The 57,671-nt window shown below is 55.9% G+C and carries 47 protein-coding genes and 1 pseudogene (1 of these 48 running past the window's edge); 27 read left to right on the plus strand and 21 right to left on the minus strand.

Annotated features, from left to right (window positions below):
- From B2A78_RS26335 to B2A78_RS11265, 12 genes and pseudogenes are all read left to right on the plus strand, one after another.
- A pseudogene (locus B2A78_RS26335) lies at nt 1–220 on the plus strand (TIGR03016 family PEP-CTERM system-associated outer membrane protein); the annotation flags it as partial.
- 6 nt (nt 221–226) lie between these two features.
- A complete protein-coding gene (locus B2A78_RS11215) occupies nt 227–1,276 on the plus strand; it encodes an XrtA/PEP-CTERM system-associated ATPase (RefSeq protein ID WP_077730083.1) in 1,050 nt (349 codons plus the stop codon).
- A gap of 89 nt (nt 1,277–1,365) precedes the next feature.
- Nucleotides 1,366–2,235: an XrtA system polysaccharide deacetylase gene (locus B2A78_RS11220; RefSeq protein WP_240502490.1), complete on the plus strand. Its 870-nt coding sequence runs from the start codon at nt 1,366–1,368 to the stop codon at nt 2,233–2,235.
- Between the two features lie 18 nt (nt 2,236–2,253).
- Nucleotides 2,254–3,276: a FemAB family XrtA/PEP-CTERM system-associated protein gene (locus B2A78_RS11225; RefSeq protein ID WP_077730085.1), complete on the plus strand. Its 1,023-nt coding sequence runs from the start codon at nt 2,254–2,256 to the stop codon at nt 3,274–3,276.
- Between the two features lie 17 nt (nt 3,277–3,293).
- Nucleotides 3,294–4,490, plus strand: a complete 1,197-nt coding sequence (locus B2A78_RS11230) for a TIGR03087 family PEP-CTERM/XrtA system glycosyltransferase (protein WP_077730086.1) — start codon at nt 3,294–3,296, stop codon at nt 4,488–4,490.
- A complete protein-coding gene (gene xrtA, locus B2A78_RS11235) occupies nt 4,487–6,064 on the plus strand; it encodes an exosortase A (RefSeq protein ID WP_205780755.1) in 1,578 nt (525 codons plus the stop codon). The genes B2A78_RS11230 and xrtA overlap by 4 nt, the downstream gene beginning before the upstream one ends.
- 4 nt (nt 6,065–6,068) lie before the next feature.
- Complete coding sequence (locus B2A78_RS11240; protein ID WP_240502491.1) at nt 6,069–7,211, plus strand: TIGR03088 family PEP-CTERM/XrtA system glycosyltransferase; 1,143 nt, start codon at nt 6,069–6,071, stop codon at nt 7,209–7,211.
- A 12-nt stretch (nt 7,212–7,223) separates the two neighbouring features.
- On the plus strand, nt 7,224–9,116 hold the full coding sequence (locus B2A78_RS11245; protein ID WP_077730088.1) for an XrtA/PEP-CTERM system amidotransferase: 1,893 nt from the start codon (nt 7,224–7,226) through the stop codon (nt 9,114–9,116).
- A gap of 21 nt (nt 9,117–9,137) precedes the next feature.
- The gene (locus tag B2A78_RS11250) at nt 9,138–10,349 is read left to right on the plus strand and encodes a TIGR04063 family PEP-CTERM/XrtA system glycosyltransferase (protein WP_077730089.1); all 1,212 of its coding nucleotides are present in this window, start codon (nt 9,138–9,140) and stop codon (nt 10,347–10,349) included.
- Between the two features lie 2 nt (nt 10,350–10,351).
- Complete coding sequence (locus B2A78_RS11255; RefSeq protein ID WP_077730090.1) at nt 10,352–12,187, plus strand: asparagine synthase C-terminal domain-containing protein; 1,836 nt, start codon at nt 10,352–10,354, stop codon at nt 12,185–12,187.
- A gap of 16 nt (nt 12,188–12,203) precedes the next feature.
- Complete coding sequence (locus B2A78_RS11260) at nt 12,204–13,160, plus strand: polysaccharide deacetylase family protein (protein WP_086135605.1); 957 nt, start codon at nt 12,204–12,206, stop codon at nt 13,158–13,160.
- A complete protein-coding gene (locus tag B2A78_RS11265; RefSeq protein WP_077730091.1) occupies nt 13,161–14,321 on the plus strand; it encodes a glycosyltransferase family 4 protein in 1,161 nt (386 codons plus the stop codon).
- Between the two features lie 620 nt (nt 14,322–14,941).
- On the opposite strand, the gene B2A78_RS11270 is transcribed toward B2A78_RS11265, so the two are convergent.
- Nucleotides 14,942–15,655 (minus strand): tetratricopeptide repeat protein, encoded by a 714-nt coding sequence (locus B2A78_RS11270; RefSeq protein ID WP_168175397.1) that lies wholly within the window; start codon nt 15,653–15,655, stop codon nt 14,942–14,944.
- 745 nt (nt 15,656–16,400) lie between these two features.
- Between B2A78_RS11270 and B2A78_RS11275 the strand changes: the two genes are divergently transcribed.
- The 3 genes from B2A78_RS11275 to B2A78_RS11285 all read left to right on the plus strand — a co-directional run bounded on the left by B2A78_RS11275 (nt 16,401) and on the right by B2A78_RS11285 (nt 19,269).
- Nucleotides 16,401–17,348: a glycosyltransferase family 2 protein gene (locus B2A78_RS11275; RefSeq protein WP_077730093.1), complete on the plus strand. Its 948-nt coding sequence runs from the start codon at nt 16,401–16,403 to the stop codon at nt 17,346–17,348.
- Nucleotides 17,348–18,001: a class I SAM-dependent methyltransferase gene (locus tag B2A78_RS11280; RefSeq protein WP_077730094.1), complete on the plus strand. Its 654-nt coding sequence runs from the start codon at nt 17,348–17,350 to the stop codon at nt 17,999–18,001. Before B2A78_RS11275 ends, B2A78_RS11280 begins: the two co-directional genes overlap by 1 nt.
- 290 nt (nt 18,002–18,291) lie before the next feature.
- Nucleotides 18,292–19,269, plus strand: a complete 978-nt coding sequence (locus tag B2A78_RS11285; RefSeq protein WP_077730095.1) for a glycosyltransferase family A protein — start codon at nt 18,292–18,294, stop codon at nt 19,267–19,269.
- A 160-nt stretch (nt 19,270–19,429) separates the two neighbouring features.
- On the opposite strand, the gene B2A78_RS11290 is transcribed toward B2A78_RS11285, so the two are convergent.
- The 13 genes from B2A78_RS11290 to B2A78_RS11360 all read right to left on the minus strand — a co-directional run bounded on the left by B2A78_RS11290 (nt 19,430) and on the right by B2A78_RS11360 (nt 37,969).
- Nucleotides 19,430–21,163, minus strand: coding sequence for an ATP-grasp domain-containing protein (locus tag B2A78_RS11290; RefSeq protein WP_077730096.1), 1,734 nt, complete (start codon nt 21,161–21,163; stop codon nt 19,430–19,432).
- Between the two features lie 7 nt (nt 21,164–21,170).
- Nucleotides 21,171–22,025 (minus strand): sulfotransferase domain-containing protein, encoded by an 855-nt coding sequence (locus B2A78_RS11295; protein WP_077730097.1) that lies wholly within the window; start codon nt 22,023–22,025, stop codon nt 21,171–21,173.
- Between the two features lie 5 nt (nt 22,026–22,030).
- On the minus strand, nt 22,031–22,966 hold the full coding sequence (locus B2A78_RS11300) for a glycosyltransferase family A protein (protein WP_077730098.1): 936 nt from the start codon (nt 22,964–22,966) through the stop codon (nt 22,031–22,033).
- Nucleotides 22,967–23,406: 440 nt separating this feature from the next.
- Nucleotides 23,407–24,852 (minus strand): lipopolysaccharide biosynthesis protein, encoded by a 1,446-nt coding sequence (locus B2A78_RS11310; protein WP_086135599.1) that lies wholly within the window; start codon nt 24,850–24,852, stop codon nt 23,407–23,409.
- A 690-nt stretch (nt 24,853–25,542) separates the two neighbouring features.
- Nucleotides 25,543–26,436 (minus strand): FkbM family methyltransferase, encoded by an 894-nt coding sequence (locus B2A78_RS11315; protein WP_077730101.1) that lies wholly within the window; start codon nt 26,434–26,436, stop codon nt 25,543–25,545.
- Nucleotides 26,437–26,601: 165 nt separating this feature from the next.
- Nucleotides 26,602–27,480, minus strand: a complete 879-nt coding sequence (locus tag B2A78_RS11320) for a hydrolase 1, exosortase A system-associated (RefSeq protein ID WP_077730102.1) — start codon at nt 27,478–27,480, stop codon at nt 26,602–26,604.
- A gap of 14 nt (nt 27,481–27,494) precedes the next feature.
- The gene (locus tag B2A78_RS11325; protein ID WP_077730103.1) at nt 27,495–28,334 is read right to left on the minus strand and encodes a hydrolase 2, exosortase A system-associated; all 840 of its coding nucleotides are present in this window, start codon (nt 28,332–28,334) and stop codon (nt 27,495–27,497) included.
- The gene (locus B2A78_RS11330) at nt 28,331–28,576 is read right to left on the minus strand and encodes an acyl carrier protein (protein WP_077730104.1); all 246 of its coding nucleotides are present in this window, start codon (nt 28,574–28,576) and stop codon (nt 28,331–28,333) included. The genes B2A78_RS11325 and B2A78_RS11330 overlap by 4 nt, the downstream gene beginning before the upstream one ends.
- A gap of 430 nt (nt 28,577–29,006) precedes the next feature.
- A complete protein-coding gene (locus B2A78_RS11340; RefSeq protein WP_077730106.1) occupies nt 29,007–30,344 on the minus strand; it encodes a putative O-glycosylation ligase, exosortase A system-associated in 1,338 nt (445 codons plus the stop codon).
- Nucleotides 30,345–30,437: 93 nt separating this feature from the next.
- The gene (locus B2A78_RS11345) at nt 30,438–31,673 is read right to left on the minus strand and encodes a pyridoxal-dependent decarboxylase, exosortase A system-associated (protein ID WP_077730107.1); all 1,236 of its coding nucleotides are present in this window, start codon (nt 31,671–31,673) and stop codon (nt 30,438–30,440) included.
- Nucleotides 31,666–33,264: an acyl-CoA ligase (AMP-forming), exosortase A system-associated gene (locus B2A78_RS11350; RefSeq protein ID WP_077730108.1), complete on the minus strand. Its 1,599-nt coding sequence runs from the start codon at nt 33,262–33,264 to the stop codon at nt 31,666–31,668. Before B2A78_RS11350 ends, B2A78_RS11345 begins: the two co-directional genes overlap by 8 nt.
- A gap of 552 nt (nt 33,265–33,816) precedes the next feature.
- On the minus strand, nt 33,817–34,404 hold the full coding sequence (locus B2A78_RS11355; protein WP_205780756.1) for a hypothetical protein: 588 nt from the start codon (nt 34,402–34,404) through the stop codon (nt 33,817–33,819).
- 274 nt (nt 34,405–34,678) lie between these two features.
- Nucleotides 34,679–37,969 carry a VanZ family protein gene (locus B2A78_RS11360; RefSeq protein ID WP_077730109.1) on the minus strand — a complete coding sequence of 1,097 codons (3,291 nt, stop codon included), beginning with the start codon at nt 37,967–37,969 and terminating at the stop codon, nt 34,679–34,681.
- A 388-nt stretch (nt 37,970–38,357) separates the two neighbouring features.
- On the opposite strand from B2A78_RS11360, the gene B2A78_RS11365 reads away from it, so the two are divergent.
- On the plus strand, nt 38,358–38,681 hold the full coding sequence (locus tag B2A78_RS11365) for a hypothetical protein (RefSeq protein ID WP_077730110.1): 324 nt from the start codon (nt 38,358–38,360) through the stop codon (nt 38,679–38,681).
- Between the two features lie 394 nt (nt 38,682–39,075).
- On the opposite strand, the gene B2A78_RS11370 is transcribed toward B2A78_RS11365, so the two are convergent.
- From B2A78_RS11370 to B2A78_RS11380, 4 genes are all read right to left on the minus strand, one after another.
- A complete protein-coding gene (locus tag B2A78_RS11370; protein WP_077730111.1) occupies nt 39,076–40,158 on the minus strand; it encodes a dipeptide epimerase in 1,083 nt (360 codons plus the stop codon).
- A gap of 223 nt (nt 40,159–40,381) precedes the next feature.
- On the minus strand, nt 40,382–42,487 hold the full coding sequence (locus B2A78_RS11375; protein WP_077730112.1) for a TonB-dependent receptor: 2,106 nt from the start codon (nt 42,485–42,487) through the stop codon (nt 40,382–40,384).
- A gap of 398 nt (nt 42,488–42,885) precedes the next feature.
- The gene (locus B2A78_RS26045; protein ID WP_166642553.1) at nt 42,886–43,029 is read right to left on the minus strand and encodes a hypothetical protein; all 144 of its coding nucleotides are present in this window, start codon (nt 43,027–43,029) and stop codon (nt 42,886–42,888) included.
- Nucleotides 43,030–43,078: 49 nt separating this feature from the next.
- Complete coding sequence (locus tag B2A78_RS11380) at nt 43,079–43,462, minus strand: hypothetical protein (protein ID WP_077730113.1); 384 nt, start codon at nt 43,460–43,462, stop codon at nt 43,079–43,081.
- Between the two features lie 766 nt (nt 43,463–44,228).
- Here B2A78_RS11380 and B2A78_RS11385 point away from each other — a divergent pair.
- Genes B2A78_RS11385 through B2A78_RS11415 form a run of 7 tightly spaced genes read left to right on the plus strand, consistent with a single transcriptional unit; the run spans nt 44,229 to nt 51,045 of the window.
- Nucleotides 44,229–45,455 (plus strand): sialidase family protein, encoded by a 1,227-nt coding sequence (locus B2A78_RS11385; protein ID WP_168175398.1) that lies wholly within the window; start codon nt 44,229–44,231, stop codon nt 45,453–45,455.
- A gap of 2 nt (nt 45,456–45,457) precedes the next feature.
- Nucleotides 45,458–45,829 (plus strand): copper resistance CopC family protein, encoded by a 372-nt coding sequence (locus tag B2A78_RS11390; protein ID WP_077730115.1) that lies wholly within the window; start codon nt 45,458–45,460, stop codon nt 45,827–45,829.
- A 13-nt stretch (nt 45,830–45,842) separates the two neighbouring features.
- Nucleotides 45,843–46,553: a hypothetical protein gene (locus B2A78_RS11395; protein WP_077730116.1), complete on the plus strand. Its 711-nt coding sequence runs from the start codon at nt 45,843–45,845 to the stop codon at nt 46,551–46,553.
- Nucleotides 46,550–48,298, plus strand: a complete 1,749-nt coding sequence (locus tag B2A78_RS11400; RefSeq protein ID WP_143735150.1) for a hypothetical protein — start codon at nt 46,550–46,552, stop codon at nt 48,296–48,298. Before B2A78_RS11395 ends, B2A78_RS11400 begins: the two co-directional genes overlap by 4 nt.
- A complete protein-coding gene (locus B2A78_RS11405; RefSeq protein ID WP_077730117.1) occupies nt 48,298–48,954 on the plus strand; it encodes an ATP-binding cassette domain-containing protein in 657 nt (218 codons plus the stop codon). Before B2A78_RS11400 ends, B2A78_RS11405 begins: the two co-directional genes overlap by 1 nt.
- A gap of 4 nt (nt 48,955–48,958) precedes the next feature.
- Complete coding sequence (locus tag B2A78_RS11410; RefSeq protein WP_077730118.1) at nt 48,959–50,119, plus strand: ABC transporter permease; 1,161 nt, start codon at nt 48,959–48,961, stop codon at nt 50,117–50,119.
- Between the two features lie 11 nt (nt 50,120–50,130).
- Nucleotides 50,131–51,045 carry a metal ABC transporter substrate-binding protein gene (locus B2A78_RS11415; RefSeq protein WP_240502492.1) on the plus strand — a complete coding sequence of 305 codons (915 nt, stop codon included), beginning with the start codon at nt 50,131–50,133 and terminating at the stop codon, nt 51,043–51,045.
- A gap of 176 nt (nt 51,046–51,221) precedes the next feature.
- Here B2A78_RS11415 and B2A78_RS11420 read toward each other — a convergent pair whose 3' ends face one another.
- From B2A78_RS11420 to soxC, 3 genes are all read right to left on the minus strand, one after another.
- Nucleotides 51,222–51,407: a hypothetical protein gene (locus tag B2A78_RS11420; RefSeq protein ID WP_077730119.1), complete on the minus strand. Its 186-nt coding sequence runs from the start codon at nt 51,405–51,407 to the stop codon at nt 51,222–51,224.
- Nucleotides 51,408–51,742: 335 nt separating this feature from the next.
- Nucleotides 51,743–52,297, minus strand: a complete 555-nt coding sequence (locus tag B2A78_RS11425; protein ID WP_240502493.1) for a cytochrome c — start codon at nt 52,295–52,297, stop codon at nt 51,743–51,745.
- Nucleotides 52,290–53,567 (minus strand): sulfite dehydrogenase, encoded by a 1,278-nt coding sequence (gene soxC / locus B2A78_RS11430; RefSeq protein WP_077730121.1) that lies wholly within the window; start codon nt 53,565–53,567, stop codon nt 52,290–52,292. Before soxC ends, B2A78_RS11425 begins: the two co-directional genes overlap by 8 nt.
- Before the next feature lie 327 nt (nt 53,568–53,894).
- On the opposite strand from soxC, the gene B2A78_RS11435 reads away from it, so the two are divergent.
- The 4 genes in view from B2A78_RS11435 to glcE are tightly spaced (at most 45 nt apart) and all read left to right on the plus strand, a layout consistent with a single transcriptional unit that may run on beyond the window.
- Nucleotides 53,895–54,773 (plus strand): hypothetical protein, encoded by an 879-nt coding sequence (locus tag B2A78_RS11435; protein ID WP_077730122.1) that lies wholly within the window; start codon nt 53,895–53,897, stop codon nt 54,771–54,773.
- 45 nt (nt 54,774–54,818) lie between these two features.
- A complete protein-coding gene (locus tag B2A78_RS11440; protein WP_077730123.1) occupies nt 54,819–55,526 on the plus strand; it encodes a rhomboid family intramembrane serine protease in 708 nt (235 codons plus the stop codon).
- A gap of 3 nt (nt 55,527–55,529) precedes the next feature.
- Entirely contained in the window at nt 55,530–57,026 is a 1,497-nt protein-coding gene (locus B2A78_RS11445; RefSeq protein WP_077730124.1) for an FAD-linked oxidase C-terminal domain-containing protein, read from the plus strand.
- Nucleotides 57,026–57,671: the 5' portion of a glycolate oxidase subunit GlcE gene (gene glcE, locus B2A78_RS11450; protein WP_077730125.1), read on the plus strand. Its footprint extends 416 nt past the window's final position; 646 of the gene's 1,062 nt are visible here — the first part of the coding sequence; the start codon lies at nt 57,026–57,028; its stop codon lies beyond the right edge, outside the window. Before B2A78_RS11445 ends, glcE begins: the two co-directional genes overlap by 1 nt.

Genomic DNA, 57,671 nt, shown 5'->3' on the forward strand with positions numbered 1-57,671 from the left:
ATCCCTTTTGTACTTTGTCTGGCAGGCGATCGATAATCAGAGCGAGACTTTAGGGCGTTCCGACAACAAGTTTATGACCGTGTCACTAGTATTGAACCGAAGGATCTGGGCCGATTTGATAGGCTCTTTGGAGTTGCGGCACATGCAGCAGGATTCGAATCGATCAGAAAATGAATTTGACGAGAATCGGGTAACGGCCAGTTTGCTTATGAGGTTCTGATTCTTCATGTACGATGCCTTTTACAATCTGAAAAAAAAACCTTTCCAGCTCAATCCGGACCCCGAGTTTTTCTACAACAGCGCGGTTCATAAACGGGCGTTGGCATATTTACGATATGGTTTAGCCCAGGGCGAAGGGTTTGTTGTCGTGACCGGAGAGCCCGGCACCGGGAAAACGATGCTGGTAAAGGAGTTGTTCGGCGCGCTCCGGAACGAAAATATTGTTGCAGGCCTGATGGTGACGTCCCAGGTCGGTGCCGAGGATACTCTACGGATCATTGCTGCCACGTTCGGCCTTTCTTACGATGGCGATGCGAAGGCGGTTCTCCTCAAGAATCTGGAAGAATTTTTCAAACTCAAGTCTCGCGAGGGAAAGCGAGTCCTACTGGTCGTCGATGAAGCACAGAATCTTCCGGCCCAGTCTTTGGAAGAACTGCGCATGCTGCTCAATTTCGAATCGGAAGGACGATCGATCTTTCAGGTTTTCCTGTTGGGACAGGATGAGCTGCGAGCCACATTGCAGGGAGGCAAAATGGAACAGGTACGGCAGCGAATAACGGCCATGTACCACTTGCGACCGTTAGAGCTCGAAGAAACCAAAGAATATATCCTTCATCGATTGACTACGGCGGATTGGGCACACGATCCGGAATTTACGAAAGAGGCATTTGAGGAAATCTATCGCCATACCCAGGGGGTTCCACGAATAATCAATACTTTGTGCGACCGGCTTTTATTGTATGGATACTTGGAGGAACTCCATATGCTGGATTTGGATGCGGTTCGCTTGGTGATAAACGAGATGGAGCAGGATGCCGTGCGAGTCCAGCGTCCATCCTGTCAAGGAGCGACCAATATCGAGGCGCCGTTGTACCCGATCGACTCGGGATACGTCCCGGCGGCTACCGGAAGCCTAGAGGAGAGGGTCGTTCAACTCGAACACCTGGTGTTCAGTTTGCGGAAAACCGTGCAAAAAGAACGGGCTTTGTTGCGAAAAGCCATTCTCTTGCAGCTCGATCTTGATGAAGTTTATCAGGAGCCGCTTGACGAAGTTTGAAGTGCGAAAAACTAGCTTGAAGCTTCTCGCTGCGAATTAACAAAAACAATTATAAATTGCGCGCCGTTACTGCGCGTTAGGGGGTATTTTTGGCTAATCCGTCGGCCGCTGGCAATCCCATCGTCAATGCGATGACAGTGGATGTCGAAGATTATTTCCATGTATCGGCATTCGAACCCTATATTGGAAGGGATAAGTGGGACGATTTACCCTGCCGGGTGGAAAGAAATACCGACCGGATACTTCAGATCTTTGCCGAAGCGGGAGTGCAAGCCACTTTTTTCACGTTGGGGTGGGTGGCCGAGCGCTACCCGGCACTCATAAAACGAATAGTAAAAGCCGGCCATGAGCTGGCTTGTCACGGCTATAGCCATGTACGAGTGACTCAACAAACTCCTGATGAGTTTCGTGACGATGTTTTGCGGACCAAGCGTTTGCTCGAAGATCTCGGCGGAGTCCCGGTTCTGGGATATCGTGCGGCCAGCTATTCGATCGGTTCCAAAAACCTCTGGGCGCTAGAGGTTCTGGAAGAATCCGGATTCAGTTACAGCTCCAGCATCTATCCTGTAAAGCATGATTTGTACGGCATGCCGGAAGCGCCGCGCTTCTCGTTCAGGCCGTGCAGACCGGACGGGTTGCTGGAAATACCCGTAACTACGGTCGAATTAAGCAATAAGAAATTACCGTGCGGCGGTGGCGGCTATTTCCGTTTGCTGCCCTATCGGGTTTCTCGCTGGGCCATCGAGCGAGTGAATCGGAAAGACCGGCAATCATGCGTGTTTTATTTTCACCCTTGGGAAATCGATCCGGATCAGCCGAGGCAGCGAGGCATCAATCTGAAAACACGGTTTCGCCACTACCTGAATCTTTCTCGGACCGAATCGCGCTTGCGCCGTCTTTTACACGACTTTCGCTGGAACACGATGGCTCATGTGTTTTTATCTCCATACCACAATTAACCCGGACCGAAATCTTGCATGGAAATTAAGCGATTAGACGGCAGCCGCAAGTCTGACTGGGATGCATTCGTAAATAATTGTACCGGGGCGAGTTTTTTTCATCTCGCCGGTTGGCAAGACGTCATCGAGCGCGCCTTTGGCCATGAAACCCACTATCTCTTTGCGGAAGAAGAGGGTCGCATCGTCGGGGTATTGCCGCTCGGCCATGTGAAAAGCTTTCTATTCGGTAACGCGCTGATATCGAACCCCTTTTGCGTGTATGGCGGCGCCGCGACCGAATCCGATGCAGCGCGTAAAGCGCTGGAGCAGGCAGCCTGCGATCTTGCACGGGAACTCGAGGTGGATTATCTGGAGCTTCGCAATCAAAAACCGCACGGTTCCGGGCGGCCGACCAAATCGCTCTATGTCACGTTCCGGAAAGCTCTGGATCCCGATCCCGAGAAGAATCTCGCGGCCGTTCCGCGTAAACAGCGCGCGATGATCCGAAAGGGCATTGCCGCCGGCTTAAGCAGCATCATCGATCCCGGTGTGGACCGGTTTTTCGGAGCCTACGCCGAGAGCGTCCGGAATCTCGGAACACCGGTATTTTCAAAACGCTATTTCGCAATCTTGAAGGACGTATTCGGCGATTCTTGCGAAATCCTCAGCATCGAGCATCAAGGGCGCGTTATCGCCAGCGTGATGAGTTTCTATTTTCGCGACGAGGTGCTCCCGTATTATGGCGGCGGAACCGAAGAAGCCAGGGATCTCAAGGGTAACGATTTCATGTACTGGGAGGTCATGCGGCGGGCGACGGAAAAAGACGTGCGGGTATTCGACTACGGTAGAAGCAAAGAAGGTACCGGCTCGTACCGATTCAAGACGCACTGGGGCTTCGAGCCCGAACCATTGGCTTACGAGTACGAGTTGGTGAAAGCGAAGGCGGTACCCGAGATAAATCCGCTCAATCCGAAATATCGATATTTCATCGCTGCATGGCAGCGTCTGCCTTTGCCGGTCAGCAATCTGGTGGGCCCCTGGATCTCCCGCAACCTCGGCTGAACGTTACGGCACCGCCTATGAAGGAGATTTTGCTCCTCGCCCACAGGATTCCCTACCCGCCGAATAAAGGGGACAAGATACGATCCTTTCACTTGCTCAAATATTTATCGGAGTCGTACCGCGTTCATCTCGGCGCGTTCGTGGACGATCCGAACGACTGGCGTTATGCATCCGATGTAAGAAATTTTTGCGGGGAAGCGTGTCTGCTTCCGCTGCACCCAGGACGCGCCAAACTCAAGAGCCTCAAGGGATTAGCGGTCGGACTCCCTTTAACCGTGCCTTATTATTCCGACGCTCGCATGAGCGCTTGGGTAGCCGGTATTTTGAAGCAGCGCTCCATTCATGCCGTCTTGGTGTTTTCGTCGGCGATGGCCCAATATGTGGTAGAGCATGCGTCGGTGCCGCGGATCATCGATTTCGTCGATGTCGATTCCGACAAATGGCGGCAATATGCAACCCAAAAAACCTGGCCGATGAATTGGGTTTACCGGCGGGAGGCGGCGTATTTGGCGCGCTATGACCGCAAGATCGCGAATTCGTTTAGCTGTTCTCTCTTCGTGTCGGAAAACGAGGCGAGCTTGTTCAAAGGCCTTGCTCCAGAAGTGAAAGAGCGGATTATGAGTATCGAGAACGGTGTCGACACGGCTTATTTTTCGGATAAAGCAGATTACGCCAATCCTTACGCGCCCGGCGAGCATGTCATGGTATTCACCGGAGCTATGGATTATTGGGCCAACATCGACGCGGTCACTTGGTTTGCGCGCGATATATTTCCGGAAATTCGCCGCCAGATGGATACGGCGCGCTTTTACATCGTTGGTGCGCGCCCGACCGAGGCGGTCCGGAACCTCGCTCGCATCGAGGGTGTTGCAGTAACCGGTGCGGTTGAGGATGTGCGGCCTTTCCTGAAGCATGCCCGTTGTGCGGTTACGCCCTTGAGAATCGCACGAGGAATTCAGAACAAAGTGCTGGAGGCCATGGCGATGGGGAAATCCATCGTCTCCACTGGGGCGGCGATCGAAGGCATCGAAATCCAAAAACCTCTGGATCTTCTCGTTGCGGAGACTCCCTGGGAGTGGGCGGACACCGTCTCGAAGGCGCTTTGCGCCGACTCGCTGCCGTTTAAGTCCGAGAGAAACCGGGAGTTCGTTGTGCAGCGATACGGCTGGGCGAACAGTCTTCGCCGTCTGGGGGCGGTGCTGGAAGCAATATGAAAATGAGTGTTGAAGCTTTGGCCGGCCCGCAACAAATCAATACGCCGGATTCGGCCGCCGAATGGCCCGCGGCATTATGGTTGACGAGCGTCGCCGTTCTGGCCTTGCTGGGAATTTATCATTCCACGTTCGCATCGATGGTCGCCATCTGGTGGCGTTCGGAGACTTTCGCGCATGGTTTCATCATCTTTCCGGTAAGCATCTGGCTTATCTGGCGGGAGCGGTGCGAACTAGCCCGGATAATCCCGTACCCGGACTATCGGGCCTTGCCGCTTTTGATTTCTCTTGGATTCGCATGGCTTGCGGCGCGGCTCGTCGACGTCCTCGTGATTGAGCAATTGATGTTGATCGGCATGATTCCAGTGTTGATCTGGCTGCTTCTGGGCTGGACCGTGCTGACCAAATTGGCGTTTCCCCTTGGGTTCCTGCTATTCGCCGTACCGACCGGCGAGGCGCTTGTTCCGATTTTGATGGAGTTTACCGCCGACTTCACGGTTAAGATGCTCCAGATCACCCGTATTCCGGTTTACCGGGAAGGGACTTTTTTCAGCATACCCAGCGGCGATTGGTCGGTCGTCGAAGCCTGCAGCGGCATACGCTACCTGATCGCCTCGATTACGCTCGGTTTCCTTTATGCCTATTTGAGCTACCGCTCAATGGTTCGCAGAATGGCATTCATCGTGCTGGCCCTATGTTTTCCGATAATTGCCAATGGATTGCGAGCTTACATGATCGTGATGATAGGCCATCTGAGCGGAATGAAGCTCGCGGTAGGCGTAGACCATGTGATCTATGGGTGGATATTTTTCGGTATCGTCATGCTATTGATGTTTTGGATCGGCTCGTTTTGGACCGAACCTCCGCAGAGGAGCGCCGAGTTGCCGTCTTTTACGACAAAAATTCCGGAGCGTCGTGCTAATGCCGTTCGCCTTGCAGCAACTGCCGGCATAGCTTTGGTCATTTCGGTATTCTGGCCGGCTCGAGCAGCCTACATCGATTCGCTGGCTGATCACATAGCTGCATCCGTGAAGGTCGAGCTGCCACAGGCAGCCGGTTTTTGGCAAACTGCCGAGGCCTTCACGGAATGGGAGCCTTCCTACGTAGGGCCGAATGCCAAAGCCAAGGCGTTTTATCGCAGTGGCGCCGACACAGTCGGCCTATACGTGATGTATTACCGCCATCAAAAACAAGGCGGCGAACTTATCAATTCGCAAAACGTTCTCGTTTCCCCCGAAGACCGGCAGGTCTGGAAGATGCCCGAAGAAAAGCCGATGAAAGCCCGGCTGAACGGTGCTCCCGGCACAGTCCTGCAAGGACGGCTTCATTCACCCACGCAGCGATTGCTGACCTGGCGCTGGAACCGGATATCGGGACGGTATACGACAAACGACTATATCGGGAAATTGCTCGAAGCCAAGGACAAGCTTTTGGGCGCTGTGAAGGACGGTGCGGCTGTGATCCTCGTTACACCGTATGAAGATGATGTCCGGACGGCTTCCGAGGTGTTGCAGCGTTTCGTCGATGAGATGTTGCCGTCGGTCGATCGTAATCTGAACGATGCGGCCCAATCGTAACCCGATGAAGTCGCCGCTGGTCGCGCATATCATCTACCGCTTGGGTGTCGGCGGCTTGGAAAACGGCCTGGTGAATCTGATAAACCGGACACCGCCGGACCGTTACCGACACGCTGTTATCTGTCTTAAGGATGCGACCGACTTCAGGCAGCGTGTTGCCGGAGACGTTCCAGTTTATGAGCTAAACCGGAGCGAGGGCCAGGATTTTAAGGTTTACGCGCGGGTTTACCGGTTGCTGTGCCAGCTCAGACCGGCCATCGTGCATACCCGCAACCTCGCGGCATTGGAGTGTCAAATGCCCGCCTGGTTCGCGGGCACTCCGGTGCGGGTACACGGCGAACACGGGTGGGATGTGTTCGATCCGGACGGAACGAACCGCAAGTATCAGTGGCTGCGACGATTCTTGAAGCCGCTTGTGCATCGTTACGTCCCATTATCGTGCCATCTGGAATCTTATCTCCGGGAAAAGATCAGGGTTCCCGAAAAGAAGATGGCCCGTATCTGCAACGGTGTCGACACATCGGTATTTCATCCGGCGCCGGACGGCAAGCCTTCGATAGCGGATTGCCCATTTCAAAGCCGAGAGGGGCAAATACTGATCGGCACGGTGGGTCGCATGCACGGTGTCAAGGATCAGCTCACTCTGGTAAAAGCCTTCATAGGTTTGCTCGAATGGCGGCCCGAACTTCGTGCGAAACTGCGCTTGCTCCTCGTGGGGGATGGACCTTTGCGCGAACAAGCACGGCAAATGCTGGAATCGGCAGCCTTGGAGCGTTTGGCCTGGCTGCCCGGTGAGCGTTCCGACATCGCCGACATCCTGCGCGGCTTGGATATCTTCGTACTCCCCTCCCGGGCAGAGGGCATATCGAACACGATCCTAGAGGCGATGGCTTCCGGCTTGCCGGTCATCGCTACCGAGGTCGGCGGTAACCCGGAACTGGTCGTGAACGGCGTTACCGGAATGTTGGTGCCCAAGGAAGATCCCGGCGCGATGACAACCGCGTTAGAAACCTATCTGAACGATCCGGGGATGATCACAGCTCACGGAACTGCGGGGCAAAAGCGCGTGGTCGAATCGTTCAGTTTGGACGGAATGGTCAGCCGTTATCTCGCCCTTTATGACGAATTATTGAATACAAGGCATTGAGGAACTAACAGTATGTGTGGAATCGTTGGCATCTTCGACAGGTTCGGGCGGGAAGAGATCGACCGCGAACTGCTCGGACGCATGAACGAAAGCCAATACCATAGAGGTCCCGACGAAGGTGGCCTGCATACTGAGCCGGGACTCGGATTCGGTCACAGGCGACTTTCCATCATCGATCTTTCGAACGGGCAACAGCCGCTTTTCAATAAAGACAAAAGCGTTGTCGCCACTTATAACGGCGAAATCTATAACTTTCAGGATATACGCGCCGAGTTGGAGACCCTCGGTTACCAATTCGAGACTCACTGCGATACGGAAGTCATCGTCTACGCCTGGGAGGCTTGGGGCGAGTCCTGCGTGGACCGGTTTCGCGGCATGTTCGCGTTCGCCATTTGGGACCGTCCGCGCGAGACGCTGTTCCTGGCTCGGGACCGGTTAGGCGTAAAACCGCTTTATTATGCCGATCTCCCCAACGGCAAATTTGTCTTCGGCTCGGAATTGAAAGCTTTGCTGTTCCATCCGGACGTGCCGCGGAAAATCGACCCCACCGCGGTAGAAGATTATTTCGCCTATGGCTATGTGCCCGACCCGAAAAGCATCTTTAGCGGCGTCCAGAAACTGGCTCCGGGCTTTCGTCTGACCCTCAAGCGCGGCGAGCCGAAGTGCCGGCCGGAATGCTACTGGGATGTACCGTTCGTGCCGGACGGCAGCATGACCGAAGGACATGCGCGGGAAGAGCTTATCAACCGTTTGCAAGAAGCTGTCCGTATACGGCTGGTGGCCGACGTTCCTCTGGGAGCTTTTTTGTCCGGAGGGGTCGATTCGAGTGCCGTCGTGGCCATGATGGCGGGCTTATCCGCCGATCCGGTCAATACCTGCTCGATCTCTTTCGGCGATCCCGCGTTCAACGAGGCGCGGTATGCGGAGATGGTGGCGGAACGTTATCGCACACGTCATCGTGTGAAACAGGTCGATCCGGACGATTTCTCGTTGATCGACCGGCTTGCAGGGTTGTACGACGAGCCCTATGCCGACAGCTCGGCGCTGCCGACCTATCGCGTGTGCGAATTGGCGCGCCAGGAGGTTACGGTGGCGCTGTCGGGAGATGGGGGCGACGAAAATTTGGCCGGTTATCGCCGCTATCGCTGGCACACGTATGAGGAGAGAATTCGTTCGTTTTTGCCGCTAGGCGTTCGCCGTCCGCTGTTCGGGCTGCTCGGCCGGGTTTATCCCAAAGCCGATTGGGCGCCGAAAGTTTTTCGGGCCAAAACCACCTTCGAGTCCTTAGCCCGCGACTCGGTCGAAGGCTACTTCCATACGGTTTCGGTTCTGCCGGACAGCTTGCGTCAGGGGAAGATCTTCAGCGCCGGGTTCAAGCGCAGTCTTCAAGGCTATCAGGCTGTCGAAGTGCTCCGCCATCACGCCGAGTCGGCTCCGACTCGGCACCCGTTGTCGCTGGTGCAGTACTTGGACATGAAAACCTACCTGCCCGGGGACATCCTCACGAAAGTCGACCGAGCGAGCATGGCGCACGCCTTGGAAGTTCGCGTGCCGCTGCTGGACCACAAGCTCGTCGAATGGATTTCGGGACTCCCACCCGATCTCAAGCTTAGAGGCAGGGAGGGAAAATATGTATTCAAGAAGTCGATGGAACCGCACTTGCCGGACGACATTCTTTACCGCCCAAAAATGGGATTCGCCGTGCCATTGGCTGCTTGGTTCAGAGGGCCGCTCAGACAAAGGATCCGCGATGCCGTACTGGGATCGGCCATGGCGGAATCGGGCGTGTTCGAGATGGATTTTCTCAAGACTATGCTCGACCAGCACCAGTCGGGTTTGCGCGATTACAGCGCAGGCTTATGGTCGCTGTTGATGTACGAATCCTTCCTACGCCGATACGCCTGACCAAGTTAATAAAAGGCAGCCATGCGTATTCTTCATATACTTGATCATTCGATCCCATTACATAGCGGCTACACGTTCAGAACGCGCGCTATCTTGGAGCACCAGCGCGCTCTGGGCTTCGAAACCTTTCACATCACCTCGGCGAAGCAAAAGGGACCCGACGTGCTGGTTGAGGAAGTGGACGGTTTTCGTTTTTACCGAACGGCCCAACCAAAAAGTTTTTTTTCCACCCTGCCTGTGCTGAACCAATTTTCAATCATCAACAGTCTGGCGGAACGAGTCGGCGAAGCCGTGGAAGAAGTCAAACCCGATATCATCCACGCCCATTCGCCCGTATTGAACGGATTGGCAGCTTTGCGCGTGGCGCAATGGTTTTCCCTTCCCGTCGTGTACGAATGTCGAGCCTTCTGGGAAGATGCCGCAGTCGACCACAGGACATGCCGAGAGGGAGGTTTGCGCTACCGCATAACCCGGTCGCTCGAGACTTACGTCTTCAGAAGGGCCAATGCAGTAACGACGATCTGCGAAGGACTCAAGAGAGACATCGTCGAGCGAGGCATTCCCGAGCAAAACGTTACGGTCATACCCAATGCCGTCGATATTAACCGCTTTTCCCTGAGCGGTCCGGCAGACGCAGAGTTGAAGAAGCAGCTAGGGTTAGAGGAAAACCTCGTTCTCGGGTTTATCGGGTCGTTCTACGCGTACGAGGGCCTGATGTTGCTGCTGGAGGCTCTGCTTAGAATTCTCGAAGTCAATCCCGAGGTTCGGCTTCTCTTGGTGGGCGGCGGTCCTCAGGAGAATCTGCTCAAGCAGCGCGCGCAAGAGCTCGGGTTATCCCAGAAAGTGATCTTTTCCGGTCGCGTTCCCCATGATCAGGTTCAGAAGTATTACGACCAGGTGGATCTGTTCGTATATCCCCGCATGTCCATGCGCTTGACCGAGTTGGTTACGCCATTGAAGCCGCTGGAAGCCCTGGCTCACGGAAAATTGGTCATCGCGTCCGATGTCGGCGGTCATCGGGAATTGATTCGACACGGAGAGACCGGATGGTTATTCAAGGCGGGCGATCCGGGCGCCTTGGCCGACATGGTGGTAAGCGCGCTGAATCGCCGGGACGAGTGGTCACGGTTTAGAGTCGCCGGACGGGAATACGTGGAGCGAGAACGCACTTGGGCGCACAGCGTTTCGCGCTATAAGCCGATTTATGAAAGCCTGCTGAACCGGAGTAACTGATCATGCAGGACATGCTGGGTTGGTATCAGGTACCCGCAGATCAGGAAACTACTGCGGATTTTCTCAAGAGCTTCCGGGACCGTAGCGGTCGACCCGATTCGGTCCGTGCCGTGATCGGCGAAAGGGCGGGCTGCGTGGGACCTAAAGCGTCGCTCTATCAATCGAGTGACGGCTCGATCACGACGGTCGTCAGCGGTCGGCCTTACTGGACCAATCGGCGCTATGCGCAAATGGCGACGGATAACGGCATGGCCCAGTCGGTTGCGGAAGCGTATCGTGCCGACCCTGAAGGGTTTCTCGGAGACCTGCGAGGGAGTTTCGTGCTCGCCGTCATCGACGTTAACGCGCAGAGCGTAATGCTGGCGCTTGACCGCATCGGACAGCGCCACCTTTTTTATGCCGTTACGCCGGCAGGGCTGGTGTTCGGGACTCGCGCGGATGATCTGGTCCGTCATCCCGGCGTGAATACTGAGCTCTCTCTGCAAGCGCTGTTCGATTACGTCTATTTCCATCACTGTCCGAGTCCCGGCTCCATTTATGCGAAAGTCTACAAACTCGAGGGAGGCGAGTGCCTCGTTTGGCGCGACGGTTCGGTGAGCCGCCGCTATTATTGGCTGCCCGAATTCAGGGAGGACAGCGATGCCGCTGTCGAGCGCGAAGGAACAAAACTTTTGGAACTTCTTACCGAGGCGGTGCGGCGGGAAACGCACGGCGCGTCCAAGATCGGCGCTTTCCTGAGCGGCGGACTCGACAGTTCTACGGTCTCCGGGCTATTGGCTCGAGAGAGCGAAGGTGAGGCCGATACGTTTTCCATCGGTTTTCCCGTCGAAGGCTATGACGAAATCGCCTATGCGCGCACCGCCGCCAAACATTTCAATACCCGTCAGCACGAATACTATTTGACGCCGGCTGATGCGGTGACCGCCATCCCCTTGGTGGCTGCGGCATGCGACGAGCCTTTCGGCAACTCATCGGCCTTGCCGGCCTACTTTTGCGCAAAGCTGGCGCGCGAGCATGGCGTGGATCGCTTATTGGGTGGCGATGGCGGTGATGAGCTTTTCGCCGGTAACGAGCGTTATGCCAAGCAACTGCTGTTCGAATATTTCTGGAAAGTGCCTTCTCCGTTGAGGAAGACGTTCGAGTTCGCTTTGAATCGAATCCCGCCGGCTTTGCAGAAAGGTATCGTCCGAAAAGCCGGGCGTTACGTCGAGCAAGCCGGGACACCGCTGCCGGATCGGCTACAGGATTACAATTTCCTGCACCGCCACGATGTGAATGAGATATTCCATCCGGATCTCCTGGCATCGATCGATGTCGGCGCGCCTCTGTCGATCCAGCAAGCATGTTACCGCAGGCCAAAAGAAGCCTCTCCGCTTAACCGGATGCTTTATCTGGATTGGAAAATCACGCTGCATGACAATGACTTGGTCAAGGTCAACCGGATGTGCGAGCTGGCAGGGGTCGAGGTGGCCTATCCCATGCTGGACGATGCCGTGATCGAGCTGTCTTGCAGGATTCCGTCTAAAACCAAGCTGAAGGCCAATAACCTGAGATGGTTCTACAAACGGGCAATGCACGGATTTCTGCCGGCCGAGATCATCAACAAATCGAAACACGGTTTCGGTCTGCCTTTCGGCATCTGGCTGCAGAATCATGAGGAGCTCAAAGCGCTTGCCTACGGCAGCATTCAGCAACTCAAAGGGCGCGGCTATTTCCGGGCGGAATTCCTGGATCACGCTATCGCCATGCACCAGTCGGTTCACGCCGCCTACTACGGCGAACTGATTTGGGTGCTGATGATGCTGGAACAGTGGTTCCAAACCCATGCCATCCGTTAATCCTGCAATGGAAAACATGACGCTCGGCCTGCTCAAGGCGGCCGGCGGCTTTATGTGCGGTTTCGGGCGAAAGCGCAAGCTCTCCATCCTGATTTACCACCGCGTGTTGAGCGAACCCGATTTCATGCGCCGGGACGAAATCGATGCACACACCTTCGGTTGGCAAATGGAGCTTCTCGCGCGTAGCTTCAACGTGTTGCCGTTGACGGAGGCATTGGACCGCCTGCGCCTTGGCGATCTGCCGCCTAGAGCCGTGTGCATCACGTTCGACGACGGCTATGCGGATAACGCAACGCTGGCGCTCTCCATTCTTCAGCGCTGGAATCTGCCGGCTACCTTTTTTATCGCGACCGGATTTCTCGACGGCGGACGCATGTGGAATGACACCGTGCTCGAATCGGTCCGCGTACTGGATGATGAACGCCTGGATCTTTCTTCGATAGGGCAGGGTGTCCACCCGATTGCGACGCCCGAGGACAAAGCCCGAACCGGCCACGCGCTGCTAAACCGGCTGAAGCACCTGCCCACCCGTCAAAGGGCGGAATACGTCGACCACATTGCTTCTCTGGCGGGCAATTTGCCGGACAACTTGATGATGTCCTCTTCGCAAGTCAAGGCGATGCACGCTCACGGCATGGAAATCGGCGGGCACACGGTCAATCATCCGATTCTGGCCAATTTGTCCGAAGAAGAAGCTCGAAGCGAAATCGGAGAAGGAAAGGCCGCGCTCGAAGCCATTATCCAGGAGAAGATTCGCTTCTTTGCCTATCCGAACGGCAAGCCCGTCAAGGACTACAAGCGGGATCAGATCGCAATCGTTCGGGACTTGGGATTTCAGGCGGCGGCCTCCACCACTCGGGGAGTTGCGGATAGCAGAAGCGATATCTGGCAGTTGCCGAGGTTTACGCCCTGGGATCGTTCGCCGGCGAAGTTCATGGCCAGACTGATCGCCAATTTTTCGCGAGCCGCTTGAATGCTATTGTCGAAAAAAGCGGCAGGTTCGAACTCGAATCATCCTGCTCCAGAGGAAAATACCCTGCGCGTCGGCCTAGTGGGTCCCTTGCCGCCTCCCTCGGGCGGCATGGCGAATCAGACCCGCCAGCTCATGGAATTGCTCGTTTCGCGCGGTATCGCCGTTACCCTCGTGCGGGTGAATGAACCCTATCGCCCCGCCTGGGTGGGAAAGCTTAAGGGCATTCGAGCCGTCCCGCGTTTAATGGCTTATATAGCCCGACTCCGGCGTGTAGCGAGACAGGTTGACGTGTTGCACGTCATGGCGAATTCCGGATGGTCATGGCATTTGTTCGCCGCTCCCGCGTTGTGGATCGCGTGGCTGAACAAGGTTCCCGTCGTCCTCAACTATCGAGGGGGAGAGGCCGAGCGTTTCTTCGTTCGTTCGATGCGTTGGATCAGGCCCAGCCTCGAAAAAGCGAGCCTAATTGCGGTGCCGTCCGGGTTCTTGCAGGCAGTATTCGGACGCTTTGGCTTCGATACGACCGTCGTGCCCAATATCGTCGATTTGAAGCGTTTTAGGCCGAAACCCGAATTGTCTCCTCTCCACACGCAAAGGCCGCACATCGTCATTGCGCGGAATTTGGAACCGATCTATGGACTCACGACCGCGCTCCGCGCGTTCGCTTTGTTGCTGCGAGAAAAGCCAGGGGCGCGCCTTTCCATTGCAGGTTCAGGTCCGCAACGACAGGAATTGGAAGATTTAGCGTTAGCGCTAGGGATCGGCCAAAACGTGACCTTCACCGGACGCTTGAGTCCGGATGAAATGGCCGAACTTTACCGGCAGGCAGACGTGATGCTGAATCCGACCACCGTCGATAACATGCCCAATTCCATTCTCGAGGGGATGGCGTCGGGTTTGCCGATCGTCAGCACCCATGTTGGGGGCGTGCCTTACATGGTTGAGCATGAGAAGACGGCATTGTTGGTTCCCCCCGAGGATCCGGATGCCATGTCTGAACAGTTAGTCCGGGTAACCTCGGATATGGCGCTTTACAAAAGCCTCGCGGAAAACGGCTTGGCAGAAGTGACCCGATACGGAATAGACGCGATCGTACCGGAATGGGTGCGTATCTATTGTGCCTTGGCTGGTTATGATTCTGCCCTATCTGAAAGCTGGTAAATCATTGGCTTGGTTCTAAGCTACGGCTGAATGTATGCCTACTGACTTTTTTTGCCAGCCTGTAAGGCTCTATCGCGAGTAATTCCAAATCGCTTTCAATCCGGCATTCATTTTGTAGGATGGGTAGAGCGAAGCGAAACCCATCGATGGTGGGTTAGGCGCACATCAGCACTGATCGACCGCCGATCACTGTGCTTCGCGTGCGCCGTAACCCACCAAGCGACCTTCAATCGGTGGCTTACGCGGAGCCTGTCCTGAGCCCTTCGACGATGCTCAGGACAGGCTTGTCGAAGGGCCTGTCCCGAGCGGAGACTAGAGCATTGTCCGACTCGGTGTCAGGAAGCCCGATATGTAGGTCGGCAATCCCTTGCCGACTTATCGGCTCGGCAAAGGACTTTGTGGGAAGGGTCGCGACTAAAGCGATTTGCGATTGGGAAGGGATTGCCGACCTACATTCTTCCCGCCCGACACGAAGCCGTACACCGGGATGAAAAACACTCTAGGGGCTAACCTATCCTACGATTCATGTTCACTCGAATACCGAATGGAGTAAGACCGCGAAACCGGCGGGTTACGGCACGCGGGGAATCGCGCGGCCCTGAATTATCCGAGACGAATCCTCATTTCGGCCGCTCCCCATTTTTTTGTTGCGTTGAAGTCGAGCCTACTGCCTTGGACCGCTTCAACAGCAATTTCGAATTCGGAATATAGCGTAATCCCAACTGTATTACTTCCTTGGCCGCATCCTGTTGTCCGGCTTTTTCGTATAAATCAGCGAGCACGATATAGGCCCTTTCATATTTCGGTTTTAGCTGGAGGGCCTTCCGTAGGTCCTTGAACGCATCGCCCGGCTTTTGCATCATGGCAAACGTTTTTCCACGGGTGGTCAACATCTCGGGGAGCAGGGGGAACGTGTTCGGGACCCTCGTGATGGTGTAGGTGAAATCATTGGTAGCCGCTGTGAGATAGCCCTCACGATCCTTGGCACGGAAGTCCCGATAGTAGCGGTTAATGTAATTCAGGCCCCAGCAGTAGTGATGGACATGGCCATAACCTTCTCCGACGATACTCTGCCAGTGGCGGTGCTCGTTTCGTCTTTGTTGTTCCGATTTGGGGATCACATGTTGCGAGTCCGTGTGCATCTGAGCCTGACAGTAGGGCGGAAGCATGCCGATTTCCTGCTGCGTAGGACTGCCGCTGTTCCACGCCGAGCCCTCACCGGAATAAAGAAATGCGGCCAGAAGGGAAAGCTTGATCCACCAGGAAGATTGCCTCATGCCGATAACCTTTTTTGGAAAATGTTCATTAATGGGAAACCAGGAATTCTTATCCATCGACGCCGATCCGCCGGCACGAGGTATCAGTACAGTGACCCCGTCCATGAAATCATGATCGGGCAGAACGCCGATGTTCCGGAACCGAATCGGAAAGTTCGCGAGAGGATTTTTTACGTCTTCCCCAATGCACCTTGCAAGTTTTCGTCATTTTATATTATTACGCTTCGTGCCAAACCTGCGGCGTGAGCGAAATAGCCTTGGACGGAAATAGAAAAGCGGGATAGGGCACCACCCGGGCAGGCAAGACGCGGCTCCCAAACGATAAGCATCGGACCCATAGAGGGTCGTGGTGCAAAGTCCCTTGGCGACTCCGGCGCTCCCAGAGACGCGATCTGCGATGGGAAGGGTCACGATTGATGCAGTTCCGCTCGTTCACCGCATCCTACGGTTATATAGCCTTTTTGAAGATTTCCATTATTGCACTTCCCTGTTTTTATTTATTTAAAGCGCACTGTGTTCCGAATAATCTGAGGACATTGAGCTTTGGTTTCGAAAAAAAAGTGCATTTGTTTCGTTCATCACCTTGCTTTCACCCTTGGTATATTCGCTACATGCAAATTTTTACCGTCTTGAACCTCGTACAGACAGAGTTGCATTTATTAGTTGCATTCAGTGCATTGCCAGATTGGATCATATCATTGATTCTCTTTAATTATCCAATCGTTCAGAATGCCCTATTTAAAAAAACATGGTCAGATATAGTTCGGATTCTTAATATACCTATCAATATCAGGAGAAAAATTTGAGCAATATTTATGTTGTAATAGTAACTTTCAACGGTCAACAATGGATACGCCGTGCATTATCGTCATTGCGAAACAGTACGGAACAGAGCCAAGTTATCGTGGTGGACAATGCCTCAACGGATTCGACCGTTCATGTCGTCCAAGAAGAATATCCAGAAGTTGAGGTATTGAGTCTTCCAGAAAATAAAGGCTTTGGAGTCGGGAACAACATCGGAATTTCTCGTGCGCTTTCTAAGAATGCCGAATACATATTTTTGCTAAACCAGGACGCTTACGTAGCGCCAGATGCGATACGCAAGTTGGCAAATTTTCTTTCAAATAATGTCGAGTTTGGCCTGGCAACGCCTTTACATTGCAGTCCGGATTTGAAGAGAGTAGATATTAAGACTCAACGAAATTATCTTAATCGCTTTGCCGTGGAATATCTTTCCGATGCATGTATCGGAATCAAAAAAGACTATTATAAGATTAAGGGTATTAATGCTGCGGCATGGATGGTCAGAGCTTCCGCGTTTATGAAGGTAGGCGGATTTGATCCGTTGTTTTTTATGTATGGGGAAGACGATGATTTAATTAACCGATTTTCATTTCATAACTGTAGTTTTGCACTGATTCCGGATGCACGGATCGTGCATCTAAGAGAGTCGCCGCCTTCAACCTCTTCTTCGTATTGGGAATCAGTTGAGAAGATGTCTGAGCGTGAGCGCTCGAGTATCCTTGTCGATTTAAAAGCTCCACTGGTGAGCTTTTCTTATATGTTGTCTTTACTTTTATCTAAAGGTATTGTCAGACCGTTAGCAGACTACATTGTTAATCATGATGGTAAATTATTAATTGCTTATTTATTGGCGACAGTTAGGCTTCTTCAAGAGCTTCCAACGATCAAAAAGCATGGTAAACAATGTGAAAGCAAAGGTCCTCATTTTTTGGGGGTAGAACAATAATGGATGGTTTCAATAAATCATATACGGGACTCAGGCTGGATTTGCTCAGGCATGTGAAGGGTAATAATCTTTCAATACTCGATATAGGCTGTGCTACCGGAGCGAATGCTGAATTTTTAAGGAATCAAAAAGTGGGAAGTTACTTCGAGGGTATTGAAATAGATTCGGAAATGGCAGCCTTGGCTAAGCAGAACATGGATAAAGTGATCGTCGGCGATATTGAAGAGGTTTCCGTTTTTGATCAGATATCGGAAAGGAGCTTTGATGTCATATTGATTGGAGATGTCTTGGAGCACTTAAGGAATCCTTGGCGTATTCTCGGCGAATTGGCAACGAAGCTTAAATCTCAAGGAATAGTTATCTTTTCAGTACCAAATATTAGGCATATAGATGTTTTTATACATGTCTTTTTAAAAGGTTATTGGCCTTACAATGAAAGAGGTATATTTGATAAGACCCATATTCGTATGTTTACAAAGCATAATATTTTGGAGTTGATTGATTTCGCTAATCTTTCTTTAATTGATATCGATAGGAACTATCGTTATCGTGACGCGATAGGTAGTAAATTTCCGTTTTATGGTGGCGTGTTAAAAGCATTGTTTCCCGATCTTTATACTTTTCAATTTGTCGTTGTATGTGAAAAGCGATAGAAAGTATGGGCGAATTTGGACAGCGAAAGTGCCCAAGGAAGGTGGACAGTCTACGCGGTACCCGGAGGTCTGGTGGGTGAACACGACGCTATACGACCAGATGACGGCCCTGAAATTCTACCGCCAATCGCCAATAATCGGTGGCTCGTTTGTGACTGCTTTGAGTCGGTCATCGCAATGAAAGGCAAAGATCCATATTTTTGGCGATACGTGCTTTCGGTTCCGGGATCGGCATTCCAAAGTCTTACAAGACGCTCCTGATAACATAAAAATCAAAAGCATACTCAGTCATGAATACTAGCAAGCCTTTTTTTTCAATCATCGTTCCGACCCGGAATAGAGGTCAGGAGCTAAAAAACTGCCTGGACGGAATCTGGCAACAAACATACGCCGATTACGAAGTGCTGGTTTTGGATGACGGATCATCCCAATCCATTCGAGACGGCCATCAAGCGTTGCTTGGTCAATACGATCAACGCTATCGCTGGCACGCGATCAATGCCGCGGGGACCGGAGGCTCGGGGCCATCGACCGTTAGAAACATCGGTTTAAGCCATGCGCAGGGGCAGTATGTTGCCTTTTGCGACGACGACGATTGCTGGCACGGAACCGACCATTTGGCCGTTGCCGCGGAGGTGTTAAAAGAACAAGGCGAGCGAGTTTATATCGCTGGCTTACAAATTAAAAATGAACAGAATCAGGTCATCATGGAACGGCATATGACCCAGGTGCAGCGCCATTTAGAGAATGCTGAAAAACTTGGAAACCACGAGGTTTATCGCTTATCCCTACAACAAATCCTGTCCTATCCGGATTACGCCCATCTGGACAGCATTATCCTCGCAACGGACCTGTTAGATGAGTTGGAAGGATTTTGGGAACATACTCGCTTTGCCGAGGATGTCGATTTGTTCGTCAGGGCTTGCGAGCGTTCCGGTTCGGTACTCTATCGGCCGGAAATCTGCGTAACCCACTTTGCTCCTGAAAAGCGTCAGGGCGAATCGGTCTCCAATAAGATGAGTCTACGCGACCGACGCTTGCTGGAGATGAGCGTCTACCAACGCTTGCTATTGATCTGCAAGGCGAAACCCGCGCTTGATTATGTCCGAGTTAGCCTGGCGAATACCCAAAAAATGCTAACCGAGGAGTTATTGGCCGAAAATCGCAAAATCTCGGCAAGCTGTTTCGCGCGGTCGGCTTTCGCGGCCTTTCCGACCCTGAAATGGGGGCTTTACAGCCTTGGGCTGTCCTTCAAATCGATGCGGTAACCTTATGAGGACCTCGAAAAACCGCCTTCCCGGCGGTTTTTCTCTTCGCCAAGCCCAAACGCGGATTGGGCTTGGCTTTACGTTTTCAACCGCTTACGCGGCTGAAAACGACGGGGCATCCCTGCCCCGTACGAGCACCTCGAAGTTTTTCGAGGTGCCCTTATTTTGTCCGATGAATTCTGCTCAATTCGTTGATCGCGTGTTGTATTCGATTGAAGCAGTTTTCATACTCGGACATCGCCTGATTGTAAGGATCGGCGATATCGATATCGGAAAATTGCTGTTTAGTTAGGCTACCCAGTAAAAAAGTCCTGTCTTTCGCTTCCGGATATTCGGATACCAAGCGCCGATATTGTTGCCCTTCCATAACGAAAATAATATCGGCGCTGTCCACCTTCAGCTTGTCGAGGCGCTTGGAACGACAGCCCGTCATATCGAACCCATGGGATCGGGCCACTTTAATCATATTCGGGTCGGCGGGACGGTTATCTTCCGGATGAAAACCCGCTGAATCGAAGCGGATCTTCGACGGATTGACGCCATTTTCCGCGAGCACTTGCGCCAAAGCGCTTCGGTTGATATTTCCATAGCACACGAATAAAACGGTTTTAGCCTGCCCCAATTTTCTTGTTAATGCGGTGCGCATACCGGTGGAGCCGTGTCTCTTGAGAAGATATTTATCACCGACTATGCCCCGGATCCGCTGAAGGTAGCCATTAAGAAGCTCGACGAAATCCATTAGGCCCGGTAGCGGATCGCGCCATTGCTGCACATCGAAAAAATGGCGGGTAGGATGCAATATAAATAAGGCATCTAAAAGCAGTTGCCGAGCGCTCGGATAAGCCACCAGCTTCGGATCGCCGCTGCGGCGCAGCACTTGCTCGTACCAATACACGTCCGCCGATAATTTGCGGCAGTAAACATGCTCGCGGTAATTCGAATCCGTGGGCACCTGATTCAGAACCAGCAGATCAAACAGTTTTACCGGGAAGTCGGCGCCGGCCGCACATGCCAAAGGCAAAGATCCCCAAAAACGCCCATTGATTTCCATCAACCAGTATTCGCCGGTCGCGGGGTTCCATTTGAATTCGACCATCGCCACGCCGTGCCAGTCCAGCGCCTTGATCAATCTCCGCGCGGCGGCAAGCAGGACCGGGTTGATGGCGACGCTCTTGCGATAGCAGCTGCCGCCGCCGGTTAAAGGCAACTCATGCAAACGTTCGTGTTGAAACGCATAAACGATTTCGCCGTGATTTGCCAACAGCTCGATACCGGCGCCGACGCCTTGCGCATATTGCTGGAGCAAGAACGGACCATGGTCCAACATCGACCGCGCTAATTTGAAAAGTTCTCCGTCGTCGTGCGCATAAGCGACGTTCAAGGGCCGACGGTCATCTCCGCCGGATATCGAGTGGGCCGGCTTGAGTACGACGGGATATTCCAGTTCGCCGACGAACTCCGATAACTCCTCGGCCCGCGCAATCGGGTAGCTGAAGGGTGTCGGCACGTCACACTGTCGTGCAAGCGCCATGGTTTCGGCTTTGTCCAGCACCTTGTTCAGACTGTTCCTCGGAGCGATCGCCAATAGATCGGCAAACGGCGCCATTTTTGGCGAGCGCGCCAAAGGAACAAGCGTTCGTTCGGTGACCGGGATGACCAGGGAATACGAGACCTTGCTCAGGTGCTCGGCAAGATAATCGACGAAAGCAGCGCCCTGAGTCAGCGGATCGGGATATTGCCAATGCTTATTGGCGTATCGGGAATACCGGGCTATGGGCGCGGAGTGAGGGCTTGCAATATCACAAACGATCCCTCGCCGCCCCAGTGAACGAACGATAGGCAAACAAGAAACGAAATCGGCATCCAGAACGAGCACGCGATGAGGATCTTTCATAAAGGCGTCAAGCGATCAAACCCCGGGCCAGTAAGAATTCACGAAAGCGCTGATGCCGTTCCGCGGCTTCGCTGGCCGGCAAGGGCTCGGCAATTTTTTGATCGGGGCGGGTGTTTGATTTCGTGCTGATCCTCGCCGCGACCCGATCGGGATCGAAGTCGACACCGATGTCTCTTAGGAGCGTGCAGGTTTTTTCGTGGTCGTTAAAATCTTCCGTCCGAAAATGCAAGAACGTCACCTGGGGCAGCTTTTGTTTCCACGAGGCGATTCGCGCCTCCATTTCGTACCAGTACCAAAGGCCCTTATAAAACGGATGCCTGAACTCCTCGTCGGCATCGAGAATATCCCCGATGGCCAGTAAATTGTCCGCTGTCCTGTAGTCGAGCCACCATTTATTGCCTTCTACCGTTCCCGGAAAATCCTGCAAAGCGTAAATGGAATTCGCCACTTTCACCGGATCGCGCACCAGATGAATAATCAAAGCCCTCTCGCCGAAGTCCTGTATCGCATATTCGATATAGGTCTTAACGAACATGTGGTTGGACTCGAAATAAAATTCGTATCCCGAGGCGGCGCGCCAAAGATTGATCGACTTGATTCGCCAGTAAATATTTCTGACGTAATCCTCATTACCTAGGGATTTTGCGGTAAGTACGTCGTCGAACATCGCGGGATACGGTTCGTGTTCCGCTTTGCAGCCGGGGATGGCGTTGAAAATGTCGCCCAAGGTCATCGTTCCGCTACGGCCGGTGGTGGCGACAAAAACCATTTTTTTTAAATTTCGGCAGCGGAATCGATAATAACGACGAACCTGATCGGAAACGGCCGGGTGATATTTGATGTTCTGAAGTAGTGTAATCATAAAACTCAAAAAGCGCGGCGCAGGAGGGATCGGATAAACCGCAGTTTGTTCTTTGTGGTTAATCGGGCGAAGCCGAGTCTGCCGACGATTTCTTTTAAAGCCTTTTCGTCCTCTGCGTAATACGCCGCCAGAAAAGCGTTTTGCAGCATGACTCGTATGGCGTCATCGACTGCATCGTGATGCTGATCGGGCGCAACTTTCAACTTAATGTGATCTTCTCTAATCCGGCAAGCGCCGAGATAGCTTTTTAGAATCGCGGCTGATCTATTGCCTGTATGCCGGCGCTGTTTTGCAGTTGCGGTGAGATCGCAAAGTACATAGCCGTGTAACGCCGCTTTCAGCGCCACATCGGCATCTTGGGCGACCATATGGGAATAACGGGGATCGATTCCACCGATCTTGTCGTATAAATCGCGGGTCATCACAGTAGTGACGGGTGAACCGGGGTTAAACACCAAAAAAGAGCGATAGGCGTCGTTTCCCATGACAATGCAATTATCGGCGTCTGGAGTGCCAAAACGTTGCCACCAATTTTCGGGTGCGTCGGAAAAATAAGTGCGATCGGGCAGAGCGGATGGCCCGAACGGAATTAAATCGGAAAAACTGAAATCGACCTCCGGATGCTTGTCAAGTAAAGAAACTCGGCGTTGCAGGTGCTCCGGAAGCCAAATATCGTCACTGTCGCAAAATGCCAGCCAGGGGCAAGTAGTCGCTTCGGCAGCTGTTTTTCGGGCGATGCCGGGCCCGGAATTTTCTATGCGGATCGATTTGATACGCTTGCCGTAACTCGCCAACACCTCGGGCGTATGATCCGTCGATCCGTCGTCCACCACGACGACCTCGGCAGGTGGATAGGTCTGATTCAAGACCGAATCTAGGGTTTCCTTGAGATAATCGGCGCGGTTGTAAACGGGGATAGCGACGGAAATTTCGGGTCTCATCGGCGTCTATATTTCAATGGTTTATCCAGTTTAGAGAATAACTTTTCGACAACATCTTAGAGGTATAAGATTGGCTCCGGCTGCTTACAATGTTGTCGTCGCAATCGTTATATTCGTCTCGCTTCTTCTAGCAACGATAGCCGATATTTGTCTGTTTAATGAAGTATTATCTGCTTCGACTATGAAGATAATATGAATGATTATTATAAAATTTACAAAATTAGGTGAAGCAGCCCACCTCTCAATGGGGGAAGATGTTCTTCAAATTTGAGTTTTTGCTGAAGTGCATCATAAGCCTTAATTTGTCCAAATATATTGTTAAGCTACAGAGTTTTATTTTCTATTTGGTCCTTTACCGCATATGTCATCAAACGGGTTTGTCGTACCTTATAAAAGGTATAAAGCATCAAAATAACTGGGCTGTTAACAGCAAATGAAAATCATGTGGTTGCCTTTCTTAAAAAGAGCAAACTGACTATTTCTTTTCTGACCGGATGTTTTGTCAAAAACATGGATGTTAACCAGGATAGAGTGAATGTTGTTCCCGCCAATGCTAGCAGGAGAAACGAGTTGTCTATGTCAGTGGCGAGGCTTTGCTTCATGTAAAGCGGGGCAGTTAGAGAAATAATCGTAATGAGGCATCCAGGTATTGTGGATTGAAAGAGGAATCGCCAAAACTTTAGCTCTATGAGAGGAGAGAGTATAAAGAGGTAAATAATAAAGCTGATAACGTAGATTGCAACCTGCGCCAGGGCGAGGGCACTCAAAGAAATAGATGCAGCTGGAATTATGGCGAGAACTCTTAAGCTTTGAATTAAAATTTCGGCTTTCAAAACCAATCCCGGTTTATTGAGCGCATATAATGTATTAGGGGCAAAGGACCACATGGAAAAAATTACGCCTCCTAACGCCAGAATTCTTATGATTTCCGCAGATGCCAACCACTGGTCGCCGAACATTAATAATATGATTTCGTCGGCATAAAGGGCGAGGAATCCGTAAAAGGGAAAAGCTATAGACGTAACATAGACAGTGGCATTGAGAAAAGCCGGGCCAAGGGGTTTGTTCTCGCGATTTTGCTGAGCAATCACCGGGTAATAGACATTCCGTATAGAACCCATGAACTGCTGTGAGAACATACTGACTATGGTCTGCGCTTTGCTGTAGATCGCGACGTTGGAAAAGCCGAGAGATTTTCCTATCACTAACTCAGCAACGTTGTAGCCAACTTGCCCGAGAACGTTGGTTAGGCTCGATTTTCCACTGAACGAAAATACATGCTTACTTCCCTTTAAGCTCGGTAAGACAAACGAGTCTTTGGGTCTAAGGGCTGTCGCCGTCAGCGCGGTGGTCAAGATATTGACCAAGGAGCCCCAGACCAGGCTCATGAAGCCATGGCCCTGATAGGCCAAATAGATGCTCGTTCCGGCGGAAGCGATGGTGCTGATGAGGCCTATATACATCAGCAGATGAAACTTCATCTCGCGTTTGAACAGGGCCAGTACCGGCGAGCTGAAGGGGATGATGACGAAATTGAGGCTCATCCAGGCCATGATTTGCACCAATGCCGGTTCACGGTAGAAATCGGCGATGACATGCCTAGAAAGGTACAGGCCAAGGGCGATGCTCCATGCGGCCAGCATGGTGATGCCGAACGCGGCTTTAAGACGGTCTTTGGTAAGGTTTTTTTCCTGGATGATGTAGCTGCCCACGCCGAAATCCCGGAGCATGTGGGCGATCGCGAGAACGGCCGCGCCGACGGAAAAGACGCCGATTTCATTCGGCGTGAGCAGGCGGGCGAGGATCATGCTGGAGCCGAGCTGAATGGCGACTTGCAGATAAGTGTCGGCCAGGGAATAGACAAGCGATTTTTTTACGGTGGTCACGCGTGAGCTTTCGTGTAGCAAATAACCGGAAAATAATTTAAATCTATTAGTTTCGTAGCCGTGCTGTGAGGGACTTAGGCTGTCGTTCGGACTTGCCCTCGTTACCTTGACATGGTCCCACCAGAAGAACAAGGCTGTCTTACCGCTCGAGGCTCAAAGGCTCAAATTATCCTATCCGATGCTGTTTTTCCTTCGGAAGTGCATCGACATAGGCTAGAGCGTTTTCAAAGCGGAGGTAGAACCGACTTAATTCGGCAAAGAAAACCATCAAGCTGAGAGGAAAATGCTCTAGGCGTTATCAATGGCTTTAGGCATGCCTCAATTTCGGCTCTCCCCGTATCCGCGAAAGGCACAAAGATGATGTCGGGAAATTCTTACGTCCCTAATAACACCTCGCTAGTCGATCTCTCGGATTCTATAATCGGACAGCCCTCCAGTTGCGATGAAATCTCGCCTTTCATCGGGCGTAAAATCCAGATAATTTACCGGTATTTAGTAATCGATTGAACGCGACGGAATTTGCCGCGTAAACCTTGAGCATTCAGCTAAAACTATTTTCGACTGGTATCGCATATCTTAGTTGAGGTGCCTTGGATGATTTAAGAAATACAGATAAATCTGGAAACGCATACTAAGATTCTCGTTTGCGTCATGGATCTTTGCCTATCATCAATTATCCAGCATCATAGGTTATGATGCTCTAGTTGACACCCCAATTACGTCATATATTTTCCGATTTACTTGCTCGAAGAATGGCTTGCTAGGATTTATCATGGTTAACGGCGCATCAGCAATAAACCATTTGGTGTCACGTATATTTGTGATCGTCATCAGCAAATCTTCAGCGTTGCAATTATTCCTGGCGAGCACGTCCGGATGAATTTCAATAAAAAAACAAACATTATCAGCCTTGGATATTGTCTCGATTGCGCCCTCAATCGCGGCAAGTTCACCGCCTTCAACGTCAAGCTTTATAGCAACATCACGAGTGTATAAATGTTGCAAATCGTCGATTCGAATAACGTCGATTGCGCCGAAATCGGCTTCCTTAATATAAGCTGAATGAGGGTCGGACTGCCCGTGTGGGAAGCAAAGCGTTCCTTTTCCACGAAAATTAGAGACTGCTGTATTAAAAAGATAAGTGTTTTTTCCCTTCAGAAGATCAAGGTTCTTCCGCAAGACAAAAAAACTATCAGGGTTTGGTTCTATGGCAATAATGTTGCTAATGTTGGGGCAAAGTTTAGCCATCCGATAACTGATTTGCCCGAATGCAGCTCCACAATCGATGAAAGTTGAACTATTTCCGAATGATTGATATATAACATTAGCAAAGTTAACTTCACGCAATGCTTGGAATAGCGAAAAATCCCTGATAAACAAGGTCTCTGGGATAGTAAGTGGAATATATATGTGGCTGTCGAAGAATGGGAATCGGCCAATCCGATTCAATAGGCCGAGTTTGCCTAAAATACTATAAAAGAAATATTCTCCCCGACGACCATTTAGCAATGTATTTAACGCACGTGCAATTCGAAAATAGAGCGGAAAATCAGCAGATTTTTGGCGAAAATTATGGTGTTTCATATATTTATTACATTAGCCAGACGATGAGTTTTGGCTGGGTTGACAAAGATACTCTCGTTTTCGGTCAGATTTGACGCCTTTCAAAATTAGTCCTTATCAGCTAAGGGCGATCTTATGTCGTGAGCTCAATCACTGAAGGATGATATCCCCTTGTAAAGGGCATAGTTAAGCGTTCCGAACATCGCCGTTCAGCCATCGGAGCGCATTATCGATAAGTTTTTCTCGGTCGATGGCGCGTGAGAACGTATGATCGGCGTCGGGCTCGTCGATTCGGGTTAGATCGAGATTATTCAATATGGCCTGCCAACGCTCGGAAAGGTTTACGAGTTCGTCGAATTCCTTGCCTATCAGGCTGTACCCGCTCATAAACAGCAAAACCTTGCCCTTAAAACGCGCCAATCCTTCACGCATTTTTTCCTGATAGGTTTCCAGATCGTCGAAATCCCGGTCTTTGATCCGGTTCGAATTCTGCTCGGCTTGCATCGACGTTCGCCATAGATCCAGGAGCGAACTCAAAGCGGTCAGCGGATTGAATCGGAATGTAGCCAATTTGAGCCAAAAGCTCTTTTGCATGATCCGCATGAGATAGTAGTGTTTGATGTAGGTTCGGGCCTGTGTGGCTTCGTTGCGCACCCAGGGATTCTGCATGATGAGCCGCTTAACGCGGCTGTCCTGCCAGGCGTACATCATTACCGCCGAGGCGGCATTACACTCAGCCCATAAGACTATGTCATCTATGTTCGGGACTTGCTGCTGCAGCTGATCGATCGCGCTGCGTATATCATCGTCTATATGCTCAAAGCCTTTAAATTCGCCGCCGCTGTCACCAAAGCCGCGATAATCGAATCGCAATACGGGATAGCCGTCCTCCGCTAATCGCCGACTCCAAAGAATAAGTTGCCGGGCACAGCCGACCCGGTATTGGGGGCCGCCGGCTACCACTACGACGACCGCCGTATTTTTGCTGTTTGACGGTTTGTGCAAAATGCCGATTTGCGGCGAGCCGTGACAATTAATGATTAAAGGGATTTCTTCGGGACTCATAGGCCTACAATCGGTCAGTTGCGAAACAATTCGGTGGTTTTGTCGATTAACTCTGGAGTTAGCTCACGTTCGTGCAACTGCCAGAAGAAAGGGCCGGAATAGGTATGGGGCCGAACGCGTATGCCCTTTTCGAGCCAAGCAGCGATGGCTTTTTCGCTGGCGGGCGACAGTGTTTGCCCGTCTTCGACAACCGCCTCGAACCAATCGATTTGTAGAGCGGGGTTTAGCATGTCGTAATTCGACAGCTTTTTCTCATCTATGGCGCTGACCAATTGCGGCGTTAGTTCATAACCAGCAACTTCCAGATTGTGACCTTGCCGTAAATGCTCTCGCATTTGTTTAGTGGTCTCTTTCGGCTCGCCTCTATCCATTAGCATGGCCAAACGGATACGAAAAAATTGCGTTAATAGGACCGAGCCATCCAACACCGGTTGCCAGAGGAGCAATCGGATGAATCTGTCCGGCTGTTGGCACGCCAATTCCGTGGCGAGCAATGCACCCAGGCGAAGTCCCCACAAGCCGATATTGCTATATCCCTGATCCGCCAGCCAGGAGTAGGCGGTATCGGCGTCATCTTTCCACTGCTGCCAATCGGTCTGCGAAAAATCGCCTTGGCTATCGCCGGTGCCGTAATAGTCGATCAGCAGGCTGCCGACGCCTAGAGCAGCGAGCTTTCTGGCTTGCAGCGCTACCATGACGCGGCAGCGATTCAACTCTTCGGCGAATGAGGGTAAAAAAAGCAATACCGGCGCTTGTTTGTTTCGGGGCGGCGCAAACAGGCAAAAAATGTTTCCTCGAGTGCCGGATAAGTAAAAGGGTTGCAAGCTAATATCTAGAGCTTGATGAGCATTCATAGCTTGCTCTCGACAAACGACATCAATGAACCTAACGTAGCAAAGACATCGGCACTGATTTCGTCGTCATCGATTGTGCAGCCCACGCTTTCTTCTATAGCGGTAATAATATTAACGACACCCATCGAATCCAGTTCCGGTAAATCGCCTAACAATGCAGTTTCGGGCGTAAAACGATTAACGGAATCACCCAATTGCAAATGTTGTTTCAGTATGTCTTTTACCAGTTTTTCAACGTTCACGTATTTGTACTCACCAGGTTAATTGTTTTGAAATTATTCCATTCGGCATTCAAGCGAACATGAATCGTAGGGTAGGTTAGCCCCTCGGCTCCGCTCGCGACAGGCTCCGCGTAACCCGCCGATTGAAGGTTGCTCGGTGGGTTACGGCGCACGCGAAGCACAGTGATCGGCGGTCGATCAGTGCTGATGTACGCCTAACCCACCATCGATGGGTTTCGCTTCGCTCCACCCATCCTACAAAATGAATGCCGGATTGAAAGCGATTTGGAATAAGCTTTTTCTCATCGCACTGCGGGATGTCCGGAAATATCCTCGACGGTCCAGTCGGCTGGCACAAAAATATCTGCTGTCGTTCGTTTTCACCAGACTGCCTATGTTGCCGCCGGTGAATGACGGTTCGAGGCGTCCGTAACATCCAAAGGTTTCGTACTTAGCCCGGCCTGATCGGTTTACGCACGAATGAGCCGCTTCTGCCGGGTGTCGAGACGGTCGATTCGGATATAGTCGCTTGGGAATTTTCGGTCATGTCGGTATTCGTGGCGTATCTCCGCACCACATAGCCGGACATCACGACGATAGAGATCAAGGCATAATACAGATCGAAGTATGCCATTCCCAGAAATGCTCCCGAGACTGCGTATCCAACCAAACTCACCTGAATCATGCGCATTAAATCGGCAAGCGGCTTTAACTCGGGGTAATGGTTGGCTTCCTTGGCAATACGGGCCGCGCTCCGCCAGGTAAAGAGAGCGAGGGTGAGATAAATAGCTAAACCGATAAAACCGTGTTCCCCGAGTATTTCGAAATAAATACTGTGGGCATCATGGTAATCGTCCGGATTGGGAGCATAAATCTTGAACAGATAAGGATCGAATGTTTCGAAGCCCCCGCCCAATAACCGGCTCATGGCCAAATTTATCGCAAATCCCCAGGCATTGATGCGCCCCATGGCGGATCCATCCTGGTCGTAGCTTTTGATGGTCCCCATGCGCTCATGCCAGGAATCGGGCATGAACATATATAGGGTCAAGCCGCCGAAGATCGCCAGTATGGAGTAAGCGAAACGGTTTTTCCCTTTCATGACGAGAAAGGTTCCCATGGCGACGAGACCCAGCAACGCGCCGCGGGACTGAGTTCCGAGTACTGCCACAACGCACAATATCATGGCCGCCAAGCAGCCATTCTTGAGCCAGATCGGCTTGCTGTGCATTTGCAAATATCGGATCAACGGGATGGTCATGATCAAGGCCAGACCGATCTCGTTGTTGCCGCCGATAACGGTTCCGTCAGGCCCCCAGACATGATAGCTTCCTGCGGTCAAAATTGTGAATATGCCTCCTTTCACGCCATAAAAACCCAGCGATGCCGCAATCGTTGCAACCAGCAGATAGATCCGGCGCTGGTCCTTTATGACCATCATCGTCAGGAAGGTAATAAGCTGAATTTTCCATATTTTGTTCCACTGTTCCCAGGCTCCTTCCGGATTCAAGGCGAAAATCGTGGTGATCAGCATCCAGAGGATGAAGATGGCGAGCATTGTCGTTTCCCGAGTCCACGGTATTTTTTTATCCTCTTTGCTGATCAATAGTGACAACAGCAACGATAGAGCAATTATCAAAGAAAATGGCATGCTTCTCGCGAAGCCCCAACAGGCGCGATGGGCATTCATGTAAGCGAGCCACGACCACATCAGAATGCCGATGGCCGGTGATCGGAAGATGAAAGGAACACTTCCGAAAACGATCAGAGTGACTATCAAATCACGCATGGAATACTCATATCGACAGGTTTGCGGGGCCGGGGCTATACCATCGTCCGATCCGTTTTTCGGTGAAAGCCACGAGCTTATTCCGGAGCCTGTTTAGGCCAACACTTCAGCGGCATCAGGATGATTCAGAAACAAATTCGGACTCGCCGTATATCCGTAGGCGCCGGATTGATAAACGGCCACCAAATCGCCGATATCGGCCCGTGCCAGATCCATTCGATCAGCGAGAATGTCGAGGGGGGTGCAGAGCGGGCCGACCACGCTGGCCTCTTCGCGCCCCTTGCCTTGGACTTTGTTTCCGATCACCACCGGATAATTCTTCCGAATGACTTGACCGAAGTTTCCGGACGCGGCGAGGTGATGGTGCAGCCCGCCATCGGTCACCAGGAAGACTTGGCCGCGGGACATTTTTCGATCAACCACTCGGCAAACGTACAAACCGGCTTCGCCGACGATATAACGGCCCAGTTCGATGACGACCGTAGCATTCGGAAGATGCGGCCGAATTTCCTCGAGACGTTCCGTCAGTTGCTCGCCGATCGGACGGATATCGAGAGGTTGCTCGCCCGGGAAATACGGAATGCCGAAGCCGCCGCCGATGTTCAAAAGGCGAATCGGCGAAGGGCAGTGATCCGCCAAACGCAGGGCAAGCTCGATACTTTTCTGCTGGGCTTCGATAATGGCTTCCGCCCGCAAATTCTGGGAGCCGCTGAAAATATGGAAGCCCTGGAAATCCAGTTGGTATTTGCCTACACGCCGCAACAGTTCGGGCACCAGTTCCTCGTCCACGCCGAACTGCTTGGGTCCTCCGCCCATTTTCATGCCCGAGGACTTGAGCTCGAATGCCGGGTTGATGCGAATCGCGACTCTTGCCGGATGACCCAGGCGCTCCGACTGTCGGGCGATGACATCCAGTTCGTGAGCGGATTCCACGTTGATCAAGATTCCGGCCGCGATCGCACAAGACAGCTCTTCGGCGCGCTTGCCGGGACCGGCCATGCTGATGTGCTCGGGAGGCATGGGGGTGTCGAGCGCGACTTTCATTTCGCCTGCGGAAGCCACGTCGAGGCCATCCACTAATCCCGCCAGGTGCTGGACGACCGCCGGCATAGGGTTGGCCTTGATCGCATAGTGCAAGTGGATTTCCTTGGGGAGGTGCCTACGGAGGTGTTCGATGCGCTCCGTGATGAGCCGCCGGTCGTAGACGTAAAACGGCGTTCGTCCGACGCGCTCGGCCAGCCGGGTCAATTTCATGCCGCCGACGATCAGACAATCATCTTCGACCGGAAACTGAGTCAGAGCGGCGTGACGGGGAGATTCCTTATTCATGGGCACCCTCTTCGTAGAGGCGGGCGAATTGCGCCGCGAGTTGTTTCCGATCGATTTTGCCGTTCGGATTCCGCGGCAAGCTGTGCAGAAGCTGAATCGACGCCGGTACCATGAAGTTCGGCAACCGCTGGCGACAAACCTCGATCAAGTTATCGCTCGGCGTTTCGGCCTGGCTGGTGGAGATAACCGCAACGATCGCTTGGCCCAAGGTCGGGTGGGGCACGCCGACGACGACGGCTTCCGAGACCAGCCCGGTCGAATAAATGACCTCCTCGACTTCGGTCGGGCTGACCCGGTAGCCAGAGGTCTTGATCATATCGTCCTTGCGCCCGACGAAATAAAGATAGCCTTCCTCGTCCATGGTCACGGTATCGCCGGACCACACGGCAATTTCCGGTATCGGTAATTCATGAGGGCGGCCTGGCGCGGGTCGGAAACGTTCGGCGGTTTTTTCGGGGTCGTTCCAATAGCCCAAAGCGACGAGAGATCCCCTGTGAACCAACTCTCCGGGCTCGTGGGGCGCGCAGGGCGTGCCGTCCTCGCGTACGACGACGATTTCGGCGTTCGGAATGGCCTTTCCCATCGAGTCCGGCCGGAGATCGATTTGGTCGGGCGGAAGGTAAGTGGACCGGAACGCTTCGGTCAGACCGTACATCAGAAAGAATCTGGCGCTAGGCACGTTATCCCGGATGCGCTCCAACGTCGCCTTCGGCATTTTTCCGCCGGAGTTGGTCATGTAGCGCAGATGTTCGTCGATGCTTGCCGGCCATTGGAGTTGAGCCAACTGCGCCCACAGCGGCGGAACGGCCGCGAGTCCGGTAATGCGATAACGCGTTAGGGCATTGACGACATCCTTGGGCAAGAGGTAATCCATCAACACACAGCAGGCGCCTTTGAGCAGGGCCGTCGTCAGTTGGTTCAGCCCGTAATCGAAGCTGAAGGGCAGAACGGCGAGGATACGGTCCTCGGGGACGATCTCCAAATACTGAGCGATGCTCTTGGCGCCGGTAACGATATTCCGATGGGAAAGCACGACCCCTTTGGGTTTGCCGGTACTGCCGGAGGTATACAAGATGGCGGCCATATCCGTATCGATGATGACCGGGTTGGCCGGCTTTGTGGCGGATGGTTCCAGTCGTGACAAATCCGCCCAGCTTAAGACCCGAACCCCGGCGATCGCGGGCAGTTCTTCGGTCGAATCGGTGGCGATGACCGTGTGCAGATCGGTGCACGCTGCGAGTACGCCCATCAAGCCGTTGAGGCGGCTTTGAGACGTGATCAGAACCCTGACATTGCAGTCCTGAAGAATATAGGCGACCTGCTCGGCCTTAAGCACGGGATTAACGGGTACGAATACTCCGCCGGCCTGCGAGACGGCCAAATAGCTGACAACCGTTTCGACTTGCTTGGGCAGATAGACCGCGACGCGCTGCTGGCGTAAAAGGCCGACTGCCGATAATGCGTGAGCCTGCTTCGATACCGAGACGGATAGCTCACTGAACGTGAGGCTCGCCTCCTTGTGGCGGATTGCAGGGTTGGAAGGTGTTATCTCTGCGGTTCTTGCCAATAAATCATGAACTAATACAGGCATGGCTTATTTTTCGTGATTAGTTGATTTTGCAGGCATAATGCCGTCGGTAGGGCGTGGAAAATATCCGGAGCCGGTTGCTAGAAATGGCTCCGCATAATTATTGATCATCATTTCGGTATCGGTAAGTCTGCTACGAATCGTGAACGCGCGTAATCCCGTTGCTCTGGTGCAGAAAACAAGTCAGGTGGACGTCGATCAGGCAAAAATCGCGTAGTTTTCCCATTAAGCACGTCACCCCGGCAGGGAATGCCGGGGTCCAGAAGCCATGGATGGCAGAGACCTATCACTTCCTTGTGTACTGGATTCCGGCAATCCCTGCCGGAATGACGGCTTAACTTAACGGCATTGCCCGAAGTATTCCGGGACATGAATGCGCATGTCCGCTTTTTCTGCCTTAAAGTAAGCGCGGCATGAATCGGAGCCGAGGACGGGTACGGCGAATCCAATCAGCGCACTCCGTCGGCGTTATTTGTACAGGAAGGCTTCCAGCCGCGCACGGCGGGCTCGGGTCGCCCGCCACCTCTTTGTCAATCGCTATCCGAGAAGACCGTGCTACGGACAAGAAGGGGAGCTTACAACAGTGCCCACGATTTCTTCGCCCGAGCTTGCGTTGCAGAAACTGTAACTGTTGCCGCCGTTGCCATAAACACGATAGTCATAGGTACCGCCGCTGCCATAGTCGTAGCGGACAACAGCGTTTGCTCCAGTGCCCGAGATACTCCAAGTGCCGACTGTTTCGGACGGGTCCACCGGATCGGAAGGGCCATTCTTGTAATCCACGAGCGTACCGCTACCTGTACCCTGGTGCTGCTCCTGCCATCTCTCGGCGCCTCGGGTCGCGCAGACCGTCATGCCTGATAATGTGGTTGAAAGCTGGGTTTGGTTGAGATTAGGGCCGGTACACGCTGCCATCGCCTCGCCGGCGATGCTGACGAACACGATCACGCCCCAAATAACGATTGATTTCATGGTTTTATCCCCTGGTGAATTGACGCGCAAGCGGTCGTAACTATAGCGGATGAGCCCGGCAAGCTCTATCGATATCTGTAGGAGTCTCCGAAAAAACTCTGCTCTTTCGCCGGGGACCGCTAGCGCACTTTCTGCTTCGCTCAGGACAGGCTTATTCCAAATCGCTTTCAATCCGGCATTCATTTTGTAGGATGGGTAGAGCGAAGCGAAACCCATCGATGGTGGGTTAGGCCGCGCGGCCGTAACCCACCGAGCGGCCTCGGATCGGTGGGTTACGCTCCGCTAACCCACCCTACATAATGTCTACTCGAATGCCGAATGGAATTATTCCGGCCTACAAGCGGAGATCGGCAAGCCTGTGCCGACGATCCCGTTTGCCGATCCGTGACGTTCGGGAAGGAGCGAGACTAAAGCGGCCGTTTGCGATGGAAGCAGGGGATTTCAGTTACGGGACTACATCCTGCAAGAATCGCCGCACAGGTCTCCCGGCTTGATTGGCACGCGTCAGCAAGCCGGCACCGAACGCCCCTAGATAGAACAGCATGGATAGCCGTGGGGTATCCATCGTGCTGCCGAGGAGACCCACCGTAAGAAACGCCAGCAGCGCGCCGGGCAGGATCGCCGCATCTAAATCCCCTCTTGCCAGGGCCGGTCCGCAAGTTTTTCCGACGCCGAGCAACAGCAGCGCCAAAGCCGCCAGTCCCAACAAGCCTTGGGAAAAATACATCTCCACGGCTTGCTGGTGGATATGCCAGGCCAAGTCTTGATCGGCGACGAACAGCCAGCGGGCGACTCCGTCGCTGAAATCGCCGTTAGCCACCAGTTCGTGTCCTTTCTCGGTCATGAGACTTATGTCGTCCACGTCAAGCGGGGTATCGGAACTCTTGTTGTGCAGCGACAGTTTTACCGGCCGGTAAGGCCAGTTGCCGCTCCCGCCGAGTTTTCCGGGACTCACCTCGACGGTGACCGTTTGCCAGTTGCTTTCGGACGACTCCGGCCGCAGTTCGGGCAAGATACAGTCGAATGAGTAAAGCAGCGCCTTTTCGCAGAGGGGAACACTGAGGAAGCCGCCGCCGGAAGCCTGCCGAATCCGGGCGGAAAGTATGTAATGTTCGCCGGGGGCGACGTCGACGATCTGATCGAGAAAAACCGGCTCGCCGGCACCGAGGCGTAGATAAGGGTTGTCGCCGTCGCGCATGACGGTATAGGTGCCCGGTGCTTTGGTAGTTTCGGCGCCCAATGCGTAGAGAACGGGATATTGCCCGAAACCCATTCCAATGAGTGCTGCCGTCGGTCCGTCATCCATTAAACCTAGAGCACGCTTCCAGTGCGCTTCCCGAATGGAGAGATCCTCCGAGATGCGTGCCAGCCGGGATTGTGCGAATCCGCCGGAAAGCACGGGAACGGCGGCGGCAACCGAGGCCGTCAAAAGTCCCGCGAGCGCCAGCCAGCGATGGATCGGAAATTCTTTCCGCTGCCTCAGCATGCTGAACAGTACCGGCACCAGGCCAGCAATGAGGGCGGCGTATCCGCCGCGCGAAAAGGTCACCAGCATGGCATAGCTGACGCCCATGGCGGATGCGACGCCGAATAGCTTCAGCATCCGGTTGGACGTTGCGAGTACCGAAACCACCAGCGCCGGAAAGGCGAAAGCGATGAAGGCCTCGATGTAGGCGCCTCCGGTGTGCATGCTGGCGAAGGTTCCGGTTACGCGAAACACGTTTTCGAAGTCTCCCAGCCCAACGTACACATGGCGTTCCCATAAAACGGCCAACGTCACCATGGCCAAGCCGGCGACCAAGCCATTTCCCATCTGGCGAAGAGCCGCTCCGCTGTTTTCCGGAGGGATGCGCCGTGTGAGGGGTACGAATAGCAGCGCCCACAAGAGTCCCTTGCCGACCATCCAGGCTTCCAGCGGTGAATGGGAGCTGTCGGAGAAATTTCCTTCATTTCCCCAAAGCGGCCACAAGCCGCGCGCGCCGGCAAGCAATCCGCTTACCCACAGCAGCGCGACCGCCCATGACAAACTTCGATTCGGCCAGGGCCGAGGCTTTATCCGGTAAATCCGCAGATAGGTCACGGCGAGTGTGACGAGGACGACCAGGTCGAATTCGTCCAGCATCAATCGGCCGGTCCAGGGACTCAAGTCGAGCGCGGGCAGGAGAGCCGGAACGGCGAAAAGCCATCCGCTGGGATACCGCCACAACAAGGCCGCGTAGCCCGCCAATGCCGCGATCAGCCATGGCGTGCCGACGGAATAGGACAATATGCCGACCAGAGCGAGCAGCGCCGCGGCGAAAGCGATCAGCACGCCGAAAGGATGTGGCGTGCCGTAGACCTCGGGATGCGTTGGCGGAGGATGTGCCGGAGGGAACTCTCGATCATGGGTTGTGCTCGGCTGTATCGGCTCGTCACGCTTGCTGGTCAGTACGACTCCGACCCAACGCGCCAGCGCGTAGGTGACCGCGGCACTTGCTGCGGCGATCAGCAGATTGGTGAAATCCGGGTGCTTGGGTGGAACGAAGAGCTTGCCGAATTCGATGGGGAACGCCAGCGCGGCGGCGAAAAACGCCACTTGCAGCATGCTGGGGGTTTTCTCCCCTAGGCTTCGAGTCCGTAAAGCCCACCCGGCGAGACCGATCGGAGCGTACATGGCGGCCTGGCCGAGCACGCTCACCAGGGCGGCCTGTTCGGTAGTGAAATAATGATAATAAAAAGGCATGATCCGGATGCCCGCGAGGCGCGCCATAGCATCGGCAAACGGCAGCCAGGCGGTCGAGAACCAGCCGCCGAGCGCCAGCAGCGCCAGGATATACGGCAACGCGGCGAAGGGTATCGTGGTCTTGATAATCCAAGCCAGGGGCGAGGGGCCATGCCGAAGCAGGATTCGGCCTATCGCGGCGCCCGCCACCAGTCCCGCTCCGCGCCATAGTACCGAAAGCCCTTGGCTCACGCCCGACGCGAGCAGCAATTGAAAGGGTTCAAGGATCAGGCTCAGCATCGCTCCGATCAAGAAGATGCGGCGGTAACCGATTCCCGGAGCGGCGAGAGCGATGAAGACGCCGAGCGGCGCAATCGCGACAATTTCACTCGCTTGACGCGCCGTGCACCGCAGCCAGCCGTTGCAGCTTCCCGCGATCAGCCACCCCCAATTGTCCGAGCTCAACTTCCATGCAAGTTCTTGGGTCGAGACAACGAAGTCGTAGGGAAACAGGGACAGCAGGAGATACAGAATCAGGTAGGCGATCATCGCTGCGTATACCGATGCGCGTCCGCCTTCCGCGAACGCATCCAACAGCCGCGCGATGCGCCATCGTCCCAAGACGAAAAGGGCGATTCCGCCGGCCGAGCCGAGCGTCTCGGCCAAAAGATCGTTCAGCGAGACTGTGCGGGGAGCGAAGAATATCTGGGTGAACTCCACCGCGACCGCGACCGCGAGGCAGAACACGAAGATCGACAGCGCCGTCAGGTGACGCAGTGCCCCGGTCGACCGTATGCCGACGCCCCATGCGCAGCCCAGGAACGACAACGGCACATAGAGCACGATGTTGGCCACCCAGTCGGCCCTCGATTCGATACCCAGGTCCAGATACTGAATGGCGGAGAACTGTTTGACTGCCTCATCGAACGTGTAGGCGCGATACTCGAAAGGCACCAGGCTTCCGTACACAACGAAAACCAGGTAGACCAGGAACGCGAAGAAGGCGTGGCGACGGTCGGCTGTGGGCATGGTCATCGGTCGGATATCAAGCTCGTCAGGTGCTGAGAAAGGCCGGTGGTAATATTCGGGCAGCAACAGGGGAAACCGTACGCCGCATTTCGTTTTTGTTCAATCGCGATGCGGTCTTTTTCGATTTGCTGACTGTATCAGTGAAAAGCTGCGCCGGTAAGAATCCTTATTCCATGCGACATGCAAGTGAACATTAATCGTAGGGTGGGTTAGCGGAGCGTAACCCACCAATTCGAGGCCGCGCGGCCTAACCCACCATCGATGGGTTTCGCTTCGCTCTACCCATCCTACAAAATGAATGCCGGATTGAAAGCGATTTGGAATTACTGCGCGTTTTTCGGCGCGGATCGGCCTATGCGAAATTTCGTACAGAGCCCATTGGATCGGAATCGATATGAAAGACACCCAAAAAACCTGGACGCCGCAACGCCTGGCTGAATGGGAGCAAACCCGAGCGCGCGGGAAACGCCGCTTCGTTTGGACTCATGGCGTGCTGCAATGGGGCGGGTTCATGTTTGTCTTTTCTACCATGGTGTATCAACACCAGGTGTTCGGCGATATCTTCAGCACCCAGGGCAATCTTCCGTTTCGTCTGATACTGGGCGTCCTGGTTTGGACCTTCGTGGGTTATCTCTACGGCCGGTCGAAGTGGCAGCGCAACGAGCAGGAATATGCGGAACAGACGAAGTCGCGGAACAAGGGAACGTTCGTTTCCTGAATTTCACTCGGGCTTGCCGAGGGCCCGTGGTGGGGTGGGGTGGGTGCGCCCGGACCATCCGCGCAACCCAGCAAGCCAGGCGTGCGCCGTAACCCATCAAAGCGAGCGGCAAGGCCACCGAGCGTTGCTTTCGTGGGTTACGGCGCACTTGAAGCGCAGTGATCAACGGCCGGGCGGTGCGGGAGTGCGCGTAATTCCATTCGGCATTCGAGTGAACACTCATCGTAGGGTGGGTTAGCGGAGCGTAACCCACCGATTCGAGGTCGCTCGGTGGGTTACGGCCTCGCGGCCTAACCCACCCTACGAATTCCCGGTTTCCTGAGCCCGCCGAAAAAGAGCCGTGTCGCTAGGCAGTACGCATTGCGTATCGTTTCAAACTCTGCGCAGAGATTAATCAAAACTTGCATAGCCCTCCCCCATGCCCTGCGGTTTCCGCATCCAGCAAATAATTGGGGCCGGCCGGTTTGCAGCCGCCTTCCACCGGATCGTCTGCGAGCAGCATCGGCGTATCCAGGTCGACCCATTGAAAGCCGCCGAGTCCCGCCGCGAAATGCGCGCTGGAGCCCATGGCCAACCGAGTTTCGACCATGCCGCCGATCATGAGGTCCAGCCCGCCGGCGCGGGCGATGGCGGCGATTTCGAGCGCCCGGACCACGCCGCACTTGACCAGCTTGATGTTGATCACCTGGGCCAGGCGGTCCCGTACGATTCGGAAAGCATCCTCTGGCGTCCTGCAGGATTCGTCGGCGGCCACCGGTACGCCGGCTTCGCGGGCAAGCTTTGCGAGACCGTCCCAATCCTCTCGCGCGACGGGCTGTTCGAGCAGCGCGGGCTCGATGCCGGCGAGGCGAAGTTCCCTTAGCAGGGCGAAGACTTCGTCGGACGAATAGCCGGCATTGGCATCGAGAATCAAACGGCTGCTCGGATGCCCGCGCCTGATGGCCAGGAGCCGGCCGATATCGTCGGAGCGATCGAGGCCGATCTTGACCTTGAGGATTTCGAAACCTTCGCCGCGGTATTGCCGGGCCAGAATTTCCGCGTCCTCGGCGGCGCAAATGGGTATGGTGATGTCGGTGGCGAGCCGGTTTTGAAACCCGCCGAAAAACCGGAGCAGCGGAATTCCGCAATGGCGCGCCAAGGCATCGATTAGCGCCATCTCGATGCCGGCCCGGACCGACGGGAAGTTCGGGACGCGTTCGAGGAGTTCCGCCGAGATCCGCCGCCATTCCCCGGCGTGTCGTCCCTTCAAGCGGCCGGCCTCCTGCTTCAGCGCGTCCAGCGCGATCGCCTGATCCTCGGCCGTTACGGGAGGCAAGGTCGAGGTCTCGCCCCATCCTTCCGATCCATCCGCGAGCGTGACTTGCACCGCGACGTTGCGGACGCGATCGAGTCTCGACGAGGCGATGGTGAACGGTGCGATCAGGGGCACGTCGAGTTTGTGGATATCGACTCGTCTGATTTCGAGGTCTTTGTTCATGGCGTCGTTCGCTGCCTATGTTCGCATTGGGGGCATTATAGGCAGGACTTAGGAAGAATCGCCGTCAAAAGCGCCCCGTCGGACCCGATATGTCGGCAAGGGATTGCCGACCTACGAATTTCTGCCTCGTGTCGAGCCATTATAGGTCAGTAGGTCGGCAACCCCTTGCCGACACACCGGTTTGCCTCTGGATCGATCGGGACACTTCCGGGTCTCAATTCGTTCAAAAGCTGACCGATGCCGTGACCCGTACCTGCCGCGGCATGACCGGATGTTTGAGAACGCCGTCGACCCCCTCGGGCGGTTCGCCCGGAAGTCGCGAGGTGTAGTAGTAGGCGATATCGTTGCTTTTCGAATCGAACAGGTTGAAGACGTCCACGGCAAGTTTCAGTTGCCGGTATTGATAGCCCGCGCCGAGATTGACCAGGGTCGTGTCGCCCGCGTCGACGCTGCCGTCCTCCGTGAGCGGCACGTGACCGAAGTGGCGCAGCCTCACCGTGGCGAAAAAGTTGTAAGGCAGCTCGGCGACCGCACCGGCGCTGATGACCCGACCCACGGAATTGGGAATGTCGTTGGCGCCGCGCGGCGCGTCCCGATAGCTGGCCGAAGTGAAGGCGAAATCGGCGTCCAGGGTCAGCCAGTCGACCGGCTTGTAGAAATTGGTCCACTCGACTCCGTAGCGTTCGCTTTTACCGGTGGGCTCGGTGGTGCCGGCGTCTCCGGCGAACACCAGTTCCGAGTCGGACTCCAGCCACCACACCGCGAGGGTGGTGTTGAGTCCTTTCACGTACTGACTCCGTATGCCGCCTTCGGCGCCCCGTTGCTTGGCCAGCGGCGGCACGCTGCTTTGCGGAAGCGTGGGGTCGGTGGGGTCGGCTCGCGTGGTCACGCCGCGGGCGTCGTTGGAGTGAAAGCCGTAGCCCAGGTTGACGAAGAATTCGGTATCTTGCCAGGGGCCGAAGATCAGACTGAGCTTGGGGCTGACGATGGAAGCGGTCTCGCTGCCGGAATTTTGCGGGATAAGACGGTCGGCCACGTCGAAGAAAAAGGTGTCGCTTCTGAGCCCGGCCACGGTGCGGAATTTCGGTAGCCAGTGGGTCTGGTTGCTGAAGTAGAACGAGAGGCTGGTTTCGTCCACATCGCCCCGGCTGACCGACCCGATGGTGCGGCGCCGTTCGGTACGGTTCAGGGTCAGGTCCATGATGGCATCGTGCCGGACCTGGAAACCCAGCGTGTTGTCCATATCCAAGCCGAACCACCGGTTGAACCAGGTCTGCTCTCCGCTGCCGCCCACGATCACGCGTCGTTCCTTCTGGCCGATTTGATCGCCGTGGACGGGGTCGTCGAGAAAACCGGTGAAATTGGAGAACAGGGCGACATCGTAGTAAGCCGCGTACACGTTAAGCTGATTCTTGTACGAATCGCCGCGGCTCCAGAAGTCGCCGGACAGGCTGTAGCGGTCGGTCTTGCCGGCATCGCTGGGGTCCATTGTTCCGTAAAGATCGATTTGCCCGGATTGCACGGCGCGTTCCGGGATCTGATTGGTGGCGTTCCATTGGGCGCGATAGGCCTTGCCGTGCAGCGCCAGTCCCCAATCTTCACGGTCGATGGTATAGCGCAACATGCCGTTGAACTTGTCGAGTTCTTCCGGCCGCTTCCAGGGACCGTCATTGAAGTTGACTTCGGCGGCGTAGAGGAGATCGCCCGTTCCCAGCGCGTTCGAGTTCGCCGCCACGACGCGGTAATAGTCGTATTCGCCGCCGGTGAACTTCACGAATCCTTGCGGTAGTCGGTGCAGGGTGTGCATGCGCGCATAGCCAGCGGAGGAAAAATCGCCCACGTCGGCGTAGTAAGGCCCCTTGCCGTATTCCACCCGGTCCACCAGTTCCGGAATGATGCCGTTCAGATCCAGATAACCCTGCCCGTGAGCGTGGGTGGGCAGGTTCATGGGGACGCCGTCCACGGTGACGCTGAAGTCGGTGCCATGGTCCAGGTTGAAGCCGCGCAGGAAATACTGGTTCGCTTTGCCGGTGCCGCTGTGCTGGGTGGCGAGGGCGCCCGGCACCACTTCCACCAGTTCGCCGACGCGGGACAGCGGGCGGTATTTGAATTCGGGCTGTCCTACCACGCCTTGCGACGCGGAATTGGCGGCCCCCAAAAGATCGGTGGCGCGGCCCTGGACCTCCACGGTATCCAAAACAAGTAGAGAGGATGGATTTTCCTCTTCGGGTTGGGGGTGGGCCAGCACGGGTTCGGCCAGCGTGCCCAGCGCGATACCGAGTCCCCAGCCAACTATTGAATGAATGGAAAAATGGAGTCGGGTTTTCATGGGCTCAGAATAATATTTCAAGAATGACAGCAACCACCGTGCCGAACGGAATCGTTCAGGGACTCAAGAACGGGAATCGTCGGTATGCTGCGAATTCCGACCGCTGAAGCTTCGGCTTCCGTCCCGCGAAACCTAGCCGAGGGATCAAATCTCGATGTAAACAATCCGGTATTTTTCGAGGAGTGCCTGCAAGTGTGTGCGGCCGTCGCGCCGCGTTATGGCAAAGTGTCCAGATGTTTGTGCGGGAGCGGACCCGGTTAAAGCCGCCTCCTTAAGAAATCATCCATTAGCTTATACATCCCTAGAAGCTGGACGAGGTGATGGGGTGCACCGTACGCGCTATCGTGGAAGAAAACGCGCACAGCTACCCCAATCATCCAATCCTCCCCGAAACCGCTCTAGCGGGATAGTTCGCCCAAAGGCGCCGCGTGCTGCTCCGGCTTCTTGGGCCCCGGCGTATTGCCGAACGGGCCTTCCTTGCCGCATCCCGCCAAGATCAAACCGATCGAAATGACGATCGCCAAGTGCTTGCTCATGTCCATGCTGGTCTCCTATCGCATGCTTCGGGTGTGTGGTTGGCCTGAATAATCGCTAGAGCTTTCCTTCTTTCTTATAGTATTCGACCTCGTCGTTGATCAATTTGACGACTTCTTCCAGCGTCGTAACGGCAGTCGTAGGTTGCCCTCCGTTTTCCAGATCGGCAATCACCGCTTTCAATCGGCTGCTGGAATTCTGCATGGGCATCGTGCTTTTTTCCTTATAAGAAGCCACCGCCAATTTGCGCGCCTGCTTGGCGCTGTCCAAAGCCGCATCCTTGTTGCCCTGCTTGGCCGCGTCCAAAGCCGATTGGCTGGCTTTCTGCACTTCCACCAGATTCGGCGGCGGATCGGCATAACGCCCGCCAGCAATGCTGACGCCCGCGCTCAGGCTGAGAAACAGGGCCAAGATAATACGCATCATCGAATTGCCTCTCATGTAATGCTCCTTGTATCGATACGATTAAAAAATAGCCCGCGACCGCGGTGAATTCTCGGTGGTCCGTAACACCGAAAAAGCGTCGCGGGCGGCATGAATATCAGAGGGAGAACGTGCCCCGCATTCAGCCGCCATATATAAGGCAAGTTATGTGCCTTGGTATGTCGCTGCGTCAAATGACGATTCAGTGCTGGAGTGGTCTGTATTGACGGTGCTGTCTAAGAATGGCTTGCCGTCTCTGTAACGAACTGAAAATTAAGGTTGTAATGCCGAAATAAAAGACGTAGCAGGAAATTCTATTATGGGAAATGACGCATTATCTAATGAAATACTGTTGGATATCACAGGACTATTATGCGCGCCTATCATGCCGCTTATTAGAGCTCTTGCGAGGACTATGCGAAACCCCATAATGTGCTGTGTGAAAAAACATAAATGGCAGGTAAAGGTCGGGCCGAGATGAGAATATTTTTCGAGCGGCATTATGTATATCACTCGAGGCAACAGGTTTTTAATATGTATCAAATATGTTGCAGTAATCGAAAGGAGATGCCAATAAACCTACTTCTATTTGCTGTTATCCGATCCGCGATTTCCCCCAATACCTCTGTCATTTCCCTTATACCTAATACCTAACTTATTTATAACTGATTGTTTTTAAGCCGATATCCTGCTGGCACAGGAATTGATTGGTATTTTGGCGTTTGCACATCCTGGGTGTGCCGCCCGTTGGGACGTTGGAACCATCATTTTCACGGATATGAATGTGCTTATCATTGACCGATCGAATCCGGCCTTTCGGACGCCGCTGTCCATGGGGATCGTATTGCTCGGCTGTCTCGCGGCCGCGTCGGCCGAGGCGATCGCAGAACGGCAACTTCTTGTGGCCGTCGCCGGTTTGGCCGAAACGAGGAGCTTGGACCTGGTCGTGGAGCAGGGGACGATACACGGGCTATTGGCTGGACGTTTCGGCGAGCGCGACCGGGTGGCTTACCTGGGGTCGGCGGATGGCGGGAAAACCTGGAGCGAGCCCAGGTTTCTCGACGGGAGCGGAGAGGCCCCCGTGATTTCCCGGCGCGGCAACGATGCCCGCCTGGCTGTGTACGGCCGGCGCATCGTCGCCGTCTGGCAGGCGCGGGGCGAACTGCCGGGCACGGGACCCTTGATCGTCGCCGCTTCGGAGGATGGAGGGCGGACTTGGCGCCGTGGCCAGAATCCGGCCGCTGGCGACCCTCTGAACAATCAGAGCTATCCGGCGCTCACCGTCGGCGGGGATGGACGCTTTCACCTCGTCTGGCTCGACGACCGCGAGGAAAACGGCAACACCCAGGGTCTCCGCTACGCAGCATCTCGGGACGGCCTCAACTGGAGCAGCCGGACTACCCTGGATCCGGCGGTCTGCACCTGCTGCTGGACTCGGATCGGCGCACTTCCGGATCGCAGCGTGGCGGTGCTGTACCGGGACGCCGATCCGCACGACATGCGCCTCCTTCGCGGCCCGTTGAACGGCGGCGGTTGGCTCGATCTCGGACCGGTGGGGATCGCCGGCTGGAATTTCACCGGCTGTCCTCATTGCGGAGGCGGGCTGGCCATAACCGGAACCGGCGGGCAAACCGTATTGCACAGCGTCGCCTGGACCGGAAAGGAAGAATCGCCCGGGCTCTTCTACTCGCGATCCTCCGATCTTGGAAAACACTGGGAGCCGCCTTTTCTGCTGGGCGACGGGCAAAGCCGGGAAAGCGACATTGCAGCGCTGTCCGCGTCCGATCTGGCCATCGTGTTCAGCCGAGCCGGCGCCGAGGGCGCCGCCGTGTACCTGGTCAGGTCCAGGGATGGCGGTAGGCATTGGTCGGTCCCGGTTGCCCTGACGCCGCCGGATGCCAACGCCGATCACCCCCGAATCGTGGCGACGCCCTGGGGGTTCAGGGCGTTTTGGACAATGGCGCGGCCCGGCGGCGGCAAGGCTTTGGCGATGGCCATTCTCTCCCTATGACGATGAACACCCTAAGACGGCACTTATTACTGATTCTGGCAGGATCGGCACTGGCCAGTCCCGAGCTTGCGGCGCACGCGATTCTGGTGAAGGCCGTACCCGACCGTGAAGCGGTCGTTTCCGAAGCTCCCTCGGAGGTGCTGTTGACCTTCAACGAAGGGGTGGGCGACGCATTCCTGGCAGTCGCGGTCATCGACGCCAACGGCAAGCGGGTGGACAAGCATGATGCCCGGCTGGACTTCACCGACCGTTCGCGGCTGCGGGCATCGGTGGAAAATCTGGCGCCCGGCCGGTACATGGTGCGCTACCGGGTGCTGTCCGCGGACGGTCACGTCGTGAGCGGCAAGTATTTCTTTCAGCTTCAAGCCAAGTAAGGAGGGCTTTCCGATGATTCTCCACGAGCCGGGTTTCTTTCGGCGTCTCGCGAACCGCGCGGCCGTTGCCGCGCTCGTCCTGGCGGCGGGCGCCGCATCCGCCGCCGGCATTCCGCGCGACAGTTCCAACGGTCGCCAGATGTATCAGGGCGCGTCGATGAGCTGTTTGGTGGCCAACGACTTCTACGCCGTGCACTTCACCGCTCTGCAGGAAGGGCGTCATGAAGGGGAGCAAACCGATTTCGTCAAGTACTGCCAGGAAGTCCCGCGGCCCGGCAAGACCTATCTGACCCTCGACCTGCTCGACCGCGATGTTCGCAACATGCCTGTCAGCCTGCGTGTGGTCGAGGAGGAGTTCGGCGATGACGGTCGACTTCCGAAGGAAAAACGTACCCTGGCGGAAACGCCGGCTGCGGTCTACCGGAACGGTACGGCGGAAATTCACACCGACATCACGGAACCCGGCCATTATGCCGTGATCGCCGTGTTCGGCGAAAACGACGGCTTCGTCAGCGAGGACGATCGGCTGAGGGTGCCGTTCAGCGTCGGCATCGCCATTCCGAACCCGTCCAACCGTTGGCCCGGCGCCTTGTTCGCCCTGATCGTCGCCATTGTTCTGTCGGTCGTATGCTGGCGCGTCTATCGGGGAATAAGGCCCAAGCTTCCGGTCCGCGCGGCGAATGATGACGCCGAACGGCCGGCGCCGGCGCGCCAGATTCCATGAAAGCACCGGCCGTTCGACCCGTTTGCGGCCGATGCGCACACGGCAGCGGCATTCTGGCGATGCTCCTGCTGTTCGGTTCGGCGTGGCCGACTCGGGCGGATTGGGCGGAGTTCGGCAGTTACGCGGCTCTCGCCGAAGTCGCCGTCGAAGCTGACTCGATCACGGTCAACCTGCGCCTTCGGGAAAGCGGTTTGCCCCGGTTGCGCTCGCTGCTCGGCCGTGCGGACGATACTCCCGCTTCGGAGCTTGCGGGGCAACTTCTGCGCATCGTGGCGGATCGGCAGCCGCTGCCGGAAGCGAAACCCGTGTCCGTGGCGAGGGTGGACTCATCGAAAGACCGGCGCCGAACCGCGGAGGCATATTACGAGGCCGATCTGAATTATCCCTTGGTCCGGCGGCCGAGGACCTTGCACCTGCTGCCCCCGGAGCGCGCCGGCAAGGACTTGGGTCTGATCGTTCTGCACCGGGGCGTGCCCGTGGCCGATCTAGCGCCCTTGTCGAAACCGGCCCGCCTGCAATTGGACTGGAACGATTCGTGGCGGTCCCGATTCGATGATGCTGAAATGGCGCGCCGCCACACCGAACCGCGCTCCTTCGTCTATGTCGAGCCTTACGAAGTGCGGCACGAATTGCTGCTGAGGCTGTGCGATCTTCTGCCGCGGCTGAACTTTGCGCCCGTGAATCCGTACCGCATCGAAGGCGCGGAGCGGGAAAGGCTGAAACAGGCGATCGGCGACCTGCTGCTGCATCGCAATTCGCTGCGCCTGGACGGTGAGGCGGCGACGCCCCGGCTGGATCGGGTCGAGTTCATGCGTTACGGGCGCGGCGGCGTGGAAACCGTTGCGGACGGCGAGCCCGTCGACAGCGCTACCGCCGTGGTGGGAGCGATTCTGGTCTATCTGACCGAGCGTCCCGCTGAGGCCGTAGAGCTGACCTGGGAGCTGTTCGACGCCGTCGGGGCATCGCGGCCGGTCAGCCTGCAACTGAACGACGAAACTTTCGAAGCCGAGATGACGCGGCGCGATCCGGTCTTCCGCTGGTCGGTGGAGGAAGCGCTGAAAAATCCCGCTGTGTCGGAAGCCGCCTCGATGATCCAACAACCCTTGGCGGTGGCATCCGCTCCCGGCACCGTATTACTCCGCACGGCCGGCATTGCCCTCGCGGCAGCCGTCGGATGGCGCTGGCGACGGCGCCGGTTTTTGCCGCCGGGCACCGGCGCCCAACTGGGCGTGACCCTGGCCGTGGCCGGGTGCGTCGCCTTTTACCCGGAGATCGCGCACTTTCCCGCCCATGCCGGGAGTGCTGTCCCGGCGCTTCTCGGGGAGGAGACGATGAAAACCGAGCTGCGGGCCCTGCTGCATAATGTTTATCGGGCCTTTCAATTGCCGGAAGAGGAAGCGGCATACGACCGCCTGGCCATGAGCCTGTCTGGGGAGCTTCTGGACGACATTTATCTTCGCCAGCGCCGGGCTTTGTTGCGGCGGGGCAAGGGATTCGGCGGCGACGGTCGGGTCGAGCGGGTCGAGATTCTCTCCAGCGAAATCCAATCGGTGGACCCGAAATCCGGACGCTGCACGGTCGCCGCCCGCTGGATCGCCCACGGCGCGGTGTCCCATTGGGGCCATTCCCACCCGCGGACTACGCTTTACGCGGCGCGGCTGGTCCTGCGCCAGGCGGAAGATGGCCGTCTGAAGATCACGGACCTGGAGTTTACCGAAGGGCGCAGGACGGACCCGGCGACGTAATGATCCAAATCGAAGACCTCGAATTTCGCTACCCCGGCGCCGAATTCCGCCTCGCCGTTCCCGAGCTCCGGATTTCCCGCGGCGAGAAAATCGCCTTGATCGGGGCCAGCGGGGCGGGCAAGACGACCCTGCTGAAGCTGATGGCCGGCATCGCGGTCCCGCAGTCCGGGAACGTCCGCGTGGATGGCGTGCCTATGCGCGAGCTCAGCGACCGTCAGCGGCGCAACTTCCGTGTTTCGCGCATCGGCTTCGTGTTCCAGGAACTGGAACTCCTCGAATATTTGAACGTACTCGACAACATCGTGCATACCTACCGGATCAATAGGGTTCTCAAGCTCAATGGGCGAGTGAGGGAGCGAGCGGCGGAACTGGCCGAGGCGGCGGGTTTGATGGGCAAGCTAAAGCGGATGCCGCGGGAACTTTCGCAAGGCGAACGGCAGCGGGTCGCGGTATGCCGGGCGCTGTTGCCGGAGCCGGGGCTGATCCTGGCGGACGAGGCGACCGGCAGTCTCGATCCGGGCAACAAGAGTCGGATTCTCGGCCTTTTGTTCCGGATGACAGAGCGCAACGGCGCGACGCTGGCGGCGGTCACGCACGACCACGAACTCCTGCCGCGCTTCGATCGGGTAATCGATCTGAGCGCTTTTCGCCGCTGACCGGATGCAGCACGATTTTTATCTCGCCTGGCGCTATCTTCGCCACAACAAGATCCGCAGCCTGATTCTGGCCGCTTGTCTGGCCATGATCACGGCGCTGCCTCAGGCTCTGCACCGCCTCCTGGACGAGGCCGAGCGCTGGATGTCGGCGCGCGCCGAAGCTACGCCCCTGTTGGTGGGGGCCCAAGGCAGCGCGGCGGACCTGGTGCTGAACGCTCTTTATTTCACCGACGCTCCGGCGTTCATAAGCATGGGCGAGGCCGACCGTATCGCGGCCACCGGCTGGGCCGATCCGCTGCCGGTTTACGCCCGGTTCCGGGTTCGCGGCCTGCCCCTGGTGGGCGTCACGACGGATTATTTCGAATTCCGCGGCTTGGCCCCGGCGGAAGGCGTTCTTCCGGCCCTGCTGGGGGATTGCGTGCTGGGGGCCGAAGCCGCCGAGCGTCTGAAACTCGCACCGGGGGACGTTCTTCCGACGACGCCGGAAAACGTTTTCGACCTGGCCGGCGTCCATCCGCTCAAGTTGAAAGTGGTCGGCATCCTGGCGAAATCCCACGTCCCGGACGACCGGGCCGTGTTCGTGGATCTTCAAACGGCCTGGGTGATCGAGGGATTGGGGCACGGCCATGAGACCGGGCCGGGGGCGGGCAGGGCGGATGCGGCGTTCGCGCCGTTATCGGGCGATGTCTCGGCCTACACCGAAATCACCCCGGACAACCTGGCATCCTTCCACTTTCACGGCGATCCGGCCGACTTTCCCATCAGCGCGGTGATCGCGGTTCCGCGCGACGTGCGTTCGGCCGCCCTGCTGCGTGGACGCTATCCGGACAGCGAAGCCAAGACGCAAATCGTCCGTCCCTTGGACGTGACCCGTAGCCTGCTGCAAAACATCTTCCGCATCGGCGCGCTGTTCGATGCCATTCTTCTGCCATTGGGCGCTGCCGCGCTGCTCATGGTCGCGCTGGTCTTCGCGCTGTCGCTCCGACTGCGGCAGCGCGAAATCGAGACCATCCATCTGATCGGCTGTTCGCCGCTGACCGTGGTCCGGCTGATGGCCGCGGAAATCGCGCTCATCGCGCTGGGCGCCGGAACCCTCGGCTTGGTTCTGGTGCAAGCGGTCCGTGCCGGTGCAGCCGAATTCGTCCGCCATTTCGTTATCGCCTGAGGGAGTTATCCGTGTTTATCTCTTTTTCATGGCGCCGAGTCGCGCCGTACGTGCTGTTTTTAACCGTCGCGGCGACTACCGGTCAGGCGAGCGCCGCCGGCTCACCCGGATTGAAGATCGTCGCCGCAAACTATCCTCTGGCCTATTTCGCCGAGCGGCTGGCGGGCGCCAGGGCGCGTGTGGTTCTTCCGGTTCCGACCGGCGCCGATCCGGCGTTTTGGCAACCCAGCGCCGAAACGGTGGGCGAAATGCAGAAAGCGGACCTGATTCTCCTCAACGGTGCCGGTTACGAAAAATGGCTGCCTCAAGTAAGCCTGCCGCGCCTCAGGCTGGCGAACACATCCCTGGCGTTCCGGAACGCTTATCTCCGGATCGAGAACGCCGTCGTCCATAGCCACGGACCCGGTGGCCGACACGCCCACGAAGGTTCAGCCTTCACTACCTGGCTGGATTTCGATCAGGCCGGAAAGCAGGCGCAGGCCGTCGCCGATGCGATCGTCCGAAAGCGGCCGGAATGGAAGAGCGTAGTGACTGGAAACCTGAAGCCGCTGCTGGATGACCTTGCCGGCTTGGATGCCGAAATGAAACAAACGGTTGCCGCCGATTTCCGCCGGCCGCTGCTTGCCTCCCACCCTGTCTATCAGTACCTGGCCCGCCGCTACGGCCTGAATCTGAAAAGCGTTCACTGGGAGCCCGACGAAATGCCGCCCGCCGCGGAGTGGAGCGCCTTGCGGGGCCTGCGGGCGAACCATTCGGCGCGCTGGATGATCTGGGAAGCCCAACCCGCTCGGGAGATTGCCGCGAAGCTGAAGACTATGGGTATCGAAAGCGTCGTGTTCGACCCCTGCGCCAATCGACCGGAAGACGGTGATTTTCTGACGGTGATGAAGCGAAACATGGAGGAATTGAAGACGGCGTACCGGTGAAAAAGAGGGCGGACTTTACGAAACTGAGCACAGTCACGACGATTCGGCGTCGTCGCGGCTTCCGGTACAAGGCTGTAACGGAGAAAAAGGATTGCTGTCGGGAATCGGCGTCATAATAGTCCGGCTCTAAAATCCTTCTGACGGATTCTTCGGCACCATCGGCGGTCCGAATGGCGCTACCGATGCGCCTTGTGCATTCGATATTTTTGCCGATATCGCTTCGACAACCGTTGCCCGTGCTCCTCACACAAGAAACGGTGTTCGCCGGTGAGTCCGGGTACGTTCATGGGCTTTCTGAGATCATAAACCGCCGGCTTGCGGCATTGCTCGCCGACCCAGCACAAAGGGCTATGGTTATGCATGCGTCCTTTCCTCTTCTGACGAGACCAAGAAGGTAATCATGCAAAAACAGGACCATTGCCATCTATGCGAGGGGCTGGATCGGCTTATTCCGTTCGGCATTCGAGTGAACATTATGTAGGGTGGGTTAGCGGAGCGTAACCCACCGATCCGAGACTGCTCAGTGGGTTACGGCCGCGCGGCCTAACCCACCATCGATGGGTTTCGCTTCGCTCTACCCATCCTACAAAATGAATTCCTGATTGAAGGCGATTTGGAATTACAACCTATCCAAGCAGGCCTTGAAACTCTTCGACAAGCTCGGTGCGAGCCCTAGCCTCAAGCGCCGAGAGAGTTTTTATTCCGCTTTTTCGCCCGGCCAAACCTGCACGAAACCATCCCGATTCGGCATCACGACCCGAGGCAATGTTCCCGCATTCATTTCCGCCCGTTCGTCGACAATACCGTTAATATGCAAAAGGTAAGCCGTGACCGCGTAAACCTGGTCCTCGCTTAGACTGCGGGGTGCGTCCAAGGGCATCGAGCGGCGGATGAAATCGAACAGGGTGGTTGCGTAAGGCCAATAAGTGCCGATGTTTTTGTCCGGATGGGGGCCGGTTAAAGAGCCGCCCCCGGCCAGTTCGCCGGCGCTTCCGCCCATGCCTTTGGGCCCGTGGCAGGATACGCACTTCATGTCGAAGATGGCTTTGCCTTCGAGAGCCGTGCCTTTGCCTGGCGGAAGACCGGCGCCGTCGGGGAAGACGTTGATGTCCTGAGCCGCGATCTCACCGGGCGACGCGGGACGGCCCAGCTTGGGGCTTTCCGGCGCGGCGGCGACCGCGGCATTCATGCCGAACAAAAGTAGTGCCGGGGCCAACCACCGTGGCCCGCTTCGGTTACGATCGTTACGCATAGACATGGCTCACAGTGCCATCGGCGGCCACGGCCCAACTGACGATGGCGTTATAGTGGAAATAACCGTGCCGCCCGCGTTCTGCAATGAGCGCCCGGCGCTCCGGCTGGACATAGCCGGTTTCGTCCACGGCGCGGCTTTTGAGCACCAGGGGAGAGCCGTCCCAGCGCCACGGCAGGCGGAAACGGGTAAAACATTGCGGCAAAACCGGTTCCTGCAGCGCCGCTTCCGCCCAACTGCGTCCGCCGTCGGCCGAGATGTCGACCCGCTTGATCCGGCCCCGGCCGCTCCAGGCCAAGCCGCTGATCCGGTAAAGGCCTGGACCTCGTAGATGCTGGCCGGGCGAGGGAAAGGTGATGATCGACTTCGCATCCATGACGAACGTGAATTGCCGCGCCTTGCCGGAAGGCAGCAATTCGGTGTACTTGGCGGTTTCGTTGCGGGCCATCACCGGCTGATTCGCCGCCTGCAAGCGGCGCAGCCATTTGACGCTGAGAACCGCTTCCCATCCCGGCAGTATCAGTCGCAACGGGTAACCGTTCTCCGGGCGCAAGCGTTCGCCGTTCTGATAAAGCGCGAGAATCGCGTCATCCATGGCTTTTTCGACCGGAATGCTGATGTTCATCGCGGCGGCGTCCGCGCCTTCGGCGATGAGCCAGCGGGCGTCGGGCCGCAGGCCGGCCTCGTCCAGGATGACGGCGAGCGGAACGCCGGTCCACTCGCTGCACGAGGCCAGACCATGAAAATAGCCGACGGGCGTCTGTATGGGCTCCTCGTGCCAGCCGGCATTGCTGTTGCCCCCGCATTCGACGAAGCAGAGGCGGGAGACCATCGGGTAGCGCAACAGGTCTTCGATGCCGAAAGACAGCGGATTTTCGACCAGCCCGTGAATCAATAGGCGATGTTGGTGCGGATCGATCTGCGGCACGCCATTATGGTGCCGTTCGAAATGAAGACCGTTGGGCGTGACGATGCCTTCGAGTTTATGCAGAGGGGTCCAGGAAATGCCATTGCCCGGCGCGCCGGAATTGGCCGAGATCCAGCGTATGGCCTCTTTTTCGTGAGGCGAGGGGCGGCCGTAATTGGTGAAAGGTTCGCCCGGCGTCTTCATCCAAGGCGGTTCTTCGGCCAGACCTTGGCGCATGTGCCCGACGAGTGCGGCGCCGGCGCCGAACGCCAGTCCTTTTTTCAGAAACAGCCTGCGGTCCAGCAAACCGCCACCCGCCACGGGCTGCAACAGCCCCGGCTCGCGTGCCTCTTGGTCGCTCATTGCGCATCCTTTTTCGGAAGAAATCGGCTGTCGATCTTACTCCGATCGGGAGGCGCAAAGCACCACGGTTTTTCGTGGCCGCCGATCTCCGGACGCCATGTTGTCGTCGTCGGCCACGATAAGAAATTTCGCCTTTCAGGCGAGAATCAGTAAGATTCGTTCAGAAATCGAAAACCGAATGGGTGTGCGGATGCAGGACAGGATGGCCTGCGGCCGGATAAAGAATAATTTTTGATGAAACATCTATGGCTAAGGCAATACAAAAAAACAAGAAACCTGGTCAGAGCGGCCGTAGTTCAGTCGATACCGTGAAACGGGTGTCCGACGATGCGTGACTTTGCAGCCTTTATCATGCGAAGCCGGCTGCATGCGATCGCAATAGCCGGGTTGTTCGGTGTTTTGTCGCTGAAGGTACTTCCGTTCGCCTTGCTCAGCGCTGCGGCGCTCGGTTTGGTCGCATTACGCAAAGGCTGGCTGGAAGGCGCGGTCGTGGCGATCGGTGCCGCGGTCGTGGTCGGGGCCGGCTTTTTTCTGATGGAGCTCAGGCCGGGATTGAATTTCCCGGTCGTGTTTGCGCTCTGGCTGCCGCTGCTGATTTGCGCGGAAGTTTTGCGGCGCACGGAGTCCCAGGGACTGGCGCTGCTTGTGGTGGGACTGACGGTCGGTCTGTTCGTCTTGGGAATGCATTTGGTTACCGGCGATGTGGTCGCCTTCTGGCAGTCATGGCTGAGGCGGGCTGTCGCCGCGGTGCCCGGTGCCACCGTTCAGGGGTTCGAGCGGGACGGAACCTTGCGCCTGATGAATGGTCTGATCGCCGTGCTTTACGGGATCGGCCTGATGTTCAGCCTGTTGTGCGCCCGTTGGCTGCAATCCCTGGTCTACAATCCCGGCGGATTCGGTCCCGAGTTTCAGCGTCTTCGACTGCCACGGCTCGCTTTACCGGTGGTCGTCGGCGCAATTTGGGCGTCGGGTACGGTGAGCCCGATCTTGGTCGCCGATCTCCTCATGGTCGCCGTGATGATTTATTTCTTCGCCGGATTGGCGATCGTGCACGCCCTGGTCGCCTTTCGCCGTTTGCACTGGACATGGTCGGCACCGCCGTATGTGGCTTTGATATTCGCGCCTCAATATGCCGTCGTGGGACTTGCTTTGGTCGGTGCCTTCGATGCCTTGATCGATTTTCGGACCCGAGTGAGGAAAAGGTGAGTCGGTGATGCGTCAGGCGCGCGGATTGCTAATCAGGATCGAGCGATGATTCCTTATCGGGACACCATTCCGACCCGGTATACGCCATGGATGACCTGGACGCTGATCGTGCTGAATCTGGCCGTTTTTGCCTACACCCAGTCGCTGTCCGAACAAGACTTGTACTTTTTTCTGAATTTCCATGGGCTGGTGCCGGCGCGGTATACGAATCCCGAGTGGGCGGCCAGGGTGGGGTACCCGGCCGGCGACTACACGCCGTTCGTGAGCAGTATGTTCATTCATGGCGGAGCGCTCCATCTGGTTCTCAACCTCTGGTTGCTTTGGATATTCGGAGACAACGTCGAGGACCGCATGGGGGGCGTGAGGTTTCTGGCCTTTTATCTGCTCTGCGGTTTGATTGCCGGAGCGGTGCATATTTACACCAATTCCCACTCCAATATCCCGACGATCGGAGCTTCCGGCGCCATAGCGGGTGTCATGGGGGCCTATTATTTCCTGTTTCCGTACGCTCGCGTGGTGATCTGGATGTTCTTCCTGCCCTGGTTCGTGGAGGTGCCGGCTATCGCCTTTTTGGGAATTTGGGTGATGATACAGCTTTATAAAGTCACCGTCGGTCTGCCGTCCGACGAGCCTTTCGCCGATGTCGCCTGGTTCGGGCATCTCGGCGGTTTCATAGCCGGTATGTTGTCGTATCGTCTCTTTTTGCTCTCCGGACGGAAGGACGACTCGTATTACAGAAGGCATTCGACCTGATTCATGACTTATCGCGTCCATCCGTCCGAACGGATTGCCCATCGCGTCGACCGGAACCATTTTCTCTGCCTCTTGAGCGAGCATATTGAGAGAGGGCGCCTGCTGTTCGATACGGAAGATCTCCGCCCCTATGAATGCGACGGGCTTTCCGCCTATCGGGAGCTGCCTTGGATCGTCGCTTTGCCGGAAACGATAGAAGAGGTGCAAGCCGTAGTTCGGCTGTGCCGGGAGCACGGCGTGCCCGTGGTCGCGCGGGGTGCGGGTACCGGGCTTTCCGGCGGGGCCTTGCCTATCGCCAACGGCGTCTTGCTGAGCCTCGCCAAATTCAACCGGATCATCGAAATCGACCGCGCGAACCGGACCGCCCGAGTCCAGCCGGGCGTCCGCAATCTCGCCATCTCGGAAGCCGCCGCGCCTTACGGGCTTTACTACGCGCCCGATCCGTCCTCGCAGATCGCCTGCACCATCGGCGGTAACGTCGCGGAGAACTCGGGCGGCGTCCATTGTCTCAAGTACGGATTGACCGTCCATAACGTCCTCCAGGTCCGGGTCGTGACCATGGACGGCGAGCTCGTTGTGCTGGGCGGATCGGGGTACGACAGTCCAGGTTACGATCTGCTGGCGCTGATCACCGGTTCCGAGGGCTTATTGGGCGTGATCGTCGAGATTACCGTGAAGCTGCTTCCGATTCCCCCTTGCGCACAGGTGCTTTTGGCATCCTTCGACAGCGTCGAGGAGGCGGGCGGGGCGGTGGCCGCCATCATCGGCGCCGGCTTGCTTCCGGCCGGCCTCGAAATGATGGACAACATCACCATTCGGGTGGTGGAAGACTTCGTGCATGCGGGCTATCCGACCGGCGCCGCGGCGATCGTGCTCTGCGAATTCGACGGTATTGCCGAGCAGGTCGAAAGCGATCTTCTCAAGGCGCGGGAAATTTTCCGGGCGGAAGGCGCGACCGAGGTCCGTCAATCGACCAGCGAGGCCGAGCGCAAGACATTCTGGGCGGGCCGCAAGGCGGCATTTCCGGCGGCTGGGCGCATTTCTCCCGATTATTACTGCATGGACGGCACGATTCCGCGCAAGCGTTTGCCCGAAGTATTGCGCCGGATTTCGGAACTCTCGGCGCAATACGGGCTGGTCGTCGGCAATGTGTTTCATGCCGGCGACGGCAATCTGCATCCGCTCATCTTGTACGATGCAAACAATCCCGGAGAGCTGGAGCGCGTCGAAGAGCTGGGCGGGAAAATCCTGGAGGCTTGCGTCGAGGTCGGCGGGACCATTACCGGCGAACACGGCGTCGGGATCGAAAAGATCAATCAGATGTGCGTTCAGTTCCGGGCCGCTGAATTGGCGCAATTCCACTCGGTCAAAGCGGCTTTCGATCCCGCCGGGCTGCTCAATCCTGGAAAAGCGATCCCTACGCTGCACCGATGCGCCGAATTCGGCGCGATGCACGTCCACCGGGGACAGATCGCTCATCCCGATTTGGAACGTTTCTGATGGACGCCGATCTCAGCGAGAGCCTTCGTCAAGCCGTAGCGGAGGCGACGGATTCCGGAACGCCGCTCACGATCGTCGGCAGCGGGAGCAAGACCTTTTATGGCAGACCGTCGTCCGACAGCGTGGTGGGAACGGCCGGGCACGCCGGAGTCCTGCGCTACGAGCCGACCGAGTTGGTGCTGACCGTGCGCTGCGGCACGCGGCTGTCCGACATCGAATCCGTTCTGGCCGAGTGCGGCCAGATGCTGCCTTTCGAACCGCCTCATCTCGGCGAGAACGCAACCCTGGGAGGCACGCTGGCCTGCGGATTTTCCGGTCCCCGTCGGCCTTTCGCGGGCTCAGCGCGCGATTGCATGCTGGGTTGCAGGATCCTGAACGGCAAGGGCGAAATGCTTTCGTTCGGCGGCGAAGTCATGAAAAACGTCGCCGGTTTCGACATTTCAAGGCTCATGGTAGGCGCCATGGGCACGTTGGGCGTGATCCTGGAGGCGTCGCTCAAAGTGTCGCCCAAACCCGAGCGCGAGTTGACCGTGTGTTTCGAACGGAGCATCGAAGAAGCCTTGAACACCATGAATCTGTGGTGTTCCCAGCCGTGGCCGCTGTCAGGATTGGCCTATGACGGCAGCCGAATCTATGCGCGGTTGT

The organism is Methylocaldum sp. 14B, from assembly GCF_002005105.1.
Taxonomy (GTDB): domain Bacteria; phylum Pseudomonadota; class Gammaproteobacteria; order Methylococcales; family Methylococcaceae; genus Methylocaldum.

Coding starts and splice junctions, on each gene's coding strand:
- B2A78_RS11325 (WP_077730103.1), bottom strand. CDS start 28,334: ATGAATGCTCATCAAGCTCTAGATATTAGCTTGCAACCCTTTTACTTA.
- B2A78_RS11245 (WP_077730088.1), top strand. CDS start 7,224: ATGTGTGGAATCGTTGGCATCTTCGACAGGTTCGGGCGGGAAGAGATC.
- B2A78_RS11445 (WP_077730124.1), top strand. CDS start 55,530: ATGACTTATCGCGTCCATCCGTCCGAACGGATTGCCCATCGCGTCGAC.
- B2A78_RS11345 (WP_077730107.1), bottom strand. CDS start 31,673: ATGAATAAGGAATCTCCCCGTCACGCCGCTCTGACTCAGTTTCCGGTC.
- B2A78_RS11240 (WP_240502491.1), top strand. CDS start 6,069: ATGAAGTCGCCGCTGGTCGCGCATATCATCTACCGCTTGGGTGTCGGC.
- B2A78_RS11340 (WP_077730106.1), bottom strand. CDS start 30,344: ATGCGTGATTTGATAGTCACTCTGATCGTTTTCGGAAGTGTTCCTTTC.
- B2A78_RS11420 (WP_077730119.1), bottom strand. CDS start 51,407: ATGCATAACCATAGCCCTTTGTGCTGGGTCGGCGAGCAATGCCGCAAG.
- B2A78_RS11380 (WP_077730113.1), bottom strand. CDS start 43,462: ATGAGAGGCAATTCGATGATGCGTATTATCTTGGCCCTGTTTCTCAGC.
- B2A78_RS11440 (WP_077730123.1), top strand. CDS start 54,819: ATGATTCCTTATCGGGACACCATTCCGACCCGGTATACGCCATGGATG.
- xrtA (WP_205780755.1), top strand. CDS start 4,487: ATGAAAATGAGTGTTGAAGCTTTGGCCGGCCCGCAACAAATCAATACG.
- B2A78_RS11290 (WP_077730096.1), bottom strand. CDS start 21,163: ATGAAAGATCCTCATCGCGTGCTCGTTCTGGATGCCGATTTCGTTTCT.
- B2A78_RS11320 (WP_077730102.1), bottom strand. CDS start 27,480: ATGAGTCCCGAAGAAATCCCTTTAATCATTAATTGTCACGGCTCGCCG.
- B2A78_RS11395 (WP_077730116.1), top strand. CDS start 45,843: ATGATTCTCCACGAGCCGGGTTTCTTTCGGCGTCTCGCGAACCGCGCG.
- B2A78_RS11215 (WP_077730083.1), top strand. CDS start 227: ATGTACGATGCCTTTTACAATCTGAAAAAAAAACCTTTCCAGCTCAAT.
- B2A78_RS11260 (WP_086135605.1), top strand. CDS start 12,204: ATGACGCTCGGCCTGCTCAAGGCGGCCGGCGGCTTTATGTGCGGTTTC.
- B2A78_RS11295 (WP_077730097.1), bottom strand. CDS start 22,025: ATGATTACACTACTTCAGAACATCAAATATCACCCGGCCGTTTCCGAT.
- B2A78_RS11370 (WP_077730111.1), bottom strand. CDS start 40,158: ATGAACAAAGACCTCGAAATCAGACGAGTCGATATCCACAAACTCGAC.
- B2A78_RS11270 (WP_168175397.1), bottom strand. CDS start 15,655: ATGGATAAGAATTCCTGGTTTCCCATTAATGAACATTTTCCAAAAAAG.
- B2A78_RS11225 (WP_077730085.1), top strand. CDS start 2,254: ATGGAAATTAAGCGATTAGACGGCAGCCGCAAGTCTGACTGGGATGCA.
- B2A78_RS11435 (WP_077730122.1), top strand. CDS start 53,895: ATGCGTGACTTTGCAGCCTTTATCATGCGAAGCCGGCTGCATGCGATC.
- B2A78_RS11300 (WP_077730098.1), bottom strand. CDS start 22,966: ATGAGACCCGAAATTTCCGTCGCTATCCCCGTTTACAACCGCGCCGAT.
- B2A78_RS11410 (WP_077730118.1), top strand. CDS start 48,959: ATGCAGCACGATTTTTATCTCGCCTGGCGCTATCTTCGCCACAACAAG.
- B2A78_RS11365 (WP_077730110.1), top strand. CDS start 38,358: ATGAAAGACACCCAAAAAACCTGGACGCCGCAACGCCTGGCTGAATGG.
- B2A78_RS11360 (WP_077730109.1), bottom strand. CDS start 37,969: ATGACCATGCCCACAGCCGACCGTCGCCACGCCTTCTTCGCGTTCCTG.
- B2A78_RS11250 (WP_077730089.1), top strand. CDS start 9,138: ATGCGTATTCTTCATATACTTGATCATTCGATCCCATTACATAGCGGC.
- B2A78_RS11390 (WP_077730115.1), top strand. CDS start 45,458: ATGAACACCCTAAGACGGCACTTATTACTGATTCTGGCAGGATCGGCA.
- B2A78_RS11285 (WP_077730095.1), top strand. CDS start 18,292: ATGAATACTAGCAAGCCTTTTTTTTCAATCATCGTTCCGACCCGGAAT.
- B2A78_RS11400 (WP_143735150.1), top strand. CDS start 46,550: ATGAAAGCACCGGCCGTTCGACCCGTTTGCGGCCGATGCGCACACGGC.
- B2A78_RS11280 (WP_077730094.1), top strand. CDS start 17,348: ATGGATGGTTTCAATAAATCATATACGGGACTCAGGCTGGATTTGCTC.
- soxC (WP_077730121.1), bottom strand. CDS start 53,567: ATGAGCGACCAAGAGGCACGCGAGCCGGGGCTGTTGCAGCCCGTGGCG.
- B2A78_RS11425 (WP_240502493.1), bottom strand. CDS start 52,297: ATGCGTAACGATCGTAACCGAAGCGGGCCACGGTGGTTGGCCCCGGCA.
- B2A78_RS26045 (WP_166642553.1), bottom strand. CDS start 43,029: ATGGACATGAGCAAGCACTTGGCGATCGTCATTTCGATCGGTTTGATC.
- B2A78_RS11405 (WP_077730117.1), top strand. CDS start 48,298: ATGATCCAAATCGAAGACCTCGAATTTCGCTACCCCGGCGCCGAATTC.
- B2A78_RS11375 (WP_077730112.1), bottom strand. CDS start 42,487: ATGAAAACCCGACTCCATTTTTCCATTCATTCAATAGTTGGCTGGGGA.
- B2A78_RS11350 (WP_077730108.1), bottom strand. CDS start 33,264: ATGCCTGTATTAGTTCATGATTTATTGGCAAGAACCGCAGAGATAACA.
- B2A78_RS11255 (WP_077730090.1), top strand. CDS start 10,352: ATGCAGGACATGCTGGGTTGGTATCAGGTACCCGCAGATCAGGAAACT.
- B2A78_RS11265 (WP_077730091.1), top strand. CDS start 13,161: ATGCTATTGTCGAAAAAAGCGGCAGGTTCGAACTCGAATCATCCTGCT.
- B2A78_RS11230 (WP_077730086.1), top strand. CDS start 3,294: ATGAAGGAGATTTTGCTCCTCGCCCACAGGATTCCCTACCCGCCGAAT.
- B2A78_RS11315 (WP_077730101.1), bottom strand. CDS start 26,436: ATGAAACACCATAATTTTCGCCAAAAATCTGCTGATTTTCCGCTCTAT.